The organism is Pseudomonas graminis, from assembly GCF_013201545.1.
GTDB lineage: Bacteria > Pseudomonadota > Gammaproteobacteria > Pseudomonadales > Pseudomonadaceae > Aquipseudomonas.
In genome coordinates this window covers 3,420,172-3,477,842 of sequence record NZ_CP053746.1, presented here as the reverse complement: position 1 = coordinate 3,477,842, position 57,671 = coordinate 3,420,172, and the positions used below count along the sequence as shown (strand labels likewise).

The following is a 57,671-nucleotide window of genomic DNA, read 5'->3' as shown; positions in this document are numbered from 1 at the left end:
CGGCTATGCCGACGCCTTGATCCAAACCCATGGCGACAGTGAGGAGCGTGTCGAGGCCTACAAACAGCTGAAAGCTGAACTCCAGGCCCATGAAACCGCCGAAGAGCGCTTCTTCTATATCCCGCTGATGCAGTACGACAACGGTGTTGACCTCAGTCGCCATGCCATTTCCGAGCACCATGAAATGGACGAAATGATGGAAGAGCTCGACGAAACCGAGATGTCCAGCCCGTCATGGATGGCCACGGCCAAAAAGCTGTCAGAGAAGGTTCATCACCACCTGAAGGAAGAAGAGCAGAAGTTCTTCCAGTCAGCGGGCAAGTTGCTGGACGACCAGCAGAAGCAGTCGCTGGCCCGTGAGTATCACAAGGAGTATGAGGAGCAGTTGGCTAAAGCTTAAGCCGCTCTGAATGCTGAAGGCCCCGACTGTTCGGGGCTTTTTTTCGGCTGCGTTTTTTCGCCGTAGTTTTGTTCGCTGTGCGGCGTTGCTGGTGAAAAGCGGTCGCGTGCGGGTTTGGCGGAGTGCGCAAGAAGTTGCGCACCTGTTTGTTGAAAATGGAAGGCTCAATGCCCTGCAGGCCACGTCGTTTGGGGCGTGCAGACAAGTGCGCAAGAAGTTGCGCAGGGGTGCGCAACTTCTTGCGCACCTTTGCCTTGTCGTCTGGGTTGGCGTTCGCTAAATCCTCCTGATTTTCTCCTTAAGCTATTGATTTTGCTTGGCTAATTCATAATTGGCACAGCCTTTGATATCTCCGTGGCCCCCGGATTGGCATTCACGCCTTTTCGGATGGTTTTTTGAGCACGGAGAGCATCCTTGGCAAACCCCGCAGTTACGTCCGGCAGCGACGCAAAAAACGAGCCTCAGCTGGCGATCGTTCCGCTTGATCTGATTCAGCTTGAGGACGTCGGGGCCGGCGCTGCCAATGTCGATGCCTGGCTTCGGGACATCAGCGGCGGGGTCGTTTCGCTTGAACGGATCAAGAGCGCTGCGGGCTTTTTGCCTGTGGTGGGCAACATCATGGCGCTGGTTGATGCGCTGAATGACATCGTCCGGCTGGCGACCAGTGAGAAACGCGACCCTCTGGACTGGGTGAGTCTGGGCATCAATTTGATTGGCGTCTTGCCGACACCGCCGACCATGGCGGCAGCGCGGATGAGCTTGCGGCCGATGCTGTTTCTGGTGCGTCAGGAGATGCGTCAGGCAGGAAAGATGGTGTTGGGGGATGCGCTGATCGAGATTCTGATCGGGCACCTCAATGCCACCATTGTCGGGACCCTTGATGACTTTGTGACGCAGGCGCAGGCCAAGCTCCCCGGGATTCTCGATGACGCGGGGAAGCTGGGCGAAGGCGTGCTGAACGAGATCGCCAAGGGTCTGGAAAGCGTGGTCAACGGCGATCTCGATGCCGAGGGCAGTCTGCTTGAGGCGGTGCAACTGATCAGCGATGGGCGCAAGCAGTGGGACTACGATCCCAAAGGCGCGATTTCCAACATCTTCATCGCGGTTGCCGATGTTTACATCGCAGCCGGCCAAAAAATCGTCAACGGCACCGTCGAACATCTTGTGCCTGAAGCGCTGAAAGACCCGGTACGCAGACAGGCTAAGTCGTTGCGTGCCATGGGGTCAGAGCTTCGGACCCAGATTAATGGTCTAGCAGATCCTGAGGTTCAAAACTCGATTGGAGCGTTGCTGCAGACGTTGGCTGGAGCGGTTGTAAGTTGGCGTTCCCGCAATGGGCATGGTCAGTCGTTCAACATCAAGCCGGGAGTGACCAATCAGGCCAAGCGTCGGGGCAGCGAAGGCAAACTCGAAGTTGTTCAGCGTGAGAAGCCTGCCAAGGGCCGGCCCAACGTACTGAAGAAGTGCACATGTGCCTGTCCTTGCGCCTGTAACTGCGGCTCAACGGGGAACAGCATCAGTTTTGCGATGGGCTCGGAGTCGGTCAGTCATACCGATTTCAGCCTACCGGGGCCGTTTCCCATTGAGTGGACGCGGACTTATTGCTCGAGTCTGGATGCCTTCGATCATGACGTGGTGGGCGCGCGATGGATCACGCCGTTTACCACTCGGTTTGATCTCGTCGGCGATGGTTTGGTGTTTCATGACGCCGACGGACGTAGCCATGAATTTCCTCTTCCCAAGGTCAAGCTGTTTCATTTCAACGCCATTGAAAACCTGACCGTCATTCGCTTGAGCAAGGACCGCGTGATGCTGATGCGCGGGCTTGAACACAGGGAAACCTATGTTCGGCGGGGCAAGCGCTTTGTTCTGATCAACAAGGTTCTGCCCAATGCAGCCGGGGTTATGCTGCATTACGAGCATCGTCATGATGGGCGTTTGATGCTCTCTGAGTTGGTCACTTACCGGGAAAAGGACGCCCGCAAAGTCCACTTGCGCTTGGGCACTTTGATTGATGATCAGGGCCGTCTGACCGGTCTGTGGGAAATACGTGACGGCGACGTCAAACGCCAACTGTGTGCGTATCAGTACGACGATTTTGGTGACCTTGTCCTCGCTCAGGACGAGAACGGCGCCGCGTGGCGTTACCAGTATCAAGACCACTTGATCACCCGCTATACCGACCGCACTAATCGTGGCTTGAATTTGCAGTGGCAAGGCACGGGGCCCGACGCGAAAGCCATACGCGAATGGGCTGACGATGGCAGTTTTGATACCCGGCTGGCGTGGGATGAAAACATCCGTCTGACCTATGTCACCGATGCCTTGGGCCACGAAACCCGGCACTACTACGACAGCCTGGGTTACACCTACCGCATTTGTCATGCCGATGGCCGTTCCGAATGGTTCTTCCGCGACGCCGCGAAAAACATCATCCGCCACGTTCACACCGACGGCAGCACCGACCGCTATCGCTACGACAAGCTGAGCAAGCTGACCGAGCACACCCGCGCGGATCACAGCGTGATGAATTACGCCTACGACGACAAAAGCCATCTGATCAAGATCAGCGATGGTGAAGGCGGGTTGTGGAAACGGGACTATGACCATCGCGGAAATCTGATTGAAGCGATTGATCCGCTAGAGAACGTTACTGAATACGCCTACAACTCGTTCGGTCTTCCTACAGCGATCAAGGATGCCAACGGCAATACCAAGAAACTTGAGTACAACGCCGCCGGCCAGTTGCTGAAATACGTCGACTGCTCTGGCAAGGTCAGCGTGTGGGATTACGACGAACGCGGCCAAATGGTTCGCTTCGCCGATCCTGCTGGGCACAGCACCGAATACCAATACAAATCAGGCCAATTGGTCCTGATCAAGCACCCGGACAAAACCGAAGAGCGCTTTAGCCGCGACGCCGAAGGTCGTTTGCTCGCCCATTCCGATGGCCTTGAACGCTGCACCACTTGGCGCTATTCAGCTGCGGGCTTTATCGCCGAGCGCGTCGACGCCGCCGAGCAAACCCTGCGCTATCGCTGGGACAAACTCGGTCGTCTTGTTGCGCTGGAAAACGAAAACGAGCGCCGCGCGCACTTTCACTACGATCCGGTCGGGCGCCTGCTGGAAGAGCGCGGCTTCGACAATCGCTCGACCCGCTATCAGTACGATCCCGAAACCGGACGGCTCGCTCAGACTGTTAACGGCCAGCGCACGATTGCGTTGACCTTCGATCCCGTGGGCCGCCTGACCGAACGCCGTGCGACGCTCGGCGAAAAGTCCCAAAGCGAAACTTTTGCCTACGACGGCAATGGCCATCTGGTCATGGCCACCAACGCCGCCAGCCGGTTGCAGTGGTTCCATGACCCCGCCGGGAATCTAGTGCGCGAGCACCAGCATTACTCGAATCTGGATAAACCACTGGTTGCCGTCTGGCAGCATGAATACGACGCGCTGAACAACCGCGTCGCGACCATCCGCCCGGACGGTCACCGCGTCAGTTGGCTGACCTACGGCAGCGGCCATCTGCTGGGCCTGAAGCTCGACGAGCACGAACTGCTCAGTTACGAGCGCGATGACCTGCATCGCGAAGTCGCCCGTCATCAGGGAAATCAACTGCTGCAAACCCAGCAATGGGACCCAGCGGGACGCCTTCAAGAACAGCTCCTGGGCCGAGCAGACGACAAAACCACGCTCATCAAGCGCGCCTACACCTACGACGCCGCCGGCCAGCTCACCGACATCAACGACAGCCGTCGCGGCCAATTAAGTTACCGCTACGACCCCGTCAGCCGCCTACTCAGCGCCACCAGTCGATTAGGCACAGAAACCTTCGCCTTCGACCCCGCGAGCAACCTGCTTGACGACAGCGCAGCGCCAGTTCGGAGGCCTTTAGATCCCGAACCTGTCCGCAACAAACTTGTGGACAACCTTCTACGCGACTACGCCGGCGGCCACTACGAATACGACGAACGTGGCAACCAGACAGAGCGCTGGACCAACGGCCTGCGCAGCGAACTGCACTGGGACCTCTTCGATCGCCTCGCGCATTTCCGCGATCCGCGCCTCAGAGTCGACTTCGGCTACGACCCTCTCGGACGGCGCCTCTACAAACTCTCAAAGGCCCACTACCGCCCACGCCCGGAAGCCGGCACTGGCTGGAACGAAAACGAACACGCCCGCAAAGAGCGGGAACTGGGTTGTGGGTTCACCCTGTACGGCTGGGATGGCGACAACCTCGCGTGGGAAAGCAGCCCGCCGCCCTATGCAGGCGGGTTAGGCCGAACCGTCCATTACATCCACGAACCCGGCACTTTCGTCCCGGTGGCCCAGGCCATCCGCCACGGAACCATCCGCCTCGTAAGCCAACCGACCTACACCGGGCGCTACAACTTCAAAGAAGACCCGCTCTGGACCTACAAACCGGTCGCACTGCCCGTCGACGCGCTCGCCTGGTACCAATGCGACCACTTGGGCACCCCGCAGGAAATCACCGACCAGAACGGCAACACCGCCTGGAACGCGCAGTACAAAGCGTGGGGCGAAGCAACCGAACAGCGCTCGGAGTTCGCCCAACAAATTGGCCTAACCAATCCGATTCGCTTCCAGGGCCAGTACCACGACCACGAAACCGGCCTGCACTACAACCGGCATCGGTACTATGATCCAAGAGTCGGGCGCTTTATTAGCAAGGATCCGATTGGGTATGAGGGTGGCATTAATGTTTACCAATATGCCCCGAACCCACTGGTTTGGACTGATCCCTTGGGGTTGGCGGCCCACCGTGGCCGGATCCAGGCTCAAGGCGCCAAGCTTGAGGAGTCGGTCGCTTGGAACCAAGATAAACCCCTGACGGCGAGTGAAGGCAAACAAAAGCTGAGTGAGTTAAAGGCAAAACTCCACAGGAAGGATCTTGCCGTCCGCGAGGATGCTTTTAAAAAGGCTGATAAATACATAGACAATGCAACTAAGTGCGGGGGTGCAGATGCTTTCATCAGTCACTCCTTTAGGGTGCAAGGCACTAAGCATGAGCGTGTTGATATTGAAATAATCACTGGCAAGGCGTTTACGGAGTAAGTGAATGTTTGATGACTATTTGAATGATGAGCAGAGCTATATCCGACTCGAGCGATATCTATATGATCTTTTTTTCCTCGAGTGTGACGCGAGGGGGGTTGAATCAAAAAATTTCAAGGCACCTTTTTACAACACGGCTTTTTCAGATGGCACGCCTTTCAGGGAAGGCAACCCTATATTCTCAGCACGAAACGAAGTAACCGGCAAGATTCTGAGAATAGTTCTTGACGAAGATGACGTTCCATTAGTGACGTATCACGACAAAGACATGGGCTGTGAGCTCGTAATCATAGCGAGAATAGCTTTGTTGAAGCAAATCAGCGAAGAGATGGTCGAATGGATTAATTCTCAGTAGCTACATCAGAACAATCTAAACCTGAGTAAGCTGATTGGTCACTCTTGAAGGTTGCAAAGAAATCACCAAACATAAAAGCATTCAGTTAAAGGGGACGGACCCCTTTTAATCTAAATATTAAAAATCAAACAGACAAACCTTTTAAACTAGCAGCCACTCAATAGATCGCATGTAAATGTAATTGCTATGCGCCGTAATTTAATTAGGATAAAGGGGACGGCCCCCTTTAACCCACAAATTAACCATTTGCTGGCAGCTCGATTTTTCATACACAAAAAGGAACAGCTTCTTTAAATTTCGCTAATTATTTATCCAATGGGGAGATTCACTCGACTCAAATCTCACCGCAACACAATTAACACCCTCAACTTTCACTCTATGAGACATCGCATGTTTACCTATAAACTCGCCTTCAATTTCTGCAGGGCCTCTGCCCTGACCTTTGCCCTGCTCTCGGGCTCAGCCATGGCGCAAACTGAATCTGGAAAAGATCTAGTCCGTCAGCTAGACGATGCGGTGATGGAATACGCTTATTCCAAGGATGCCGCAGACTTGGCTATCGTCAATTCGTTACTTGCGAGCGGCGCGCGACCGGACATCAAGATCCTGTGGCATGCGACCTATTATCAACGGCCCGATCTGGTTGATCGCCTGCTCGAATTTCCGATTGATGTAAACCAAACTTTTGAAACCAGCGGCGAAACCGTCTTGCTAACGGCGCTCAAGCACGGCAAAGATCCGCAAGTATCAAAGGATGAACTACACATTGTGGAAAGTTTGCTCAAAGCGGGCGCTAATCCTAATGTTTTTGCCCAAGGTGGTACTACTACGCCGCTTAAAGCGGCACTCGAAGCACAGCCGTTCCCCCAGCCGATTTTGGTAAAGATGCTGCTGCGTTACGGTGCTGATCCCAAGCTGTTGAGTCCCCAGGGGTTTTCCCCGCTAATGGGCAAGGGGGCTACGAATATTGAAGTGATCAAACTGTTGATCGCAGCCGGTACCGATCCATACGGCGTCAGCAGAGTTGCTTCAACCCCTCTTCATTATGTCTGCACGCGATCCTTTGAGCTGAGGGATCAGCCAGATCCACAAGCTGCAGAGCGCATAGCACTGTTGCACAAGAAAGGAACCTCGATTGATGCCCTCTCACCCCAGCAGAGGCCGTGGCCCATTGGAACGCCATTGGCCGAGAGCGCGATGAGTCGTAATCCCGATTGCATAAAGGCCTTGCTGGATGCCGGCGCCAGTAAAGATGCACCAGCCTTTACGCCAGAATATGCATTGAAAGATCCGGAGGTTAAAGGTCAAACGGTACGCGAGCATGTACTCAAGTCGGCCGAGACTCATCCAACTTTATATTCCGACGCTGTTGTAGAGCTGTTTAAATGACGGCCACTCACCGCGTGCTGTCCTTCATTGCTAATTGAGACATTCTGGTAATTAGCCATAACCTCTAACTGGCTATAGCCCATTCCGCTCCAAACGCAAAAAGCCCCGAATCATCGGGGCTTTTTCATCACGCCAGTGAGTTGATCACCAGCATCAAGGATCAACCTGCGCCATCAACTCCGCCACCGGCTCAGCCCGCTTGGCATACCGCTGCGCCACCACCGCACACACCATCAGTTGAATCTGGTGAAACAGCATCAGCGGCAAAATCAGCAGCCCAATGGTGCTCCCCGCAAACAGCACTTGCGCCATCGGCACGCCGGTGGCCAGGCTTTTCTTCGAGCCGCAGAACAGGATGGTGATGCGGTCTTCCTGATTGAAGCCGAACAGCTTGGACAGCAAGGTCGCGGTCACGAGCACCAGTGTCAGCAGCAGGCAGCACACCACCACCAGCCCGGCCAGGTCCCAGATCGGTGTTTTCTGCCAGATGCCTTCGTTAACCGCCTCGCTGAACGCACCGTAGACCACCAGCAGGATCGAGCCCTGATCGACGAATTTCAGCCAGTTCTTGTTGCGTCCCACCCAGGCGCCGATCCAGCGCCGCATGATCTGGCCGGCAATGAACGGCAGCAGCAATTGCACGCTGATTTTCACGATGGCGTCGAGGGTCGAGCCGCCTTCGCCGTGGACGTTCAGTAACAGCGTAACCAGCAGCGGGGTCAGGAATATACCGAACAGGCTGGAGGCCGCCGCGCTGCAGATCGCCGCCGGAATATTGCCGCGTGCCAGTGACGTGAAGGCGATCGCCGACTGCACCGTCGCGGGCAGCGCACACAGGTACAGAATGCCCATGTACAGGTCTTTGCCGATCAGCGGCGACAGCACGGGTTTGAGTGCCAGGCCGAGCAAGGGGAACAGGACGAATGTCAGCCCGAAGACCAGCAGGTGCAGGCGCCAATGCCCCGCGCCGGCGATGATCGATTCGCGGGACAGTTTGGCGCCGTGAAGAAAGAACAGCAGCGCGATGGCGATGTTGGTCAACCAGCCGAAGCCAACGGCCACTTGCCCGGTGGCCGGCAGGAAGCTGGCGATGATCACCACGGTGATCAGCATGAGGGTGAAGTTGTCGGGGAGAAAACGGGGGCGGGTCATCTGCGTTATCCGAAGCTGCCAGGAACATGCCTGCCACTTTAGCGCGCAATGCACCTGCCGACTAACGCCAATATGTCGATCAATAGCGGCTAACGGACACATCCACTCGAGTGCTGCAGCCAGATGCCCCTTCCCGGCTGAAGCCGGTCCCACTGGAAGCAGCCGAAGCCGCCTGCCAGACAGTGCGTCGACAGGCGGATCAACGATACTCCGGGTTACCTCAGGCCAGACCGCCCTGAATCACACGCATCACGGTCACTCGACGCTGGCCGGGATTGTCTGCAATGAGCCGGGACAGCGCGGCTTGCCACTTCAATATGTCCTTCTCTTTGGAGAGCATCATCAGTTGTTCCCAGCCCATCGGGCCACGGGGGCCAGCCTGCTCGGGGCTGTCTTCGCGTTTCAAGAGGTTTGCTGCAATTTCCGAGAGAGTACTCATGGCCAGCTCCTGGGCATGCGCGTTGTTGAGCATGCCAATTCAAAACTAAAGGTGATTTCAGGAGTGCCTTCGCGCCAATTTTCTGTGATCGAGGCCGCCTGTAACAGGGATGTAGCAAAGTTCAGACCAAGAGAGATATCGCCGACTTATTGTTCATCTGGCCCGTCCGATCACCCTCGATTTTGCAGTGTGTCGCCGGACGCATTCCCGGCTAAAGCCAGTCCTACCTACTACGTGACGCCCGACGTGTTCCCGGCTAAAGCCGGTCCTGCTGAATCCACGAGAATCGCCATCCATGCGCGTCGGTCGGTCTTTCAGTGCCAACGGTTGACCCCTCTTGGCAGAGCCGCTTAACTGTATATACATACAGCTAACAAACAGGAGGGCTTCATCATGAACGTCGTTTTCCCCGGTTTTTCCGCAACTCCCCGCAGCCAACGCCCTACGTCAGCACGTCCAGCCGCTCCGGCCGCCCTGCCCCGGGCCTGCACTCGCCGCGCGCCGATGAATCCGCCGGTCAATTCAGCGACTGCCCGGTTCAGCGTGGCCCATCATGATCCCGTATGAACGAACCTTCGCGCTGATTGACTGCAACAGTTTCTACGCCAGCTGCGAACGGGTTTTCCGCCCGGACCTGATAAGGACACCCATCGTCGTGCTGTCCAACAACGACGGCTGCGTCATCGCGCGCAGTTACGACGCCAAACCCTTCGTGAAAATGGGCGCGCCGTATTACCAGATCAAGGACGACCTGCGCCGTGCCGGGGTGGTGGCGTTCAGCAGCAATTACGCGCTGTACGGCGACATCAGCGAGCGGGTGATGACGATCATCGAGTCGATGGTGCCGGCCCTCGAGGTGTACAGCATCGATGAAGCGTTCGCCGAGCTGACCGGCATCCCCGGCGACCTGAAACAGTTTGGCCGGGACATTCGTGAGCGACTGTTCAAATGCACCGGCATCCCGGTGGGCGTAGGCATCGCGCGGACCAAGACGCTGGCCAAGCTGGCCAATCACACCGCCAAGCGGCTGTCGCACATCACCGGCGGCGTGGTCGACTTGAGCGATCCGTTCAAGCGCGACTGGACCCTGCGCAACACTAACGTTGGCGAGGTCTGGGGCGTCGGCAAACGCATGAGGGCGCACCTCGAAGGCATGGGCATCAAGACAGCGATGGACCTGGCCCGGGCCGACCCGTGGACCTTGCGCAAGACTTTCAGCGTGGTCATCGAAAAAACCGCCCGCGAGTTGGCCGGCACGCCTTGCCTGGAGCTCGAAGACGTCACGCCGCCGAAACAGGAAATCTGTTGCAGCCGCATGTTTGGCGCACGGGTCACCGACATCGAGCCCATCAAAGAGGCGGTCGCGACTTATACCCAGCGCGCCGCCGAAAAGCTTCGAGCGCAGAACTCGCTGTGCAAGAAGATCCGCGTCAGCATTCGCACCGGGATGTTCAACCCCGAGGAAGTCAAGTACGCCAACGCCGCCCTGGTGGAACTGCCCTACCCCACCAACGATGTGCGCCTGATGACCAAAGCGGCGACCGAAGCGGTCAATCGGCTGTTTCGGCCGGGCTTCAAATACAGTAAAGCCGAAGTGCTGCTGATGGATTTGCGCCACCCGGGCGAATTCACCGATGACCTGTTCGCCCATTCGCAGCCCACCGACGCCGGCAAGGTGATGGAGGTGCTTGATGAAATCAACACGCGATGGGGTCGCGGCACACTGCGCTCGGCCAGCGTCCCGGCGGCGCCGGAATGGGCCATGCGCCGTGACCTGATGAGCAGCAGTTACACGACGCGGGTTGATCAGTTGTGGACGGTCAAGGCGACCTGAACCGTGTTTTTTGGCGCCCGCAGTGAACGCAGCCGCCCTTGAGCACAGCCAGGTTGCCCTGGCTGATGCACTGGGTGCTTGAAGTCATCAAGCGCTGCGGTCGCTGAACGTGTAGATGTAACTGCATATGCATAACGCCCAAATAGGCTGAACTATGTTCCTGACCCATTGATCCCAAACGATGCGCACCCTGCGCGGCCCTGATGGGTCAGTTCATTTGCACAGCATAAGCGTCAGCAAAATAGGGAGTCGTCGTGAACACTACCGCCCATCTTGTCTACAGAAACCCGCCAGGCCCGCTACACGCGATAATGCTTGCCGGAACCGTCCCGCTGTTTCTCGGCGCATTGCTGAGCGACATCACCTACTTTCAGACGTACCAGATTCAATGGAGCAACTTCGCCTCCTGGCTTATCGCCGGGGGTCTGGTGTTCTGCGGACTCGCCGTGCTGTTCGCGCTGGTCAATCTGATCCGGGCCGATCGCAAGGCCGGGCGCCCTGTGGTCTATCTGGTGTTGTTGGTGGTGACCTGGGCACTGGGGCTCGTCAACGCCTTTGAACATGCCAAGGATGCCTTCGCCACCATGCCGTCGGGCCTCATTCTCTCCGCACTGACCACGCTGCTGATTGGCGTGACAGCGTGGCTGGGACTCACCAGCGTGCGCACGGGGGATGGAAAATGAATCACTCGATCAAACTGACCGCAATCAGCATGGCGTTATTGTTAAGCGGCTGCGGTGACGCCGGCGATGCCACCCAGGCATTGGGGCCTGATCCAAAACTGCCGGCCGCCCAGCGCGGTCTTTTACCCAGCATGAAGATTGCCGAACCGGCGTTGTGGGGCGACCAGAAGCCCACGGTCCCTGAGGGCTATAGCGTGACGGCCATCGCCGCCGACTTGCAGATTCCTCGTCAAACGCTCGTGTTGCCCAACGGCGATATCCTCGTGGCTGAAGGGCGTGGCGGCAATGCCGCAAAACTCAAGCCCAAGGACGTGATTGCGGGGTACATCAAGGCCCAGGGCAACACCAAGGTCAAAGGCGGTAACCGCCTGACGTTGCTGCGAGATGCAGACGGTGACGGCGTCTACGAGACGAAGACTGTATTTGCGGAGAACCTTAACGCGCCCTACGGCCTGGCATTTGCCAACGGCAAATTGTACGTGGCCAACCAAGACGAATTGGTGCGTTTCGATTATCAGGAGGGGCAGACCAAAGCCGACGGCCCACCGATCAAAGTCACTGACCTTCCCGCTGAAATAAATCACCACTGGACCAAGTCATTGGCCATCAGTGATGACGGACGCACCTTGTACGTCGGCATCGGTTCGAACAGCAACGTGACCGAGCGCGGCATGGAGGTCGAACTCGACCGGGCCAGGGTCTGGCAGGTGGATGCCGAGACCGGTGCCCACAAAGCGTACGCGACCGGCATCCGCAACCCGACGGCGTTGACCATTCAGCCGCAAACCGGGAAGTTATGGGCAGTGGTCAACGAGCGCGATGAACTGGGCCCGGATCTGGTCCCGGACTACCTGACCTCGGTTCGCGAAGGCGGGTTCTACGGGTGGCCCTACAGCTATTGGGGTCAGAACGTCGACACCCGTGCCCAACCGCAGAACCCGAAAATGGTCGCCGCCGCCATCAAGCCCGACTACAGCCTCGGGTCCCATGCCGCAGCCCTTGGCGTGGATTTTTCCATCCCGGCGATGGGCGAGAAGTACGCTGACGGGGTATTTGTTGGCGAACACGGCAGCTGGAACCGGGAGAATCCGGTGGGGTACAAAGTCGTTTTCGTGCCGTTCAGCAATGGCAGTCCGAACGGTGCGCCGATTGACTTCGCGACCGGCTTTCGGGGTGCTGACGGGAAAACCCGCGGGCGGCCAGTGGGTGTGACGGTGGACCCCAAAGGTGCACTGATCATCGCCGATGACCTGGCGAACACCGTATGGCGGGTCACTCGTAATCGATGAAGGATGATTCCAGGCAGGGCAATCCTGCCTGGAATGTACAAATGTCGTGCTGATCAGTCGGCATGAATTGATTCATGCGTTGAGAGGGGCGCGACACCTGTCCGCTCCACCCCTGATTGGATTAGCGACGCGCATCAGGCCGGCAATTGCCCCTGCCCACTCTCGATGATTTTTGCGAAGTTCATGACGTTCTCGACGTACTTCGGATCGCCTATGCCGCCGGCGTCCGCGAGATTGCCCTTGTTGACCTTGTCCGGGCCCGAGTTGTAGGCACGCAGCGCCGAATCCCAGTCACCGAACTCCTTCTTCTGATCACGCATGTACAGCGCGCCGGCCATGATGTTGTCGTGGGCGTTGTTGACGTCGGCATTGCCGAGCTCTTTGGGGTTGTCTCGTTTGAGGGCGGCGAAAGTGTCGGCGTTGACCTGCATCACGCCTGCATCCTTCTTGCCGTTGACATTGGTGGTGTCCTGGCCCAACTGACCACGGGATTCGGCCCAGATCTGACCCGCCAGAATGTTTGGCGGCACGCCGGTTGCGTTGGACGCTGCCATGATGTCCTTACGGTAGTCCTCAAGCTGAGGCGGTAAATGCAAACCGCCCGAACCGCTGAGGGCCGTGTCGTTCGACACCGCGTCGGTGTTGGCCGCAAGCGCAGCGGGTGCCTGAGCAGCGCCAGCGCCTTGCGCGCCACCGCCCGCCCCTTCTGCAGCGCCACCGCCACCACCACCGCCCGCTCCCTCGGTCGCGCCACCACCGCCGCCACCGCCGCCACCGGTCACTGCGTTGTTCTGCGCCGCAGGATTGCCAGTCTGGTTGGGGTTGTTCTGCATCAGCATTTGCATCAACTGCATGATCAGCGCCATGAGCTGCTGGGCAATGCCGTTCTGGTCGGCGCCCCCAGCGAGGGGGTTCGCTGCGCTGGTCGCCGGGTCCTGATTCTCAGGCGATCCGAAGTTGACCTGGGATTGCCCGGCATGGGCAAACAGAATCGAGCTCGCGTCGAGGGCCTGACCAGCGCCACCGCCGCCGCCCAGCGAGTTGCTCTGGCCGGGCTTGCCGCTCAGGGACGAAAAGTCCGGGTGGCCGGGCTCGCTCAACGGCCGAATCTGGGAAATACCGATACTCATGATCACTTACCTCTTTCGGGTCAGGAAACATCAATGGGCTTTGGGGATGCCGAACTGATCGAGGACCGGGTCGACGTTGTGATCGAAGGCCTTCTGGGCCTTGTGTTTCTTGACGGCTTCGATGATGGCGGAGATGCCGAAACCCAGGGCCATGGCCGCGTCGGCGATCCAGCCGACCACCGGAATGGAGGCACCGATGGCAGCCCCGGCAGCCAGCCCCGCTGCTTCTCCTACGACCATGCCGGCGACGCGGCCGCCGACTTTCGCCGCGACCTCGCCCAGCCCTGCGCGCCCGGCGGACTTGGCCACCGCGTCATAGCCATGCTTGGCCGCCGAGAGGCCGGATTTGGTGCTGTCATAAATGGTCCTGGCGGCATCAGCTTTGTCGCCGCGGGCGAGCATGTCGGACACCGAGGCAAAACCTGCCACTGAGCGCAGCGCTGACGGTCCCATGTTCGAAGCGACCTGGGCGGCCATCGACGGCGCGTGGTCTTTGTCGCCCTTGGCGTTTTCCAGCACCTTGCGACCGCTCTTCGTGTCTTCCAGATGGTGGAAGGTCGAATCCACATAGCGCGTTTGCTGGCTCTGCACGAAGGTGTCGGGCAGCACGCTGTCATACGCAGCCTTTTGCGCGTCGGCGCTCTGCAACGCCTCTTCACCATCGGCTTTCTTCTGATCGAGCAACTGCCGGACGGCGCCGCCTTCGCTGAAGTTGCGCACGTACGAGTCCTGAATCTTGCCCTGCAGGTCAGGCCGCTGACCCAGTACCTGCTGCGTAGTTGCCACAGGAGCGTCGTCGCCGAGCAGGTCTTTCTGCATCTGCAACTGCGCCGACAACCCGCCCAGGGCGCTGCTGTAGTCGGCGTTCGGCTTGTCCTTTTTGGTGGCCTTGTCGGCAGTGTTCAGGTCCGCCTGCAGGGCCTCGCCGCTGTTGACCTTCTGCATCTGCTCGGTGACGGCTTTCTGCAACGTCGGCGTACTCGCGACCAGCGCCCGCGACTGCTGCGGTATCTGTTTGTCGAGGAACGCCTGCACGTCAGGATCGGCCTGCAACTGACCGATCTTCTCGTTCAACGCCTCTTCGGTCTTGCCGGTCTTGCGCAGGTCCTGGCCGGCGACGACGCTCTGTTGGGTCTGCTGCAGCTTGATCATGACTGCGGCTTTCTGTTCGCCGCTGTAGGCCGAGGGGTTGTCGAAGACGTCCTTGCCCAGCTTGGAGATGTCGACGTTGGCCACTGAGTTGAGGGTGGCCGCATCGCTGAGCACACTGGCAAATTCGCCGCCGTTGGTGGGCGCCTGTTTTTTGATCCAGTCGCTGATGTTCTTCGCGTTGAACAGCTTGTCCGGGCTGTGGGCCGCCAGCGAGCGACCGCTCAAACCGCCTTGGTCGATCTGGGTGAGGAAGCCGGGTTGAGACCAGGTTTTCGCCGCCTGCTTCAACGGTCCGGCCAGGCCCGGGTTGTCGTTCTGAATGGCCTTGAGGCCATCGGCGCTGGTCAGGCCATCGACCTTGGTTTTGCCGTCGGCGCCCAAGGCATGCTTGGGATCGGCAGCCTTGGTCAGCGGCTCGTTGGCGCGCATCAACGCAGCGCTGCGGACCATTTCCAGAGATTGAGGGTCGGCGTCCGGATGGTCTTTCTGGTAGCTGCCAATGTCCTTGTCCGCGCTGTCGGCGGCTTTTTGCATGTTCTTGGCGAAGGCCTTGAGGTCGCCATCGGTGATTTTGCCGTCCGCTTTGCCGCCGTGCTTGCCGGTGTCCACAGCGGTTTTCAGCGACGGGTTGGCGTTGATGAAGTCCATGGCCTTGGCCGCGTCCGGGCCTTTTTCAGCAGCCATGCGCGCGGCGGCGATGGGTCGATTCAGCTCTTTGGCGGCCTGCTCGCGCTGGTCCGGCGGCAGGTTGGCAACCATCGGCGCCCAGCGCTCAAGCTCCTTGGGCGATGAGTATTTCGAGTCATCGAGAAAGGCTGCTTCGGTGGCTTTGGGTTCATCGGCTTTAGCGTCCTCGGCCGGCTTCGCCGCCTCGACCGGCGCTGCCGGGGCAGCGGCGTTCGCCTGGGCGACAGGTTGCGGACTGGCCGTGGGAACGGCACCGGAAGTGGGAGCGTTTTGCGCGGCGGCGTTGGGAGATGTCGTGGCGGATTCGGGCGACGATGGCGCCTGTCCTTTGAACAACTGCGTGAGCTGGGTCAGCAATGAAAGCAACTGTTGCTCAGTGCTTTGGGCTTTACCTGAAGGACTATTGCCGGGGAAAGCACTGTTCGCCGGCGATTGCTGGGGCAAGGCGCCGAAGCGAATAGTCGGATCGATCCCACCCTTCTGCAACAGCGCCGGTTTGGAATCGGTCAGCGGCGTGTCCTGAACGGCTTCGGCACCGGCAGATTGAGGGGCAATGCCATTGTAGGGAGTGCTTGAGATACGCATGAGTCGTCATCCGGGCGTGAAGGATGGCAACTGTGTGGCTGCTGCGCCGCAGCGGTTCCGATAATGTTGCAGTTTGTTTCCAGAATACCGAGGGAGCAGCCCATCTCACTGGATGCACGCGATGCTTTTTAGTGGGACCGGCTTCAGCCGGGAAGAGGCCTGTGTGGACACCCTCAATCCTGCAGCGTGAGGCCCGACGCCTTCCCGGCTAAAGCCGGTCCTACAATTCCGCGTCACTGCCAGTCTCACTGGATACGCGCAATGCTTTGCGTGGGACCGGCTTCAGCCGGGAAGAGGCCTGCTTGAACACCATCAATTCTGCGGCGTGACGCCCGACACCTTCCCGGCTAAAGCCGGTCCCACACAGTTCGCGTTCCGTCAGTGTCACTGGATGCACGCAATGCTTTGCTAGGACCGGCTTCAGCCGGGAAGAGGCCTGTGTGAACACCATCCATCCTGCGGCGTGACGTCTGACGCCTTCCCGGCTGAAGCCGGTCCCACAAGGTTCGCGTTCAGCCAGTCCCACTGAGCGCTCAGGCAAACGGGTCCATCTGCCGCTTGAGTTGCTCCCGGGCCCGGGACAGGCGTGAGCGCACGGTGCCGATCGGCACGCCAAGAGACGACGCGGTTTCCTGATAATTGCCGTCCATTTCCAGCGACACCTCGATCACCCGCTGCATGTTCGACGGCAGCGTGCCGATGGCCCTGACGACCTGCATCAGCTGACGATGGCCGTCGACCTGGTGGCCGATGTCACCATGGCTGTCGGGTTCGGAATGGGTATGGTCTTCCCAGCTTTCCTGATACGGCTGGCGGTACATCTTGCGGAAATGGTTGCGGATCAGATTCAGCGCAATGCCGCACAGCCAGGTCTGGGGTTTGCTTGCGTGCTGAAACTTGTGCTCGCTGCGCAGCGCTTCCAGAAAGGTGCTTTGCAGAATGTCGTCGACATCTTCCGGGTTCATGACCCGCTTCTGAATGAAGCCGCGAATCATCTTGATCTGATCACTGGTCAGGTGACGTATCCCCTGGGCGGGACGGCGCACGGGGGAGTCAATATCGAGAATCGCAAGGTTGGAAAACATCAGGGCTCTTCCTTGTTTTGAGTGTAATAGCCCTATAGCGATATGCGTGCCACACATACAAACAATCTAACTCATTGATATTCAACAACTAAAACAGCCACCTTAAACGGCGCCGTGCAAAACTTTGCGCGAACACGCTGTTTCTTCGACGAGATTTGGCACAGATCCTTCTGCCCGCAAATAGATGGAACCGCTTTGCGGCCGTGCTCCACTCAGAGCCCATGACCAGGCCCCGAACCGAGCTATCCAGAGCCGACTTATGAAGATCGCCGCCCCGATTGCCCCACAGGCATTGCAACCCCCCGCGATCGCGCCGGCAAAGATGCAGGCGCCTGCGCCCGCGCCGCTGCATGCCAATGCGCCGAACGTCAACGGCACTTCGCCGCAACAGGTCGCGCGGTTCGCCTCGGCGTTGGTTCAGCAGAGCCGCAGCCTCAGCCAGCGGGAGCTGCTGGCCAGCGGCAACGCGCTGCAGTCGCGGGCGGTGAAACTGGGCGAGCTGTATCAGCTGTTGATGGGCAGCCAGGACAAAGGCCTCGACGATGCCGCGCGCAACCTGCGCAAACAGCTGCAAAAGCAGAACGCCTCGAGTCTGGCGCAGATTCTGAGCTACACCGACGGCGACCCGGCCAGGGCCCACGTGATGCTGCAAGCGGCGAGAAAACAGGCCCAGGCCGACGGTCAAATGGGCGAGCACGTGGTACTGAGCCAGCAGCTCAAACAGTTGCGTCGCCAATACGGCAAACGCACCCGCGCCGGCATCAACAGCGCCAAGGCGTTTTCCCGGCCGACCTCGGAAAAGCGGCGCGGCGCCCTGCGCAATCTTTACAGCGTGGCGGTGGCCGGGCAGCAGAACATCACCGGGCTGATTGACGCGCTGATCAACGAGCAGGAAGAACCCGGTGAATTCGAGTTGAACCTGCGGGACATGCGCAGCGCCCTCGCCGACGATCTTTCCTCCCTCACGCCGTCCACCTCGCCGGCGCAACTGCGCACCCTGATGCATGGCCTGAACACCGCGCGGCACGTCACCACCCTGCTGCGCAGTTGCGAACATCTACTGGGCCGCATGCGCAACAAGAACCCGGGGCTGCAAGTGGACGCAGCGGCCTTTCTCAAACACCTGCTGGCGCTGTCGGGCAAGGGCATGAGCCTGGGCGAAACCCTGCAACTGACGCAACACATCGGCGGCACTCAGCTCAAGCATCAACTGGCGTTTCTCAACGGGCTGCGGCCCATGCTGCAACAGCTGCCGATTCTGCTTTGGCGCGACCTGAAAAGCCGCCAGAACGCCTTGGGCAACCTGCTCATTCTCATGGCCGAACTGACTCGGCAGGAACAGAACCAGCTCCAGGGGGGCCTCGCCTGATGGATCGTGTCATTAACCTGCTCAATGCGATCGCGCACGCCGCCATGCGCCGCTCGGAAATCGTCGGTGCGTTCGTGGTCATCGCGATTGTGTTCATGATGATCACGCCGCTGCCGACGGGTCTGGTGGACGTGCTGATCGCCATCAACATCTGCATCTCGTGCCTGTTGATCATGCTGGCGATGCACCTGCCGCGCCCGTTGGCGTTCTCGACGTTTCCGGCGGTGCTGCTGCTGACGACGATGTTTCGACTGGCGCTGTCGATCTCCACCACCCGCCTGATCCTGCTCAACCAGGACGCCGGGCACATCGTCGAGGCGTTCGGCCAGTTCGTGGTCGGCGGCAACCTGGCGGTGGGCCTGGTGATCTTCCTGATCCTCACCGTGGTCAACTTTCTGGTGATCACCAAAGGTTCGGAGCGGGTGGCGGAAGTGGGCGCGCGGTTCACCCTCGACGCCATGCCGGGCAAGCAGATGTCCATCGACAGTGACCTGCGCGCCAACCTGATCAGCGTCCACGAAGCGCGCAAACGACGTGCCGAACTGGGCAAGGAAAGTCAGCTGTTCGGCGCCATGGACGGGGCCATGAAGTTCGTCAACGGCGACGCCATCGCCAGCCTGATCATCGTCGCGATCAACATGATCGGCGGCATCGCCATCGGCGTGGTGCAGCACAACATGACCGCCGGCGACGCCTTGCAGGTCTACACCGTGCTGACCATCGGCGACGGCCTGATCGCACAGATCCCGGCGCTGCTGATTTCGGTCACTTGCGGCATGATCATCACCCGCGTGCCCAGCGGCGAGAACGGCGTCGAAGCCAACATAGGCCGGGAGATTGCCGAGCAGATCACCAGCCAGCCCAAGGCGTGGATCATTGCCGCGGTGGCCATGCTGGGATTTGCCGCGCTGCCGGGCATGCCGACGGCAGTATTCGTGGTCATCTCGATCATCTGCGGGGTCGGCGGCCTGCTCCAGCTGCACCGCGCCAAGCCCAAGGCCGAGCAGGCCCAGGCCGTGGCCGTTGCGCCGGAAATGAACGGCCGCGAAGACCTGCGCACCTTCTCCCCCAGCCGCCAGTTCGTGTTGCATTTTCACCCCAGCCAGAACCCCGCGCAGATCGAGGCGCTGGTCAGCGAAATCCGTCAGCGGCGCAATCGGCTGGTGGTGCAATACGGCCTGACCCTGCCCTCCTTCATCATCGAAACCAGCGAGCTGCTGCCGCCGGACGAGTTTCGCTTTTCGGTCTACGAAGTGCCGCTGCTCCGGGCCACGCTCAGCCAGACCCACGTCGCGGTCGACGCACGTTCTGTAGAAGGCTCCCCGGAGTCGGCCTCGCTGGAATCGGCGGTGTACGGCAGCCTGGAGCGCGAGGAAGGTCAGTGGCTGTGGCTGCCGACCGACGCCCCGCAATTGCAGGAAGCCCACATCGAGCGCATCGACGCGACCACGCTGATCATCGAGCGCATGGAACGCGCGCTGCAATCGTGCGGGCCGCAGTTCATCGGCCTGCAGGAAACCAAGGCGATTCTCGGCTGGCTGGAGTCGGAGCAGCCGGAGCTTGCCCAGGAAATGCAGCGGGTGCTGCCGCTGGCGCGCTTCTCGGCGGTGCTGCAACGGCTGGCATCGGAATGCGTGCCGCTGCGGGCGATCCGCGTGATCGCCGAAACCCTCATCGAGCACGGTCAGCACGAGCGCGAGGTCACGGTGCTCGCCGACTACGTGCGCATCGCCCTGAAGTCGCAGATCTACCACCAGTATTGCGGCCCCGAGGGCCTGCTGGTCTGGGTACTGACGCCAGAAAGCGAAGGCATTCTGCGCGACGGCCTGCGCCAGACCCAGACCGAAACCTTCTTCGCGCTGGACAACGAAACCAGCCAGTTGCTGGTGCAGCAACTGCATATCGCCTTTCCCCTGCGCACCCCCCAGCGCGCGGTGTTGCTGGTCGCTCAGGATTTGCGCAGCCCGCTGCGGACCTTGCTGCAGGAGGAGTTCTATCACGTGCCGGTGCTGTCGTTTGCCGAAATCAGCAATGCCGCGCAGGTCAAGGTGCTGGGGCGCTTCGACCTGGAAGACGACTTCGAGAGCGACCACGAAGACGATCCGCACGCGCTGGATAACGAGTACGCCGCTTGAGTGCCTGGAGAGCGTCACATGTTTGAATTACGCGTATTGACCGGCCTGCACCAAGGCGCCGCGCTGCCGCTGGTGGGTGAGCAATGGGGCATTGGCGCTGACGCCGATCAGGATCTGGCGCTGCACGATCCCGGCGTCGAACAGCTGCACTGTCGCCTGCAACGCCAGGGCGAAGGCTGGCTGCTCAACGCTGCCGACGGCCAGATCGCTGACGACGAGGGGCATCTTCACGCCAGCACCCTGCTCACTCCTAACACCGCGTTTGTGTTGGGCTCGGTCTGGCTGTGCGTGTCTCCGGCGCAGGACCCCTGGCCTTCGCTGCCTGCAGTGATTCCTCAGGCGCGGGCCGAGCAGGCGGCGCAGGCCGAGGCGCCGGCCAGCGCGCCGCTGGAGAAAGTCGAGTCGCGCTCGCGCTTTTTCAACCGCACCACCGGCGTGGTCATCGGCGTGTTGCTTGGCATTGCCGGCAGCGCCTGGAGCTTGAGCCGCAGCGCAGCGCCCGCTTCGGAGCAACTGGCGATCAGCTCTCCGGCGCAGCAACTTGCGCAGCAGGGCAATCAGCCAGTCAGGCCTTCGAACGAGAAGACCAAAACCACTGAGGCACCCGGCAAAAAGCGCATTCGGCTGGCCAGCGTCGATGACGTCAAACGCCAGCTCAACACCATGCTCAGCGAACGACTGCTGAGCGATGTCAGCGTGGAGCAGACGCCTGAGGGCCTGGCGTTGAGCGGCAATCTCAAACCGGAGTCGCAGCTGGTTTATCAGCGCATGCTCCAGCGTTTCAAAGACCGCTATGACACGCCGGTCGCGTTGATCGACAACGTCGCCGCCGGCACCAGTGGCCTGCCGTTCACCATCGTGCAGATCATGTCCGGGCCCCACGCCCACCTGGTCACGGCGGACGGTCGACGGCTGTACGTCGGCGACGAACTGGCCGGGCTGCGCCTGACCCGCATCGATGACAACCGCATCCAGTTCGACGGCGACCGCCACTACGAGGTGAGCTGGTGAACGCGGCGCTGGATCAATGGAAATCCGCTCACGTTCAGCGCTTGAAGGGCTTTTCTGCGGTGAAAGTCAGCGGCCGTGTCAGTGCCGTCAGCGGCATCTTGCTGGAGTGCCAGATCCCCGCAGCCAAGGTCGGTGACCTGTGTGAAGTGAGCAAATCCGATGGCAGCACCATGCTCGCGGAAATCGTCGGTTTCACACGGGATTGTACGTTGCTCAGTGCCCTCGGCACCCCGGACGGCATTCAGGTGGGTGCGCACATTCGGCCCCTGGGCATGGCCCACCGCATAGGCGTCGATGACCGTTTGCTGGGCAGCGTGCTCGACGGTTTCGGTCGCCCGCTGCTGGGCGATTCAGAAGGCGCGTTCGCCGGCCCCGGTGATCGGCGCGTGACCCTGCCGGTGATCGCCGACGCCCTGCCGCCGACCCAGCGCCCACGGATCAGCAGAGCATTGCCCACTGGCGTGCGGGCCATCGACAGCGCGATTCTGCTCGGCGAAGGCCAGCGCGTTGGCTTGTTCGCCGGCGCCGGTTGCGGCAAGACCACGCTGATGGCCGAGCTGGCGCGCAACATGGACTGCGACGTGATCGTCTTCGGCCTGATCGGCGAGCGGGGCCGTGAGCTGCGCGAGTTTCTCGACCACGAGCTGGACGCTACCTTGCGCGCGCGTTCGGTACTGGTCTGCGCCACATCGGACCGTTCCAGCATGGAGCGGGCCCGCGCGGCCTTTACCGCCACCGCCATCGCCGAGGCTTTCCGCGAGCGCGGTTTGAAGGTGTTGTTGCTGCTGGATTCCCTCACCCGTTTCGCCCGGGCCCAGCGCGAGATCGGCATTGCCGCCGGCGAACCCCTCGGGCGCGGCGGCCTGCCGCCTTCGGTCTACACCCTGCTGCCGCGCCTGGTCGAACGGGCCGGCATGAGCGAGAAAGGCTCGATCACCGCGCTGTACACCGTGCTGATCGAACAGGATTCGATGAACGACCCGGTCGCCGACGAGGTGCGTTCGCTGCTCGACGGCCACATTGTGCTGTCGCGTAAATTGGCCGAGCGCGGGCATTACCCGGCCATCGACGTGCAGGCCAGCATCAGCCGGATCATTAGCAACGTCACCGGCCGCGAGCACCAGCAGGCGAACAACCGGTTGCGCCGGTTGATGGCGGCGTACAAGCAGGTGGAAATGCTCCTGCGCCTGGGCGAATACCAGCCCGGCAGCGACCCGGTCACCGACTGCGCCGTGCGGCTGAACGAGCCGATCAACGCGTTCCTGCGCCAAGACCTGCGCGAGCCGGTGCCGCTGGAAGAGACCCTGGCGGCGCTGATGCAACTCACCTCGCAACTGCCGGAGTAGTCGCGTGGAAGAAGAGCTTGAAGTCGATCCGCAAACCCTCGCCATGGAGCAGGTCATCAGCGTGCTCACGCCTTTGCGCCAGCATCGCCAGGCCAGCGCCGAACGGGCGCAACGGCAGGCGCAAAAAACCCTGGAGCACCTGCACGAACACCTGCAACAGACTCGCGATTCCTACACCCAGGAACGCCATAACCAGCGCGAACGCCGCCAGGTGCTGAGCAGCGCCCACGTCAACAAAGCGATGTCGCTGGACGACCTCGAGCGCTGGCACGAGAAGGAAAACCGCATGCTCGACCGGCTCGCCTATATCCGTCAGGACATGGCCCGCCAAGAGATAGGTATCGAGGAACAACAGCAGCGTCTGGCCGAGGCGAAAGATGCGGCGAAAGCGTCCCAACGGGCCGTGGAAAAACTCGCCTGTCTGGCCGAGGCCCTCAACGAACAAGGTGAATCGTCATGAACAGCCCGGTGCAACATACGCCTCGCCCACAGCCGCAACCGCGCGCTGAACCGTCCCGGACGCCCTCGCCCTCTCCCGCGTCCCCGGGTGAAACGCGCCAGCCGCCGGCCACTGTGCGTCGCGCCGATACCGAGCGCCTGCGTCGGCTGTGCGATGAGTCCGCTTCGCCTGCGTCGTTGAGTGCGGACGGGATGTTTTTTTCCCAGCTGTTGGTGCCGCCGGTGACGGAAGAGCAGAGCAAGTCGGGTTTCGCCGGCAGCAGCTTCAGCACGTTGTTTCCCACTGAAGGCGTGCCGACGCAATTGATCGACGAACTCGCGCAACGCCTGCCCCAGCAACCGGACGGCCCGTTGAGCCTGACCTTGCTGATGCCCAATCTGGGCAAGGTGCAGGTCAACGCCAACAAGCGCGACAACCAGTGGAGCATCGAACTGGGCTTCGCCCGACGTGGCGTGCTGAAACGCTTGCAGCCCCACCAACGCAACTGCGAAAGCGCGCTGGAGCAGGCGCTGGGCTGTGACGTTGATCTGTCGTTGCACGAGGAGGGATAGGCAATGAACTCGGACATGAATTCGGACGTGAATTCGGACGTGAGCAACGTGGACATGGGTGGATTGAACATGAACCCCCTGAACACCAGCCGCCCGAACCCTGTAGGACTGGCTTCAGCCGGGAACCCGTCATTCAGTCCGCTGACACTGCGGGAAATCAGCGCCGACGTCGCCGAGGCCTCGCGTCTACTGGGCGCGGGCGTGAGCTGCGGCTACACCGCCCAGAGTCAGCGCGGCGAGTTGAGCCTGAGACTGATCCCCGGCGATGACCGCGCGCCCTCGGCAGCACCGGCTTCATCCAGGAGCGCGTCATCGCTGACCTGGTTCGACAGCGCCATCGGCCCCTTCGCCCTGAGCGACGCCGAAGCGGTGCTCAGTCTGCTGGGCGAACTACCCGTCACCCTCGGCGGCGACCATCAGCCGTGGTACTGGCAGTTGGTGAATCAACGCCTGAGTACAGAACTGGCGGAACTGCTTTGCCCCTTGCGGCCACTCAGCGATATCACTGCGCTGTCCATTGATGGCGAAAGCCCGAATGACGCGCCAATGACCTGCCGACTGCAACTGCGATTGGGTTCGCAGGTGTTGCACGCACAGCTCTGCGCCGATGCGCGGGTGATGCTGCAACTGCTCGGCAGCCACCACTGGCAGCCGCACCGGCAGAACGTCGCGCAAGACTGGCCCATCCGACAGCCGCTGGTGTTGGGCGAGCTGTCGTTGAGCCTCGATCAGTTGGCGTCGCTGCAACCGGGGGACGTGCTGCTGCCGTCGCTGTGTCATTTCGACGAGGAAGGCGGCGGGCGCCTGCAACTGGCGGGTCGGCAATGGGCAGTGCAGACGGACAGCCGCGCCGAGCAGCTGTATGTACGGTTCAGCCACGAGGAAGACTTGGGACATGGTCAATGAAGAATTGTACGAAGACGAGATCGAGGATCTTGCCGACGAGGAGTCGACCGAACACGTTTTAAACGGTGGGACCGGCTTCAGCCGGGAAGCTTTTGACGACGCCGAGCACCACGCCACCGAAAACGAGTGGCAGGCTGAAACCGCCTCCGATGGCTACGCGGACGAGCCATACGAGCCTCAACCGTCCGAATCCCAGGCCTCCCTCGATTCCCTCGGTCAACTGACGCTGGCCCTGACCCTGCGCTGCGGCAGCCTCGAACTGACCCTCGGCGACCTGCGCCGCATCGCTGCCGGCACCGTATTACCCGTCAACGGCGTCACGCCCGGTTTCGCCACCCTGTGCCACGGCGATCGCGTCGTCGCCGAAGGTGAACTGGTCAGCGTCGAGGGCCGCCTCGGTCTGCAAATTACGCGCATGGCGTCCCAAGCATGATCATGGACGGGATGAACCCGGTGATGCTGGCGCTGTTTCTCGGCGCCCTGTCGTTGATTCCATTTCTGTTGATCGTCTGCACGGCCTTTCTCAAGATCGCCATGACCCTCCTGATTACCCGCAACGCCATCGGCGTGCAGCAAGTGCCGCCGAACATGGCGCTCTACGGCATAGCCCTGGCCGCGACCATGTTCGTCATGGCCCCCGTCGCCCATGAAATTCAACAGCGGGTTCACGACCACCCGCTGGAGATGGGCAGCACCGAGAAGTTGCAGGCCAGCGCCAGCACCGTCATCGAGCCGTTGCAGCGCTTCATGAGCCGCAACACCGACCCGGAAGTCGTGGCCCACCTGCTCGACAACACCCAGCGCATGTGGCCCAAGGACATGGCCGATCAGGCCAGCAAAAGCGACCTGCTGCTGGCCGTGCCCGCCTTCGTGTTGTCCGAGTTGCAGGCCGGTTTCCAGATCGGCTTTCTGATCTACATCCCGTTCATCGTCATCGACCTGATCGTCTCCAACCTGCTGCTGGCGCTGGGCATGCAGATGGTCTCGCCGATGACCATTTCGCTGCCCCTCAAACTGCTGCTGTTCGTGCTGGTGCAAGGCTGGACGCGCCTGCTCGACAGCCTTTTCTACTCGTACATGTGAGGCGGTGATGGAAGCGCTGGCGTTGTTCAAACAGGGCATGTTTCTGGTAGTGATTCTCACGGCGCCGCCGTTGGGGGTCGCCGTGCTGGTCGGCGTCATCACCTCGCTGCTGCAGGCGTTGATGCAGATCCAGGACCAGACCCTGCCCTTCGGCATCAAGCTCGCCGCCGTCGGCCTGACCCTGGCCATGACCGGGCGCTGGATCGGTGTCGAGCTGATCCAGTTCATCAACCTGGCCTTCGACCTCATTGCCCGATCCGGCGGCGCGCACTAGATGCCCTTCGACGCCCAGGGCCTGTTCGAACTGATGCTGGGCATGGGCCTGGCGGCGGCGCGCATCCTGCCGTGCATGATTCTGGTGCCGGCGTTCTGCTTCAAATACCTCAAGGGTCCGCTGCGTTACGCCGTGGTGCTGGTGGTCTCGATGGTGCCCGCACCGAGCATCAGCCGTGCGCTGTCGGGCATGACCGACGACTGGTTTTCCATCGGCGCGCTGCTGCTCAAAGAGGCCGTCCTCGGCACCCTCCTCGGCCTGTTGCTGTACGCGCCGTTCTGGATGTTCGCGTCGGTGGGCGCGCTGCTCGACAGCCAGCGCGGCGCCTTGAGCGGCGGTCAGCTGAACCCGGCGCTGGGGCCTGACGCGACGCCGTTGGGCGAGCTGTTTCAGGAGACGTTGATCATGCTGGTGATCCTGTCCGGCGGGTTGTCGCTGATCACGCAGGTGATCTGGGACAGTTATCAGGTCTGGCCGCCCACCGCCTGGCTGCCCGGCATGACCGTCGACGGACTGGACCTGTTTCTCGAACAACTCAACCAGACCCTTCAGCACATGATGCTCTACGCCGCGCCGTTCATTGGCTTGCTGCTGTTGATCGAGGCCGCGCTGGCGATCATCGGCCTGTACGCGCAGCAACTGAACGTGTCGATCCTGGCCATGCCGGCCAAGAGCATGGCGGGCATCGCCTTCCTGCTCATCTACCTGCCGACGCTGCTGGAACTGGGCAACGGCCAGATCATGCAACTCGCCGATCTGAAGCATTTGCTCGGCCAACTGGTGCATGTGCCGTGAGCGAAAAAACCGAAAAAGCCACGCCCAAACAGCTGCGCGACGCCCGGGAAAAGGGCCAGGTCGGACAGAGCCAGGACCTGAGCAAACTGCTGGTGCTGTTGGTGGTCAGCGAAGTGACCTTCGGCCTGGCCGACGAAAGCGTCGCGCGCTTGCTGCACTTGATGACGCTGTCGTTCCAGGGTGTTGGCCAGCCCTTCATGCATACGCTGGAACAGGTCGCCAGCGAAGGCGCGAGCGTGTTGGTCGGCTTCATCCTGAGCAGCGTCGGCATCGCGATGTTGATGCGGCTGGTGGGCAGCTGGATACAGATCGGGTTCCTGTTTGCGCCCAAGGCATTGAAGCTGGATTTCAACAAGCTCAACCCTTTCACCCACGCCAAGCAGATGTTCTCGGCGCAGAGCCTGACGACCTTGTTGCTCAGCATTTTGAAAGCCACGGCCATCGCCGCGACGCTGTATGTCGTGGTGAAGCCGTCGCTGGGTACGTTGATTTTGCTCTCGAGCACGGACCTGACGACCTATTGGCATGCGCTGTTGCAGGTGTTCCGGCATATCTTGCGGGCGACGCTGGGGTTGCTTCTGGTGATCGGCGCGGTGGATTTTGCGCTGCAGAAGTATTTCCACGCGAAGAAGCTGCGGATGAGCCACGAGGACATCAAGAAGGAGTACAAGCAAGCCGAGGGTGACCCACACGTGAAGGGCCATCGTCGGCAACTGGCCCACGAGTTGTTGAACCAGGCGCCGACCGCGCCGGCCAAGCCGGTGGAGGATGCGGACATGCTGGTGGTGAATCCGACGCATTATGCGGTGGCGCTGTATTACCGGCCCGGCACGACGCCGCTGCCGCAGATTCACTGTAAGGGTGAGGATGATGAGGCGCTGGCGTTGATCGCGCGGGCGAAGAAGGCGGGGATTCCGGTGGTGCAGAGTATCTGGCTGGCGCGGACGCTTTATAAGGTCAAGGCGGGCAAGTACATCCCGCGGACGACGCTGCTGGCGGTGGCGAATATTTATCAGATCGTGCGGCAGCTGGAGGAAGTGACGGACGAAGTCATTCGAATCGAAGATGTTTGATCAAGATCAAGATCAAGGGCGTCTGCCTGGGGGCAGACTGTTTCGCCTTCGGCGACTTACTTTTGAAAAGCACCAAAAGTAAGCAAAAGTGCCTGCTCCTGGTTTGGCCCTTCCTTCGTCAGGGTTCCTTCACTCCGGTCCCGCTCCGTGGGCCCGCTGCCATCCGCCATCCATGGCGGGGGGCAGCTCTCGCCGCATCCATGCGGCTCGGCCCACTCCGCGAGACCTGCGTTCAGCCTGCACCCAAGTCGCGATTTGTGTCGCCTGGACTTCTTGCGTCGAAGATCAAAAGCAAAGCAAAGCAACAGCTTCCCGGCTGAAGCCGGTCCTACGAGAGACACCGCCGGTCCCACAGGGTGTCCACGTTGCTTTTTAGTGGGACCGGCTTTAGCCGGGAAGAGGCCGGTATGGGCGCTGGCAGTTTTGCAGACACGACTCCCTCCTGTGGGAGCGAGCTTGCTCGCGAAAGCATTGGTACATCCGCCGAATAGTTGGTGTTTGAAACACAGCATTCGCGAGCAAGCTCGACTCCCACAGGGATGGCGTCCGACTGCAGATTTTCAACCCGCATTCATGCTTGGGGGGGTGACGCGGAGCGTCAGAGGATGCATTCCCACACGGAGCGTGGGGACGATCGAATGTCAGCGTTTGGACGGGCCTCTTCCCGGCTAAAGCCGGTCCTACTAAGCGTAAGCGCGCTTTTGATCTTCCTGCGCAAAAGGCTCAGTCACCGCCAATCGCGACTTGGGTGCAGGCTGAACGCAGGTCTTGCGCAGTGGGCCGAGCCGCATGGATGCGGCGAGAGCGCCGTCAGGACATGGATGTCCGTTCGGCGCGGGCCCACGGAGCAAGACCGGAGTGAGGGTATTCCGACGAAGGAGGAACCAAACCGAGAGCAAGCACCCTTGGTTACTTGGGGTGCTTTTCCAAGTAACTCGCCGAAGGCGAAATGTCTGCCGTTAGGCAGACGCTCTTGATGTTGATCTGGAAAACGAGGGCCCCGCGAGCGCGCTACTGCAAAACATCACTGAGATGCCCCAACCCCGCCAGCTCCAGCTCCTGCCGGCGAATACTGTCCAGACTCACCGGCGACTCCTGCGCCCCAGGCACCGCATGCCAGACCACAAAATCCCGCTGCACATCCAAAAACAAAAAGAAGTCATTGAACAACTCCGCCTGCGAAAACCGCCGCTCCAACGCATCGCGCAACTGCTCCGGGCGCAAGGCCCGGCCCTCGATATGCAGCGCGATGCCCCAGTCCCGATGCTCACGTCGACTGACAAACGCCACACCCGTCGCCACCGGCCAGATCGCCGCGCGCTCAGCGGCGACGTGGGCGTAAAACGCTGCTTTTTCCGATACCCGAATCATGCTCAGTCCTTCAATGGCACCACAGTAAAATCCTGCTCATGGTCACGCTCATCAATCCCCTGACGCATGTCCGGCGGCCACCAGATCACCAGCTCCCGGTCATTGGAATCCGGCCGCTTGCACGAATAACCCGAGCACCCATGGGTGGCACACCCCGCCAACGTGGCGGTGACCAGAAACAGCAAAAGCAAACCGCGCAGGTTCATCGTGTAGCCCCCTTGAGCAGCGAAGGTCGGTTCTGTTTGGCCTTGCTCGACACCTGCGGCTGACGCAGGGCGATGTAGATTTCACTCTCCGCCCCCGGCTGCAGCCACGCATGGGGCCAGGCGCTGACACCCATCACCCAGCGACCCCCGCAGCGGCTTTCGTCGATGCGCACCGGTTTGCTGGTGGTGTTGCGTGCCACGACCACCGCAATGCCCCAATCCTTGCGGGTAAACCACTGGGAACGCTGGCGATCCATGCTCAGACCAACACCCGGATCACACAGGCTGTCCGCTTCGAACGGCAAGGTCTCGCCGCTGTTGAAGCCCACCGGGGTCACGCCGTCGAGCAACTGGGTGAAAGCGTTCTGCACGTCACTGCGGGTCGGTTGTTCGCCACCGTCGCGGCGTTCCTTGATGCGCTTCATCTGGTCATCGACGTCATGGGGGTTGCCGTTCTGCACATAGCGCGCCGGATTGATCTGATCGCCGATCAGCCGCGGCGTCAGGATGAACAGGCGCTCACGCTGGTTCAGCTCGCGACTGCGGGACTGGAACAGCAGTTTGCCGATGACCGGGATGTCGCCCAGCAGCGGGATCTTGTTGACCTTGTCGGTGGTTTCCAGCCCATGAAAACCGCCAATGACCAGCGAGCCATGCTCGGCGATCACCGCCTGGGTGCTGACGTTGCCCTTGCGCACCGCCGGCTGGTCTTCGTTGATTTGCGAGGTGTCGATCTGGCCGTCTTCGATGTCGACGATCAGTTGCACCTGGGATTTGCCGTTCTGGTCCAGGGACCGCGGAATCACCTGCAAGCTGGTGCCCGCCGTGATCGCCTGAATGTCCGCGACGCGTTCGGAGGTGGCGGTGAGGTATTCGGTGCGGCTGAAGTCGATCACCGCCGGCTGGTTTTCCAGGGTCAGAATGGATGGGTTGCCGATCACCGACGCTGCGCCGTTGCCTTCGAGGGCATGCAGGTCGGCGGAGAACTTGCCGGCGTCCTGAATGAACAGCGTGGTGCTGGTGCCTTGATCGAACAAGTTGGCGCCGCCGCTTACGCTGCCGCCTTTGAAATTCCAGCGACTGGACAGCTGCGCCAGCTCGTTGCGATCAATGTCGAGAATTACCGCATCGATCTCGATCAGGTTACGCGGCGTATCCAGTTCCTTGACCAGCTTCTCGTACATCGCCCGGCGCTTGGGCAGGTCGTAGATCAGCACCGAGTTGTTGCGCACGTCGGCGCTGACGCGGATCTTCGAGCGGCCCTTCTCTTCATTGGAGGACCCGCCGCGTTTGCCTTTGGAGCCCAGCACCCGATCCAGCCCCTGTTCGATGGCGCCGGTGTCAAAACCCTGCCCGTCCATGCCGCCGTAATTCAGGCCGGAGGACGTGGTGCCGCCATTGAGCGAACGGCCGGCGCCGCCCTGCCCTTGCAGCAGATTGACGCCGTTGATGGATTCGCCTCGGGAACGGCTTTCCAGCAGCTCTTGAAGAATGCTGGCCACGCCGGCAACGGTGAGCTGTTGATCGCGATAACGAATGGTGCGGTCGGCGGCGTTGGCATACTTCAGCGGCAGGACCACGATGTCCTGCTTCTCGGCTTTTTCCGGGGCCTCGACCTTCTTGCTGTAACTGCGCACGAAGTCGACGTACTTGGCCGGGCCGCGCACCAGCACCACGCCTTCGTCGGGCAATGCGCCCCAGCCGAAGCGCTTGTCCAGCAGGCCGACATCGGACAGCGCCTGCTGCAGATCATCGACCGCTTCCGGCGACACTTCGATGCGCGCCGAGGTCTGCTCGCTGGTGGGGCTGATGTACAGGGTTTCGTTGTAGACGAACCACTGGAAGTGATGCTCCTGACCCAGCCGGTCGAGGAATTCCTGGGGGTTCTGCGCACGAATACGCCCATCCAGGGTGCCCGGCATTGCCGGCATTTCCAGGCCGATGCCGAACTCTTTGGCGAAGTCTGCCAGCGCAGTCGCCAGCTCGGTCTGCCGCGCGTCATAGGCGTAGGCGGTGTGTTTCCAGGCGTCAGGCACCGCGGCCAGCGCCGGCGCACCGATGCCGATCATCAGCAAAGGCAACCACATTAAGGCCTTGCGCATTTCACACTCCCGGTTGCCAGGTTTTGAGGGTCGAGCGGGACGGCGAGGCGGTCGCGCTGCGAATCGAGGTTTGCATGAGGCTGAGCATCGCGGCGCGCTGATTGGCCAGGCGTTCGAGACGTTCGAGCAGTTGCGTGGGATTGCAGGGGTCGGGAATCCAGCTCACCAACACCACGCAGCGGGTGTCGGGGTCGATGGCCAGCCCACCCTCACAGGCACAGGCCACGCCGGCACCGCCTTGGCTCAGCACGGCGTCGAGTCGTTGCGGGTCGCTGCCGTCGTAGGGATCGAGCACATCAAGGCTCAAGCGAATGCCGTTGCCCGACACCGCCAGTCGCGCGTTGGCGTCATCGATCCAGCAGTCCAGCGGCGCGAGCGGACGTCGCTCGCACCACTGAGCGAGGATCGCGCTGAATTCACTGAATTCCATCGATGATCGCTTTGGTGATGCCGTGTTTGGCGCGCAGTCCTTCATTGAGAATCATGTTGGCGACATTGGTCTGCTGCGAGGCATCGCTGAACGCCTGGAAGTCTTCCATGGTGCCGCTTTCCGAGGCGGTTTCGGCGGCGTCCTGCATGTCGTCCTGGGCGCGGGAATAGGAGTGATCGAGGTGGTTTTGCAGGGATTTGAAACTGATCATGCCGGTGCTCCAACTGAGGGATTCAACCCCTGAGTGGAACCTGCGGCCGCTCCGGTTCCATGAACCGTCACAACCGGGTCAAGAAAAAATCACGAATGTGCCGTTGGCCCCGCGAGCCCACGGCGCAGGCTGTCCCAGTCGATGTCGAACGCGCCATTGGCGTCGCTCAGGCGCAAGGTCTGTGGCGCCAGCGCCGGGTCACTTTTTAACTGCCAGTGCTCGGCGAAGCGACTGGCCGACAGCCACTCACCGAGGCTGTCGAGCATGTCGGGATGAGCGCTGAGCACGGCCCTGGTTTCGACGGTCTGGCTGGCGGCGAGATTCCTCATCAGCGCGCGACTGCGTTCAGCGAGTGTGGTCTGATCGAGCAACTCGGCGAGGGCTTCGTTGAGCAAGGCTTCCACCGCCTCCATCGACTCCTCGGCCAAGGCCAGTCGCTGCTGCTCCAGTTGCTGCAGAAAACCGTTGGCGCTTTCCCAGAATTGCGCCAGCGCCTGATCCTTTTCGTGCTGAGCCTGGGCGTGGGCGGCAGCCAGAATCTGCTCGGCTTCTGCGCGGGCATTGTCCAGCACTTCGGCGGCGAGCACGGTACCGGCCAAGTCTTCGCGACGCAGGATGTTGGTGACCAGCACGGCGGAAGAAGACAACACGAGACGACGCTTGGCGAGCATGTTCAGCTCCTGAAAAACAATGAGGTAACGGCAATCATCAAGGCGTCGTCACCCGCCATAACACCGAGTGCCAGAGGGTTTGCAGCTTGTTTTCAGGCAGCGCGTTTTCGGACAGCTTGGCGCACGGCGACGGCAAGGCATCCGGCGCCCATGACAGCCGCAGCCGCGACCAGCAAGGCTCACCCGCCCACGCCGCAAGCAACACCCGCGCATCGGTCACCGAGGCATCGAGCCATAAACCGGGCCGCAACGCCTTGGCCACCGCCCGACACCAGGGCTCATGCACCTGCACGGCGTCGTCAACGCTCGCCTCCCCGCCCTGGCCGAAACAGATTCGGCCCGCCAGGGACAGCGCCCGGTGCTGCTGCGCTTCATCCAGTTGCAGCCATTGCATCAGCGGTTCAACAGGCGGTGGCGGTTGGCTCGGGACCACACCGACGCTGTGCAGAAAGACGTTGTGTCGGGTGCCGAGCAGCTCGGCGCAATCTTCACGGGTCACGCCGCAATGGTCGGCGAACACGTCGATCCAGTCGGCATGGGCCCATTCCCAGGGCGCACACCACCAACGAATCCAGTGCTCCTCGGCGCCTGACATCACGCCCGCACCGGCATGCTCGTCCGGGCACTGCGGCGCAGACCGATGCGTTGCAACAGCGCATTGCGCCAGTCACCGCGCAGGATCAGCACGATCAAGGCAACCAGCAACAGCGCGGCAAACGGCGCCAGCCACAGCATGCGATTCCAAAAGTCGATGTTGGCGCTGTCGATCAGAAACGGCCCGAAATTCACCAGCCGTTCGGTGTCCTGAAACTCTGCCGCCGGCACGAACACGATGGCGAATTTTTTCGAATCCAGGGGCTCGCCGGACATACCGGGAATGCTGCTGGCGACCATCTGCTGGATACGCCCGCGCACGCTGTCGGGATCCAGGGCCGAGGTGTGTTTGATGAACACCGCCGCCGACGCAGGCTGCACCGGCTCGCCCGGCGCGATGCGTTCGGGCAATACCACGTGAACGCGGGCGACGATCACGCCGTCGATCTGCGACAGCGTCGCTTCCAGCTCCTGGGACAAGGCATAGATGTACCGCGCGCGCTCTTCCAGCGGGGTGGAAATCACCCCTTCCTTCTTGAAGATTTCGCCCAGGCTGGTGCGCGAGCGACGCGGCAGGCCGGCAGCATCGAGGATCCGCACGGCACGATTGATCTCGGCGGTCGGCACGCTGATGACCACGCCGGTCTTCTCGCTGCGCTTGCGCGCGTCGATGTGCTGGTCGGCGAGGCTGGCGATCACGTCGTTGGAATCCTGCTCGGACAGCCCGGTGAACAGGTCCGTGTCATCGCTGCACCCGCTGAGCAGCAGCATCAGGCAGATCAGTCCCGCAGTCAGGTAGTTCACGGCATGCCTCTACTGCAGATTCGTCAGTTTATCGAGGGCCTGGGCGCTCTTGCTGACGACTTTGGTGGTCAGCGCCATCTGCAGCGAATACTGCGACAGCGACCGGCTCATCTGGGAAATTTCCAGCGGGTCGTCGGTGGTGGACGCCCGTTTCATCTTGCGCGCGGCTTGCTGCGAAAGCTTGTCGGTGGCACCAAGGCGTTCCGACAGCGCGCTGGCGATCTGTTCGGACAAATGACTTTGCTGCATCGACAGCTCGGGACGCATGGCGGCATTGAACAGATCGACGTCCGCCTGCGAAGGCCCGCTGACCAATCCCTGATCCAGGCGCGGCTCAAGATCGGTGGACGGCGATTTGAGTTGATTGACATTGGAAAGGGTCACGGGTGTTCTCCGGCAGACGGTGTCGAGGGTCGCGGCTGGGTTCAGGACAGGCTGTTGCTGGTGTTACCACCGCCCACCAGTGCCGAGACGAGGGCGGAAGCGGCCTGGACCAGCATGTTTTGCTGATCGTGCTGGGCGAACGGATTGGGTTGCCCGCCTGCGCCGTTGACGCCGGCACCGTTCTGTTCAGCTTCCAGCCCTTTCTTGATCAGGCCGCTGAGCAGTTGCCCCAGGTCCTGGGTCACGCTTTTGGTGGCACCGCCGGACTGTGACGCATCGTTCATCGGCGTACCGAGGCCGCCGCCGACGCTGGCGTTGACGCCTTTCTGCAGCAGGTCACCCAGCAGTTGGCCGAGGTCCTGAGTCGCGCTGTTCGGGGTCTGCGCAGCGCCGCCCGATGGATCGGTCGGGGACAGGCTGCTTACTGGATTGTTAAGCCCCCCGCCACCGCCTGCATCGCCCACGCCGTTCTGTTGCTGACCGAGCTGAGTGCCCAGCGAGTCCAGTGCCGAGCGGAATGCAGCGGTTTCCTTGCCGTCGAGGAAGGCGTCTTCCTTAAGCTCGTTTTTCCAGGAGCCCGAGTCCGGCGCGGGAAATTTCTGCGGGTCCTGGGCCGTACGCTGGTCCATGAATTCGGCGATTTTTTCCAGCAGCGGCATGTCGCCTTTGGAGAAGGTGGTGCCCTCGCCCTGCTTGGTCAGCAAGTCATCCAGTGACGCCTTGGCCAGACCGTTGAGGGTCTGCGACATCAGGTCCGGCGCGCCGGCACCCGCCTGGCCTGCATCCGCTGCGGCGCCAAAGTTGTCGCCCAGCTTGTCTTTGATCAGGTCGCCCAGTGCGGCCTTGATCATGTCCGGATTGCCGCCGATCAGCGACGCCAGCGGGTTGTTCTTCTCCATCTGCTTGCCGACCATCTGGCCCAGCGGCGATTCCTTGTCCAGGTGCCCGCCTTTGGTCAGCGCCTGAGCGAGCTGATCGATGACGTCCTTCAGCGACTGCGGGGTCTTGTCGCCGCCCAGCGCGGGCTGGGAAACCACGGTACCGATGTGCAGGTTTTGCAGCGGATTGGTATTGGCATTGAGACTTAGCATGAGACCTCCATCCTCAAGTGGATGCCCCCTTTTTCAGGGGGCGCTCGGACCGATCAGTAGCTGATGCCCTTGGCGTTCTGCGCCTCGGCACTGATCGCTTTGTTGGCGCTGTCTTCCTTGCCGGAACGGATGGCGCTGAGGACGTCGTTGGTCTGCTTGCGAATGTCGGCTTCGGTCTGCATGGCAATCAGACGCGCCTGGCTTGCATCGGCCTTCTCGGTAGCGGCGTTTTGTGCAGCTTCGGCCTTGGAAGGGGCAGCGGACTCGGTGATCTGGTTTTCCTGCTTGACGTTGGTCACAGCGCTGGCTGCCTGCTGAGTCATTTGCCCGCCCGCGTTGATCGCGCTGTTGGCGAAGCCACCGACCATTGAGATTGGATTCATGTCGAACACTCCTGAGTCATCACCAGCGAAAGTGCTTGGTGCCAATGGGTGGCCCGGACCTCGGGATCGGTTCCGCATGGGGCTCAATAAAATTCGGGATGTTCACGCAAGCTGCGGACAGGGACGTGTCGACGAGCCTGTGTCGCCGGAAGCCGCGCGGTGAGCGAAGGTCAGACGTCGAGTTCTTTCATGCGGTGGTAGAGCGTGCGACGGGGAATGTCGAGCTCCTGGCTCACGGCCTCGACGCTGTTGTTGTGACGCTTGAGCGCGGCCTGGATCAGCGCTTTTTCGATCACCCGCAGCTGCGATTTAAGCCCCGATGACTCGCCCTCCTCGCCGGACTCGCCGCCCAGCAGCGGAAAGCCCATGACGTGACGCTTGGCCGCTGATTTCAGTTCGCGGATGTTGCCAGGCCAGTCATGGTTGAGCAGGACGTGACGCAGCACGCCGGTGGTCTCGGGCACCGAAATACCCGACTCCTGCGCCGCCGCCTCAGCGAAACGGGCGAACAGCGGAAGGATGCGCGCCCGCTGCTCGCGCAGCGGCGCCAGGGTCACGGTCAATACGTTCAGGCGGAAATACAGATCCCGGCGAAAACGCCCCTGTTCGACCATCTCGTCGAGGGAGCGCTGGGCCGAGGCGATGACGCAGACATCCAGTGCAATGGGCGTCGTCGAGCCAAGCCGTTCGACGGAGCGCGTTTCCAGCACCCGCAGGAGTTTGGCTTGCAGGCTCAGGGGCATGCTGTCGATCTCGTCGAGGTACAGGGTGCCGCCCTGCGCCGCCTCGATGTACCCGACCCGCGCCCGATCAGCGCCGGTGTAGGCGCCGCTGACCACGCCGAACAATTCGCTCTCGGCCAGGGATTCCGGGATGGCCGCGCAGTTCATCGCGACCAGCCGGCCCTTGCGACCGGACAGCGCGTGAATCCGGCTGGCGACCGTGTCCTTGCCGGTACCGGTTTCGCCTGACAACAACAGGTCGATCCCCAACTGACCGAGACTGCGGGCGACCACGCGCAGGTTCGGCACCTGATGGTCGTCCTCCAGTTGCTCATCGAATAACTCGTACACACTCATCCACGACCTCTGGCATTTCAGGGTTGCGCGACATTGGCTGCGCGAGATTGGCTGCGAGGTTGGGGGGACCGGCTTCAGCCGGGAAGGCGTCAGGCGTTACACCACACGTTTGATGCCGCCCACACCGGCCCCTTCCCGGCTGAAGCCGGTCCTACAAAATTGCTGCTGAGTCTTCGTCATTCATGCCCAGCTCTTTCATCCGGTGATACAAGGTGCGCCGGGGAATGTCGAGCTCCTGCACCACCGCTTCCAGGCTGTGCTTGTGACGCTTGAGTGCGTCTTCGATGAGCATTCTTTCGATGACCCGCAGTTGGGTCTTCAACCCCGTTTCCTGATCGCGATCCGGAGGGGCATCGCCGCCCAGCAGCGGGAAACCCAGCACAAAACGCTTGGCCGCGGACTTCAATTCGCGAATGTTTCCCGGCCATGAATGGCTGAGGAGCAGCTGCACCAGACGATTATCCAGTTCGGGTACCGGGCAACCGAAATCGGCGGCGACTTCCTGGGTGAACTGGTCGAACAACGGCAGGATCTGTTCGCGACGCTTGCGCAAGGCTGGCATTTGAATGGTCAGCACGTTGAGCCGAAAAAACAGGTCGCGACGAAAAAGCCCTTGTTCCACGAGTTCATCCAGAGGCCGCTGCGCCGAGGCGATAACCCGAAGGTCCACCGGAATGAAGTCAGTCGAGCCCAGTCGCTCGATGCCCCGGGTTTCCAGAATCCGCAGCAGCTTGGCCTGCAGACTCAGCGGCATGCTGTCGATCTCGTCGAGGTACAGCGTGCCGCCGCAGGCCGCCTCGATGTACCCCTCCCGGGACCGACTGACGCCGGTATACGCGCCGTTCACCACCCCGAACAACTGACTCTCCGCCAGGGATTCCGGAATCGCAGCGCAGTTCATACCGATGAAAGAACCTGTCCGACCGGACAGGTCATGAATACGTTTGGCCAGCGTGTCTTTGCCTGTTCCCGTCTCCCCGCACAGCAGCAAATCCATACTCAGGTTTGCGGTATTCAATGCTATCTGCTGGATATCCAGCGCTACAGTTTCAGGCTGACGCGGACAGTCGCTTACATCGATTTCTTCTCTCATCGATACCTCTTGTAGTGGGGCAAGCGATTTATTAATACCACGCATTCCAAAGGCAGCAATAATTAATTTTAGTTCCCCGACGTCGCGAGATACACCTCGGTGATAGCACTTTGACTTTATTGAAGGACACCAACTAATTATCCGCAAAACATTCAAACGGCTATTTCAAATTATCCCTTGCCCCCGACTGGGCGATGACTTACGCGGGAGTGCCGAGGGCCCGGACTGCCTGGCGCGTGCATCACAATAGCTTAACAATCAGCGGGTTATGCTCTGCCATGGTGCACTCCGTACTGAATGGCGAGGTTGCTCCTTCCTTCGCGTCACCGGCAACCGTCAAACTTATTAATTAAGCTTGCGTAAACTCGTACTTATCGGAGGGCCGCGTTTTAACTCGACTTTGTAACTATATTACCCAACGACCACTTACTAAACCTCGCTAACTCGCCCAACTCATATCGCGTCACCTCACTGAACTTATGTAACACGTCGCCAACCATCGAAGTTACCAAATCATTTAAACCTTATTGATTAGTTAATAACACTGCTAGTTTAACTGTGTTCGGAAATCCGACTGCTTCAACTCGGTTTTCCGAACGCCATTTACTGTACTCCCGCGTATAGGCCTAGAACCCTTGAATCTAGCGGGTCGGACAACAAGCGGTCGTTCATCTGGGCTATTAAAAGCAAAGCAAAGGTTTGCGCGTCGACACTGACTGGATAATAGGATCCAACTACGCACTGTCCCGGATGGTCGCTCCGCAGGTAACGCCAATTAACCCACAGCCTTTATCCGCCCACCGCCACGGATGTTTCTAATTGTGTCTTCAGCGGCAACCGGCCACGATGTATCAGCGCTTTTACACATCGCCCGAAAGTTCGGTGAGAGTCGGGTTAATTGATTGCGTGAATAAGTGCCAACCGGCTGACCTGGGGGCGGAGGAAGGCTGAAAAGCAGGCGAGCAAGCATGTGTCCGGGCTGACACACGACGGGCTCATTGCTGCCAAAAATAGGCCCCAGGCGGACAATCGCCTGGCGGACGCGTTGTGTCAGGGACGAACTGTACCCGCTGGGACGGCAGCAGTGCTGACCGCCAGTGCCTCGTTACCGGGCATGACATCGTCGGTCATTTTGCCGAGGGTGGCAGAAAGCTGCTCGAACTGGTCACGGGGCACCAGCACGCGGGAGGGTCCATCGGCGGTTTTTTTGCGCAGAAACGCCGGATTGAGGTTCAACAGCACCGAGCGATCGATGCCGGCACTGACCGCGAGGCGCTCAAGGTCCACCGGCCGCGCCAGCTCCAGCACCGTGAAATAAGGCACATTGGCCACCGGGCTGAGCTTCACGCCATAGCTCTCGGGTTCGCGCACCAGCAACGACAGTGCCAGCAGGCGCGGCACGTAATCCTGGGTTTCCCTGGGCAAGCTGAGGTGCCAGTAATCCGTAGGCAGACCTCGGCGCTGATTCGCGTCGATGGCCCGGCTCACCGTGCCCTCCCCCGCGTTATAAGCCGCCATCGCCAGCAACCAGTCGCCGCCGAACTGGGTGTGCAGACGGGTCAGGTAATCCATCGCCGCTTTACTGGACGCCACCACGTCCCGCCGACCGTCATACCAGGCGGTCTGACGCAGGTCGAAATCACGCCCGGTGGCAGCCATGAACTGCCACAGCCCTGCGGCGTTACGGGTCGAATTGGCTTTGGGGTTGTAGGCGCTTTCGATGATCGGCAGCAAGGCCAGCTCCGCCGGCATCGCGCGCTGATCAAGGGTGTCGACGATGAAGTGGAGGTACGGGCTGGCCCGCTGACTGGCATTGCGGATGAACCCTGCATTGCCCAGCAGCCAGTCGCGCTGGCGCACGATGCGTTCGTTGACGCCGTTGTCGTCGGCCAGGCGGAAATCCTGTCCCATCCGCTGCCAGATATCACTGCCGTCGTAGGGTTGCGTCGGCCGTGAATACGCCACCGGTTCTGCACTGCGATGGAGCCCCGCCACCAGGCGCGGCGTGCGTTCGGTACTTGCCTCGGGCGGCCCGTAAGACTGGCAACCGGCACACAACATCGCGACAGTCAGTGAAGCGATGCGCATCGGGCGAACGACACGCAAAGCGCCCGGGTACGGGCGGAAGGCAGGCGGCATGGGAGGTCATCCTGAGAGGTTTATGCTGTGTGGCACGGCTGCCTGAACGGTTCCGTGGCGAGGGGCTGAATCGCGGAAAGTTCAGGCTTCGGCCGGGCTGACAACGCCGACCGAAGCGGGTGAACGTTGGGGTTACGTCGGCCGATAGCTGCCCGCCCCCGTGGCCGCCATGTCCCTCAATGACGGCGTGTCGCGCTCGGCCGTCAACTGCCCTTCCAGTTTGTAGCCTACAGGTGCCTGCTGGGCCTCGGCGTAGTCGAAGGTGATCTCGCCGCGCAGCCGCTCGACACTCAGGTTGCTGCCGCTGCGGAAATTGGTCCACACCCCCGGCAAGGTGAACGAGTCTTCCTTGGCTGCGTTGCGGAACACCGAAATGCTCTTGATGCGCAGGTTTTGCTCATTGTCCAGAATCCTCTTCAACCCGGCGTCGGTGAGTGTCCCGGCGATGGCCTGTTGATCGATCTCGGCCTTGGCGTCGTCCGTCACTTCCAGTTTGATCTCCGCCCGGGTCGTGCCCCGGCGGTCCTGCAGCTCCTTCAGCAACCCGGCCAGTTGCGGGTCCTGACTCATCAGGCCGGCGATTCTCTCGGCGTTGCCCGGGTTAGTCGTCCCCCCCAGCCAGGCGCGCACCGGATCGGTGGCGCGTTTGCTGTTGCTGGCACGGTCGATGCGGTTGACGTTGCTCTGTTTGGTGGTGAAATCCATGGTCGTCATCAGCCGGGTGTTCTGATCCGCCGCCCTGTCCTGGCGCTGGGTCTGGCTGAGGCTGTTGAGCGCCGCGTATTGCGCATTGGTCAACGGTTCGGCGGACGGGATCGTCACCCTGGCGTAGGTCGAGGCCAGCGCATCCAGTTGCGCCTTTGCGTCCTTGCCCGACAGGTCGGGCGCATCGATCAGCGGAAACGCCTTTTCCAGTGTGCTGGCCAGTGCTTTGGTCTCCGCCGGCAGCAACGGCAAGGTGTCCTTGAAACGGATATCAAACGCTTTGCCGGTCTTGTTCTCCACCACGACGCTGGCAGTGACACCCGTCGGTACCCCGCCCGACAGAAACACGTGGTTAGGCTGCGAGCTGAACGCTGCATCGAACAGCCGCGCATAGGCAGTCGCGCCGCCTTTCTCCAGAAAACGCACCCTGTTGTCGCTGCGGATGTCGGTGCGCAAACCGTCCGACCCGCGCCCTTCCACCCGCTCCCGCTCGTAGCTGGCCAGGTTGGCGGTGCCCACAGCACCCGCTGAGACACGCAAGAAGCCCTTGACCGGCTTCGCGCCTATCTGCCCTGCATTGAGCCGGTATTCGGCGCCAAGATTAAGGTCCACATCGGCGTTGTGCTTGGTGCCGGTGCGCACTTCCTGCTCGGAGCTTTCATCCAGGAAAGACAGGGGATGCAGCCGGCTGGCCACTGCCCCCTGCGCGTCGCCACTCCTTTGCAACGGTGTGCTGGTCAGGTCGCGCACGAAGCCTTCGATGTCCTCGTCGCGCACGAAAAAACTCAGCGCGTTGCTCTCGGTGTATTTGTATTTGAGGTCGGCACTGACGCCTAACCAGCTGCCGTTCTGTATCAGGTTGGCGGAGGTGTCCTGTTTCGGCGCGGCGTGATCGGCAAAGCCGGCGCCGAAGCCAATGTTGCCGCCGCCGGCCACGGCGCCGTCGCGGTTCATCGAGACCTTGAGGCCGCGCTCGTACCGGGTGAAGGTCAGGCCATAAGTACGCTCCGGCTCGACGTTGACCCGTCCGCCCAGGTACGCAGGTCCTGTGACCGGGCCGCTGACGCCAGCGTTGATGTTGCCGGCATAGTTGCGACTAATTTTCAGGTTCTCCCGGGGTTTGAGCTGACGCAGCGCCGTGCTGAGCTCTTCGCTCATGCGCGCGGGCGGGACGTCCATTCCGGCGCGCAGGTTCTGCGTCATCGGGTGCTTTTCATCGCGGAAGTATTTGAGCATCGTCTTGCTGGCGTCGTAGCTGGCCTCAAGTTCCGTGTGGCTGCGAAACCCGGCGTCGGTGTATTTCTTCAGCGGCGCGTTGGCGTATTCCTTGGCGTACGTCTGCTCAAGGGTATTTGCCACGCCATCGAGCAGCGCGTTCGAGGCATTGCCTTCGCGGGCGGCCGCCGTGAGCAGGTCAAGCTGTTGATTCAACTGAAAGAGCACATCGGCGTTGAGCGCCAGCCGCGCCTTCACCAGCGCCTGCGCATCGCCACGGTCGCGATCACCCTCGGGCTTGCGATGGCCGACCTGAAAGCGCTGGGACGTCAACTGTTCAAGTAACCCGTTCAACGGTGTCCCGGTCACGCCGGAAACCGCCAGGGAGTGCGCCAGCCCGGCAACCATGTCGTTGGCAACCGGTTTGGACGGCGTGAACGTCGGGTTGTCCTGCCCGTCGCTCATCAGCACGCCATGGTCCTGGGCCAGCGAACGCAGCAACCGCTCGGTGTCTTCGGCAACCGTCTGGGTGGCTCGCTCTATGACGTCGGCGAGCAAGTCAGCCTTGGGGTTTTTGATGAAAGCGCCGTTGCCGCGAATCTGCTCCAATCGCTCGCTCATCGCCGGGACCCTGGACGTGGGCCTCGTTCTCCAGCGTTGGTCCAGTCGGGCCAGCATGTCCGATTCGGTTTGATAGACCTCCGCCAGACCTTTGCGGCCCTTAAACGCATGAGTGGCCTTGTCGAACGGCTTGCGCAGGCCCGACCCGACGCGCAGGTGCGACCTCAGGTAGTTCAACGGGCCGGGCGTCGCTTCCCGGGGCGTGACCGTTTCCATGTTCGCCCGCCCCAGCACGGCAGCGTTGACCTTGAGATTACCGTGGCGGGTAAACCGACCCAAGGCGTCTTCACGGTCGGCGAGGCGTTGATGCAAGGCATGCTGTCGGGTCAATCTGGCGTCCTGCGGCGCAGGCGCGATCAGGCTGCCATCGGCACCCAATTGCTGCTCGGTGGTGCCATGCTTCAGCAGCAACGCCCCATCGGGGGCAGTGCGAATGCTGTCCACCGAGACACCCGCTGGCAGATTCGGCTCAACCAGTTCCCAGGCGGACTGATCCTGGTGATGAACCCCCAAGCCCTGCTTGCCGCCCTGCCAGTGCTGCGCCGCCATGCGAAACAGCGCGCCGGCCTTGAGCACGTAGAGATCGCCGCCCGCGATGGTCATGTCCTGGATGTGACGTTGGTCGACCTCATGGGGATCCGGAATGCCCAGCGTTTCGTCGTCGCCAAAGCCCGGCAACGGCGGCAGCGCCTGGCGCGTGCCTTTCTGGTCGTGGGCGCGCAGGTGTCCGTCGCTCAGAGTGACGTAACGATCATCGTTGAGCACCGCGATTTTTTCCGCGACAACATCCTGGGCGCCCCGAAGTGTCGCGCCCGCTTTCACCTCGGTGCCATGCCCGGTGGTGAGGTCCGGGCCGCTGCCCATCGTTCGCGACAACGCCTGGGCCTGCACCGCCAGACGCTTGACCGCACCTTCTTTGTCGACCACATAGGCGAAGCCATCGTTGCCCCGATGCAGGTCTTGCAGATTCGACTCCGAACCTTTGCTCCACTCGTCGGTTCTCGGGTCTTTCACCAGCAGCTGACCGTCCTTGTGCGCCACGCTGCCACCGTCCAGATGGATCATTTCGTGGGCGTCGGGTACCAGCGCCGGCAAATTCCGTTGCTTGACCACCGCCGTGGACTGACTGAGGTTCCAGCCCGGCACGAAATCACCCTTGGTCGCGTCCCATTGAGCGGTGTGCTCCTTGCCATGACCGTCCTTGAACCGCGCGTTCAAGTTGCCGGCCTGGTCATTGAACAGACCGCTGAAGGTCAGCTTGCCAAACTCCGCGACCGCCAACTCCGTCGCTGCATGGGGCTGTAGATTCAGTGTATCCGGCCACGGGTCGCCAGTCGGCAACCGACCTCTGTACAAACGCCCGCCGCCGTCGACCATCAGTAAATGGGATCCGGCGGTACCGATGGCTGAAGGCTTGTCGGCTTTTTTATCACCCAACGGCGCGTTGTTGAGGGTCAGTTCCGTGGAGCGACCTTCCGGCTCCTCCAGGTGAACAGCCCCGTCGTGGGTCGACACCCCCAGCAACTCGTTGCCTTGTACGGCCGTCGCACTGACCGGATGGGCAAACATCACGCGCGTTGGCTGACTGTCGCCCAGCTTCCAGACAACACCTGCTTCATCGAGGGCGTGGACATCGTTGCCATCAAGGCTCAATGATTTGAATTTGCCCTCGTGGCCATCGGGCAGTCCGGCGGCGTGCCAGCTGGCGTCGCCGCCAAAGCGGAAAAGCTGCTTGTCATGAAGGGTCCAGACGTCCCTGCCAGCGCCCTCGAAAATGCCACTTTTCTGAGCCAGATGCCCTTTATCGAAGGGGATCGGTGGCGGCGTGCCGCCGGCGCGATGAGGCCTGGAAGCAACATAGGCATGAACCGTATGGGCGGACGCATCGGCCCTGACGGCAAAGCCGTGGGCGTCGATCAACTGACCGCCCGGATGTTGGGCAAACGACTGGCCCGGCTTGTTGAGGATCTCGCTCAACAGGCGCTGTTCGTTGTCCAGCCCTCCAATGGTCGCCCTATCGCTGACCTCCACCCGCCCCTGCGCGTTGACCGCCAGGGCGAGACGAGTCGGTGGGCCCAACGGCTGCAGGGGAACACCGGAGTTTGGTCCGGTGGTAGGCTGCTGCGCGCCGTCATGGCGGCGAAAGACCGAGGCACCGAAGTGTTGAAGCGATCGCAACGGGTTATCAAAGCGCATGAGCAGGAATCCATGGAAGCGTCCGCCTGTGTGGCTGCCGACGCCCGGAGGGTTCCCACCACATTGAGCGTTTTACCTAGCGCCTTGCCTGCTCTCTCTATAAGGAAGCTCGTTCCTCACGAATGCATCACTTTGTCGTGATCGCGAACGCTGTATTTCACCACGCCCCAGATCAGCAACTCGTCGCCTTCCATGACGTAGCGCGGCGGGTACTTGCTGTTCTCGGACTTGAGGATGACCTCGTTTCCCCGCATGTGCAGGCGCTTGCAGACCGGTTCGGTATTCAGCGCGGCGATGACGATGTCGCCATGCTCGGCATACAGGCTGCGGTCGACGATCACCAGGTCGCCGCAATAGATGCCCGCGCCCTGCATGCTGTCGCCTTCTATTTTCACGAGGTAGACGTGGGGTGCGCGGATGTCGAACAGCTCGTCCAGCGAGATGTGCCGCTCGATGTGATCGGCCGCCGGCGAAGGAAAACCCGCCGGCACCTGAAAGGCGTAAAGGGGAAACCGTTCGCCCGCTGCCGACAACCGGCCAAGGATGGTGACACTCATGAGACTGACCTTGTGTTTGTTAACTGTACGTATATACAGTTAACGTTCTCAGCCGCGCGCGGTCAATCTGGTAGGCAGGAAAATTCGACGGGTGACACATGTGCGGACGCTATTCGATCTACGAGCCAATGGACCATTACCTCAAGACGCTGGCGCCAGAGCAGTTGGTCATCAACGGCTATGATCTCTGGCCCATCGAGCGTTACAACGTGGCGCCGACCACCCGCGTTGAAATCATCCGGCCGGTCGCTGACGGCCTGAGCGTCGACAAAGTACGCTGGGGCTGGTCGCCCCATTGGGCAAAGGGCAAACGGCCCGACCCGATCAATGCGCGGGTCGAAACCGTGATGACGGGCAAATTCTTCAAAGAACTGTGGCCGGAAGGTCGCGCGCTGGCGCCGGCCAACGGCTGGTTTGAGTGGGTCAAAGACCCGAACGATGCAAAGCGCAAACAGCCTTGGTTCATCCATTTGAAAGACCGACAGCCTATGTACTTCGCCGCGCTGGGACAGGTCAGGCCCGGGCTTGAACCGGACGAACGCGACGGCTTCGTCATCATTACGGCTGCGAGTGACGCCGGCATGCTCGACATCCACGACCGTCGCCCGCTGGTGCTGACGCCGGAGCTCGCTCGGGAGTGGATCGATCCGCAGACGCCGGCATCACGGCTTGCGCAAATCGCTCAGGAAGGTTGCCGACCGGTCAGTGATTTTCGCTGGCACGCGGTGGGCCGGGACGTGGGCAATGTGCGCAACGACGGCGCCAGGCTGATCGAGCCCCTGGAGGGGCCCGATCTGGCAGAGAGTCAAACCACGCTCGACTTTTGATCGCTGCATTGCGCCGTCAAACGTTGCACGACAGCTGCGTGATCAGAGCGTCCACTTCACCGAGAACATCAGGTTGCGCGGATCGCCGTAAACGCCGGTCCCGGACTCTTTCGGGATGCCCTGCCAGTAGCGCTTGTCGAAGAGGTTGTTGACGTTGACCCGGCCGTCCCAGTGCTCGTTCAGCTTGTAACCGGCCATCAGGCCAACGATGCCGTAAGCGTCCTGGTCCGCCTGACCGTCGCCGACGCGGTTGAAGGTCTTGCTCTGGGCCAGCACATCAGCCCCCACGCGCCATTTGTGCAGCTCGCCGGGCAAGGTGTAGCTGGTCGCGGCTTTGAACAGATGCTTCGGCTGTTCAGGGGCGAACAGTTTGCCTTCGTTGCTTTTGATGCCGTCTTCGACAAACTGGCTCAGCACGTAGGTGTAGGACGCCGAGACCTGCCAGTCCGGCGTCAGCGCGCCGCTCAGCTCGGTGTCGATGCCGCGGCTGCGCACCTTGCCCGCTGCCGCATAGCAGCTGGTCGCCGGGAAACCCGGGCAAGTAGCGGCGCTTTGATTTTGCTCCTGATAGGCGCGGTTCTCTTGCTCCATTTCAAACAGCGCCACCGAGGCGTTCAGGGCACCGTCGAAATACTCACCCTTCAGGCCGATCTCGTAGTTTTTGCCGGTCATTGGCTTGAGCACCGAGCGCGATGAATCCGTCTCGGTCTGCGGCTTGAAGATTTCGGTGTAACTGGCATAGGCCGAGTATGTCTCGTTCAGGTCATAAATGACGCCGGCGTACGGCGTGACTTCGCGGACCACCTTGTAATCGCCATCGCCCACGCGGTTGTCGTAGTCATACCAACTGACGCGGCCGCCGAGGATGACGTGCAGCGGGTCGATCGGGTTCAGGCGCGCGGCGGCGTAAACGCCTTCTTCGGTGGCAGCGTTGCGGGTCTCGTACAGACTGGTATCGACGTCAGGTTTGGGCAGTGAATGGGTCGGGTTGTAAAGGTCGATCGGCGTGCCGTCGGTCCAGCCGCCCCATTGGTGAAACTTCTCTTGGCGATGGCTCACGCCCACGACCAGTTCATGCTCTCGACCGAACATCTGAAACGGACCGGTGAGGGAGGCGTCGAGGTTGGTCTGGTCATCGTCGTCGCGGTACTTGCCGTGGTACTGCTGAAAGCCCAGACCGTCGTAGTTGCCGATGTAGCTGGAGAACGTATCCGCCTCGGCCCAGATCTTCTGCCCGGCGAGCTTGGCCGACCAGCCGTTGTCGAAACGGTGGGTGACGTCGGTGAAGAACATGATGTTGTCTTTGTTCCAGTACGACCAGTCGTTGCTGAGGAACGTCGAACGCTTGAGGTGCAGGTCTTCGCCGTTCGGACCACTGGGCAGACCGCCCCAGTCCGAGGTGTTGTCGTCACGCTGCTTCGACGCGCCCACGGTCCAGGTGGTCGAGTCATTGAGGTCGGCTTCAAGAATCCCGTAAAAGGTCTGGCGCTGGTTCTTGCGGATGTCGGAGAAGCTCTTGTCGTCTTCGTACGCCGCCACCACGCGGCCGCGAACGGTGCCGGAATCATTGAGCTTGTTCGAGGCATCGACCTCGGTGCGGTAGCGGTCCCAACTCCCAGCGCTGGTGGTCACGCTGACCTGTGGCACGGCGGTGGGATGCTTGCGCACCAGGTTCAACGTCGCCGCCGGGCTGCCCGCGCCGGTCATCAGTCCCGTCGCCCCGCGCACCACTTCGACGCGGTCATACATGGCCAGATCCGCGCCGGAAATCACGTCCTGGGTGTACGCGCTGATGCTGCTCGGCAGGCCGTCGTACATGATGTTGTCGATCTTGAAACCGCGCGCCAGGAACTCCTGACGGTCAGACGCCGTTCGGTGCAACGTCACGCCGGGCGCGTATTTCACCACGTCGTTCAGGTCGTTCATGCCCTGATCGTCCATGCGCTGGCGGGTGATCACACTCACCGACTGCGGCGTCTCGCGGATGGACAACGGCAGCTTGGTCGCCGTGTTCATGGAACCCGTTGTGTAAGAGCCCGAACTTTCCGTGGTCGCCTGGCCGGCGATGCCGTAATCGGCGTTGATGCTCAGGCCTTCCAACGCCACTGCGCCCGGCGCCGGGTTGGCGCTGTCACTGCCTGATTGAGCGGGCGAGGTCGCCGATGGCCGATCGGGCAAATCCTGCTGCACTGGCGCTGCGATGGACTGGCTGGAGAAACCAAGGGCAACGAGTGCCGACAAAGCTGGCAGGACGGGACGTAGCATCGGGTGCTTCCTGGAGAGGACGAAGGCGTGCTGATCCGCGGCACGGCACCCTGACGAGCGACGTTCCGCATGGCGAAAAGCTATGAGGGCGCCGATCGTAACAACCTTTTCATGAATTGTTAATGCAAAGCGTTTCCATTTGTAAAAGCGTGTGATTTGGCTTTACTGCATTTATGTCCATCAGTCGGCGCGGGCTAACCCATGCTGGACCAAGCGCCGAGAGGACGATTATCATGCCCCGGCCTCACGACTCACGATAAGTCATCAAAAGGTACGAACTTGCCCCGTTTCAACTGGCTGCCTACGCCGCCTTAGCGCTACGCCCCCCCTCGCTTGACCCTGACCGCCACCTGACTGCGGTCGAATTCTGCTGCGCCTGATTTTCTGGCCGCGGCTAATCCACAACTCAATTGAAACAGACACACGTGTATCGCTCGGCGCCCGTCGCTGTGCGTCATGCCGTGCCTGCCATGGGTGAATTAATGTTTGAAAACATCAGAACCGCCTGGCTGTCCGACGCCAGAGCGAACGTACTCGCTGGACTCGTTGTTGCGCTGGCCCTAATCCCCGAGGCGATCGCCTTCTCCATCATTGCAGGCGTCGACCCAAAGGTCGGCCTGTATGCCTCTTTCTGCATCTGCACCGTCATCGCCTTCGTCGGCGGCCGCCCGGCGATGGTGTCGGCGGCGACCGGAGCGATGGCCCTGCTCATGGTCAATCTGGTCAGGGACCATGGCCTTCAATACCTTCTGGCAGCTTCGTTGCTGTGCGGGGTGCTTCAGATCATGGCCGGCTATCTGCGCCTGGGCGAGCTGATGCGTTTCGTCTCCCGCTCCGTCGTGACCGGGTTCGTGAACGCTCTGGCGATCCTGATCTTCATGGCCCAACTGCCGGAACTCACAGGAGTGACCTGGCCGGTTTATGCCCTGACGGCGGGCGGGCTGGCCATCATTTACCTGTTTCCCCGACTGCCGGTGCTGGGGACGCTGCTCCCCTCGCCGCTGGTGTGCATTATCGTACTCACCGGGATTTCAATCTCAATGGGACTGACCGTACACACCGTGGGCGACATGGGATCGTTGCCTGACAGCCTGCCGATATTTCTGTGGCCGGACGTCCCCCTGAACCTCGACACCCTGCTGATCGTTTTGCCCTACTCTGCCGCCCTGGCGATCGTAGGACTGCTGGAGTCGATGATGACCGCGACCATCGTCGACGACTTGACTGACACCTCCAGCAACAAGAACCGCGAGTGCAAGGGACAAGGCATCGCGAATATTGCCTCCAGCCTGATAGGCGGCATGGCAGGCTGCGCAATGATCGGGCAGTCGATGATCAATGTGAAATCCGGCGGCCGCACCCGACTGTCGACACTGAGCGCCGGGGTATCGCTGCTGGTGATGATGGTCTTCCTCGGCGACTGGCTTGCGAAAATCCCGATGGCGGCGCTGGTGGCGGTGATGATCATGGTGTCGATCAGCACGTTCAGTTGGGATTCGATCCGCAACCTCAACAAGTATCCGCTTTCAACCAACATCGTCATGGTGGTAACGGTCGTGGTAGTGGTCGCCACCGACAACCTGGCCTTTGGCGTTGTCGCGGGCACATTGCTGGCGGCGATGTTCTTCGCGAACAAGATCGGCCATCACCTCGATGTGAGCTCAACCCGTGATCCCGAGCACCCTCACCGCACGTATCAGGTAACCGGTCAGGTGTTCTTCGGATCAGCGGACCGGTTTATCCGATCCTTTGATCTCAAGGAGCCCCTCGAGACGTTGGCAATTGACCTTCGCGCCGCGCACTTCTGGGACATCACGGCGGTTGCGGCGTTGGACAAAGTCGTACTCAAACTTCGTCGACTGGGGGTCCATGTGGATGTCATTGGGATGAACCAGGCCAGTGCAACCCTCGTGGATCGCTTCGGCATTCATGACAAACCGGGCGGTTTAGAGACGCCAATGGGGCACTGACCGCAGCAAAACGGTCAATAGTGACGCCGGGAAGGCTTGGCAACGGCTTGCGCTGCGCAGAGACGCAGCGCTGCAATAGATAGGCGTGGCGTGCGAAAGTGATCCCGCGTCACCCGTCATCAAGCCACCGCGCGGCGCCCTCTACCGAATAATTTAGGGCCCAACAAATTGACTGTCAGACCCAGCATCACAAGCACACCCCCCGCGCATTGCAGCACGCTGAGTCGCTCGCCCAGCACCAACGCCGAGGAACTGAGGCCGACCACCGGCACCAGCAGGGAAAACGGCGCGACTTTGCCCGCAGGGTAGCGCGACAGCAGCTTGCTCCAGCTAATGTAGCCGAAGAGCGTGGCGACGAAGGCCAGATAAGCCAGGGACAGCACCGAGCTCCATCCCAGATTGAGCAGTGAATGCTCAATGAGCGCTGGCCCCTCCAGCCACAACGACATCGCGAGGAACGGCAGCGGTGGCACGATCGCACCCCAGACCACCAGGGCGACGAGATCGACGTTCCCAAACCGGCGCGTGATGATATTGCCCAACGCCCACATCGACGCCGCGCACAACACCAGCAACACCGCCAGCAGTGGAGTTGCGGCCCCCGTGCCCATGCCGATGAGGGTGAGCCCGCCTGCGGCGATCAATAAGCCAGCCACGCTGTACACGCGTAATTTCTCACCAATGAATATCGCGGCGAACAGCAGAGTAAAGAATGCCTGCGCCTGCAGGAGCAAGGAGGCCAGCCCCGGTGGCATTCCACGGGCCATGCTCTCGAACAGAAAGGCGAATTGACCGAAAGAAATGGTCGCTCCATACGCAAGCAGCCAGAACCACGGCAGCTTTGGGCGGCGGATGAAAAACACGGCGGGAATCGCGACCAGCGTGAAGCGGAGCGCGCCGAGCAACATCGGCGGCAGGCCATCCAGGCCGTATTTGATCACGATGAAATTCAAACCCCACGCAATGATGACGAGCAATGCCAGGCACAGGTCTTTAAACGGCATGGGGTTCCTTGGAAGGTGACTGCAGCGCGCTGCTGGGCGAAATGGGCACGGCGAATTGTGCAGGAGCATACGGATGTGTTCAACCGGACGGGCGTTGCAGGGGGTTCGCATGCTTTTCTCGGCGGCTCGCGCCGCTATTCTGCGGCCCTGAGCACTTACTGCCACCCATCGACGATAAATCGCCGGTTGAGTGCTACCCCTTCTAAAACCGGGAACTAACGGCTCAGGCCATTCTCGGAATAACGTGAATGGGGCTCTCTGGGAATGATGCCGGAGCAACAACCCAGGTGTAACACTGCCGCGCTGTTTCGCAGATCGCAGACAGAAGCCCCGGCCGCGCCATGCTGGCGCGGCCATCCACCCAGCAAAGGAGCCGCATCGATGGACTTTAAAGACGTAGCCGAAGTGATCACCACCAGCAGCACCTCGGGTGCCAACGATCTATTAGGCAAAGGCTGGACATTGCTTGCCGTAGTGGCGGGCAACAGCGGGCCGGATTTCGTGTTTGGCCGACACAAGGGTCAACCAAAGCTGGCCGGCAAGAAAAACTCCGGCGAGCTTCTGGGCGACGCCGACCTTTAAGGGAATGCGCCGGGAAGCCAGCTGCCTCAATTGAGGTAACGACGAGATTGACGTTCAGCCGAGATACGTCGGCTTCCTAGACCTTAAATTGACCCATCAGGGCTTGCTGGTGGTTGGCCAGTTTATTCAACGTTTGACTCACCTGCGCCGATTCGCCCGCCTGCCGGGAAATGCTCTCCGTCACGTCGCGAATGGCGGCCACGTTACTGTTGATCTCTTCCGCCACCAGACTTTGCTCTTCGGCGGCGCTGGCGATCTGCAGGTTCATGTCCGTAATCATCCCGACCGCGGCACTGATGCGCCTGAGAGCACTCACCGCAAGCTCCACTTGGCGTACGCTGTTCTGCGCCTGTTCATGGCTCGTGCCCATGGTACCGACGACCTCGCGCGTGCCACTTTGAAGGCCTTCGATAACCTGGCGGATTTCTTCAACCGAATCCTGGGTGCGTTTGGCAAGGTTGCGCACCTCGTCAGCCACCACAGCAAAACCACGCCCGGCCTCACCGGCACGGGCAGCTTCAATGGCCGCGTTGAGTGCCAGAAGATTGGTCTGATCAGCAATCGAGCGGATCACTTCCAGTACAGAGCCGATCTGTTGGCTGCTGTTGGAAAGACCCTCGACCTCCCCCATGGCCTCAGTCATCTTGTTGGCCAGCGATTCAATGGCCGTGGTGGTGGTGTCGATGACGGCCAGCCCTTCATGGGTCGCGTCATCAGCACTGCGGGCGGCTTCGGCGGCTTGCGCGGCATTGTGCGCGACATCATGGGCGGTGGCGCTCATTTCCTGAAAAGCGGTCGCCACCTGATCCACTTCACGCAGCTGCTGTTGCATCCCGTCGCTCGTTTGTTTTGCGATGGCGGCCGACTGGTCAGCGGTGGCCCGTGCGTCCAGAACGGATAGCTTTACGTCGGCAATGATCGGCTGCAGCTTGTCGAGGAACCGGTTGAACCAGCCAGCCAACTTGCCCAGCTCGTCGTCCTTTTTGTAGTCCAGGCGCCGAGTAAGGTCCCCTTCGCCGGTGGCGATGTCCTTGAGCATATCGGCCACCTTCAGAATTGGGCGAGTTACGCCACGGGCGGTCAGCCACATGAGTGCCAGACCGGCGATAACGGCCAACAAGCCGATGCCCAGCGCCACACGGCTGTCGCTGGAGCGACGGCTGTCGAGTTCGGCTTCAAGCTGTCTCGCCGGCGCGGTGAGTATTTCTTCGGGCACTTCGAGCAGGACACTCCAGGGCTTGGCGCCTGGAATGGGTAGCAGCGGTTCCAGCACCTGCAGCATCGGCCCCTGATGCAGCATCTGCGAGCGACCACCCGCCGTCAGGCGAACGAGCTCATCACTCTGGGCACCAAAGCCCGTGCTTAAGGGTTTGCCCAGTAACGAGGCATCGCCACTATGGGCAGCGAAAAGACCCAAGGGACTGACAATACTGATGTGACCATGGCCGTCGTACAGCTCGACATTTGCCTGGTTGCTGATCTCTTGAAGGCTGGCCAGGCTAATGTCAGCGCCAACCACACCCACGACCTTGCCCTCTACGACAAGCGGGACGGCAATGCTGGTCATTAAAGTTTTGACGTCGTCCACTTCGTCTACATAGGGATCGAGTACGCAGGTTTTTCCGTTGGCAACAGGGCAGGTGTACCAGAAATTATAAGGAGCGCCGTTGCTCATCACTGTGGTGTCAGTGAGTACTTTTTCCTTCATGGCCTCGGCTTCGAGTGTTCCATCACTGGACTGGGACCAGTACAAGGCGAAGCGGCCTTTTTCATTACTGCCTAAAGTCGGCTGGTCTGCAAACTGCTCGTCCTTCCCATCAAGACCATTGGCCTCGAACACCACATACAGTCCCAGCAGATTAGGGTTGCCTTGAAGAGCATCGTGTATTTGTGAGGACAGATCAGCACGCACAGATTTCGGGTCGATGCTGTGCTGCCGGGCTTGCGCCATCAGCATCTTCACTTGCCGGGCAAAACCGTCGCTGTATTGGTAAACGTCCATGAAATAACGCTGGATGCGCAGGGCCTGGGTCTCGCCGCGAGCAGCCATGCGTTTCTGCGCGGACTCCTGGAGCATGGCGGTGCTGGAAGCCTGGACGACCTGGGCACTGCGTTGCGACTGATACAACGAAGCACCGACCAGCAGCGTAACGATGAACAACAGACAAAGGGCTGCGAGCAGCGTGATTTTCCACTGAATAGAGAAGCGATTGAACATGGGTATGCCTTGGATGCATCGAACGTGCAACTTATATCGGCGCAGCCGCTTGATTCCTAAATCGACTGCAGCGTCATCGCCCTTGGCGCCGACCGTTTTACCGATATTGCCGTCTGGCGTGCCAGCTTCCACCGGGCACCGTCGGCAGCCACGGTGATAGTGCCACCGTTGTCCGAGCTGGCGGTGTCGGCCGTCGATACGGTCAATTTTCATTACTCCATAGATGCAAAAATCGCCGGAGCGGTTGTTTGAGGGGTGGGTAAATCAGTAGGCTTGCGAAATCGCGAAGCCGTTTACGGTGAAGGGCCCGCCGCTCACAGACGAGCCTGCCCCGACGACTTGGTGATGACTGTGCCGCAGATCACGGAACGTCTTTGAAAAACAGGTGGCTCCCGAGTGTTAGCGTCCGCTTGGCACTGGCAGCCCATGCCGGCGCCGTCGACAGAGTGGTCGCGTAGTAGTGAGTCGCCCCACCGGTGGGGTCTGGCACCTTTCCGTCGATCACTTGGTCAGCAGCAATTTGGCACTGCGCCAATTCGCGGAGCGGGATCTGTCGCGCGCCGCTCAGGAACGGATAATTCGGGTCGCCCTTGTTCCAGCAACTGAACTGACAGGGCTTCAGGCATACCCCGGCGTAGCCCTCGCCCCACCATGACTTTTCTTGTCCATCATTCACGCGGTTGCGGATCGTCCAGGCCACGGCCAGCATTCCCGCAAGCCCTTCCCCACGAGCTTCGCCATACAGCGTGCGAGCGAGCACGTCGCGATCTTTATCAGTCACGGTCATGACTATTCTCCAGGCAAAAAAATAGCCCGCTCAACGGCAGACCAGGCAAATCGGATGTGCTTTTTTAGGCGGGAGTTGGAGAATCGCCTGCGCGCGACAGGCAGCGGTCCAATACGGTTTTCCTGCATGATCATCGGGAGTGTTCGAAGCCAGGCGCGAAGAAGAACCAAGACCTTTCACGGTTCACGGCCACGTCCAGATTCGACGCATCTCAAATGAAATGAGCTTATTTATTCTTGCTTCGAACAATCTGCGCATCGACCTGGTCGGCGCATGTGTCGAGCAGCTCGATGGCCAGATCTTTCAGCTCCCATACGTCGCCGTTGTCACGCAAATCGGTATCCTCCGCATTGACCCGCTCGCACGGAATCAGCTCAGGGGCCTCCAGCCTTATGGCGGTTGTCTTTGTCACCACTTGAGGCTTTGCCGCGCAGGCCGTCAGGCAGAGGCTGAGCAGCCCAATCACGAACAGGTTTGCTGTAGCGCTTGAGATCATCGAATTCTTTCCTCGCCTTCTTGGCTTTGTCCTCGCTGGCCTTGATGCGCTTGTTCAGATCGGCGGTGTAGTTGGCGTTACGCTGCGCTTCGGCGCGCAGCGTGGTGATCGTGGCCTGGCTTTCGTTATTGGCATCGACTGCTTCCTGCCTGGCATTGGCCTCGACAGTGATGGCCCCTTGCAACGTGACCACGCGGATCTGCTGGATGGCAATCAGCAGGCCCATGACGATGGCAATGACGATGGCGACCGCAACGGTTCGCAATGTGGCGCCTACCTTGGCAACTGCGACAACGGGTTCGAGGCTCATAACGAATCCGCCTTGCGTCCGAGGAACCGGATGATCAGCTCGCGGATCGCCGTCACGCCGATGAACCCTATGGTGCCGCCGGCGGCTACGGACAGGCTCGACGGCCAAGCCATCCATTCGATGACGCTGCTGGCTGACAGGCTCAATGCACCACAGATCAGCGCCTCGAGCACAACACGCCATTTGTTGGCTTCTTTGCCTTCATAGAGCACGCGCAATAGGGAAATGGTTGCGGCCATGATCGCTCCTTGCCAGAGCGGCGTCGTGATGATCAGCCAGACGTGCGCCCAGAAGTCAGGTGTTTTTTCCGGCATCTTCGTCGACCTCCGACAGTCCGCCCTTTCGGGCTCGGGGAATGGGGCAGCCCTGCAGCACTCCTGGCTCAGAGCGATAGGCGTGGCAGGGCTGAAAACTAAAAAGCCTCGGTAAATGCCGAGGCTCTGAATAAGTGCATGTCTTGCCACGGTGCGCGCCAAAGCGGCCCCGGAACTAATGAGCGAAGCCCGACCCAATTGCCGGGCTTCGCTTCTACATCAACAACGGGGTGCTTACGCTGCAACCACATCCCAAGTGATAGCCAGCGAGCCGGTTACAGCGGTTGAACCCCAGCTGCCGCTCGTTACCCACAGCCCCATCCCTGCAGGAATAAACAACGGGTTTGGCATTTCAACCTGGGAGTTGACGCCAGAGACGCCGTTGCCGTTGCCATTGAAAATCATGCGAGTGTTCAGGTCGCCAATCGATGCTGGTGGAGTGAGAGATGCATACAGGTTCACAAAACCACTTGCAGGGTTGATTGACGCGGTCTGGATGACCAAGCCGTCGGTGTTTTCGCTGGGGGCAACGAGTTGAACCATCCCGTTAGGCATAACGGTGCGGAAGTGTTTGCCGATTTTAACTACGCTCATAATGATTACCTTTGAGTTGAATGATTTTCTGCGGAGGATTCCGCATTCATGTCGCTCAAAGGCGATAGCTCGGGGCGCGAGGCCCTCACATGATTCAACGTCCCGCATCGGGAACATTTGATCTGGAGCTGCTTCATCTCACCGACAGTGGCGAGAAGTCTTTTGCGCTTTTCACATTTGCCCAGCCCCGCAC

51 protein-coding genes and 3 pseudogenes (1 of these 54 running past the window's edge) are annotated in these 57,671 nt (G+C 60.8%); 22 read left to right on the top strand and 32 right to left on the bottom strand.

Annotated features, from left to right (window positions below; all coding sequences use genetic code 11):
* Positions 1-400, top strand: partial view of a hemerythrin domain-containing protein gene (locus FX982_RS15480; RefSeq protein ID WP_172611512.1) — the 3' portion only. The gene continues 44 nt to the left of window position 1, outside the view; the window shows 400 of its 444 coding nt (coding positions 45-444); its start codon lies off the left edge, out of view; it ends in the stop codon at positions 398-400.
* A 303-nt stretch (positions 401-703) separates the two neighbouring features.
* On the opposite strand, the gene FX982_RS24555 is transcribed toward FX982_RS15480, so the two are convergent.
* The gene (locus tag FX982_RS24555) at positions 704-1,435 is read right to left on the bottom strand and encodes a hypothetical protein (RefSeq protein ID WP_254074803.1); all 732 of its coding nucleotides are present in this window, start codon (positions 1,433-1,435) and stop codon (positions 704-706) included.
* Between FX982_RS24555 and FX982_RS15475 the strand changes: the two genes are divergently transcribed.
* The 3 genes from FX982_RS15475 (at position 1,430) to FX982_RS15465 (ending at position 7,220) form a co-directional block, all read left to right on the top strand.
* On the top strand, positions 1,430-5,476 hold the full coding sequence (locus tag FX982_RS15475; RefSeq protein WP_254074802.1) for an RHS repeat-associated core domain-containing protein: 4,047 nt from the start codon (positions 1,430-1,432) through the stop codon (positions 5,474-5,476). The genes FX982_RS24555 and FX982_RS15475 overlap by 6 nt on opposite strands.
* A gap of 4 nt (positions 5,477-5,480) precedes the next feature.
* Positions 5,481-5,831 carry a hypothetical protein gene (locus FX982_RS15470; RefSeq protein WP_172611510.1) on the top strand — a complete coding sequence of 117 codons (351 nt, stop codon included), beginning with the start codon at positions 5,481-5,483 and terminating at the stop codon, positions 5,829-5,831.
* 390 nt (positions 5,832-6,221) lie between these two features.
* The gene (locus FX982_RS15465) at positions 6,222-7,220 is read left to right on the top strand and encodes an ankyrin repeat domain-containing protein (protein ID WP_172611509.1); all 999 of its coding nucleotides are present in this window, start codon (positions 6,222-6,224) and stop codon (positions 7,218-7,220) included.
* 153 nt (positions 7,221-7,373) lie between these two features.
* On the opposite strand, the gene FX982_RS15460 is transcribed toward FX982_RS15465, so the two are convergent.
* Positions 7,374-8,372 carry a bile acid:sodium symporter family protein gene (locus FX982_RS15460; RefSeq protein ID WP_172611508.1) on the bottom strand — a complete coding sequence of 333 codons (999 nt, stop codon included), beginning with the start codon at positions 8,370-8,372 and terminating at the stop codon, positions 7,374-7,376.
* A 220-nt stretch (positions 8,373-8,592) separates the two neighbouring features.
* Positions 8,593-8,811, bottom strand: a complete 219-nt coding sequence (locus FX982_RS15455) for a hypothetical protein (protein ID WP_172611507.1) — start codon at positions 8,809-8,811, stop codon at positions 8,593-8,595.
* Between the two features lie 553 nt (positions 8,812-9,364).
* On the opposite strand from FX982_RS15455, the gene umuC reads away from it, so the two are divergent.
* The 3 genes from umuC (at position 9,365) to FX982_RS15440 (ending at position 12,617) form a co-directional block, all read left to right on the top strand.
* Complete coding sequence (umuC, locus tag FX982_RS15450; RefSeq protein WP_172611506.1) at positions 9,365-10,645, top strand: translesion error-prone DNA polymerase V subunit UmuC; 1,281 nt, start codon at positions 9,365-9,367, stop codon at positions 10,643-10,645.
* Between the two features lie 311 nt (positions 10,646-10,956).
* Positions 10,957-11,328 carry a DUF2231 domain-containing protein gene (locus FX982_RS15445; RefSeq protein ID WP_172613067.1) on the top strand — a complete coding sequence of 124 codons (372 nt, stop codon included), beginning with the start codon at positions 10,957-10,959 and terminating at the stop codon, positions 11,326-11,328.
* Complete coding sequence (locus FX982_RS15440) at positions 11,325-12,617, top strand: PQQ-dependent sugar dehydrogenase (protein ID WP_172611505.1); 1,293 nt, start codon at positions 11,325-11,327, stop codon at positions 12,615-12,617. Before FX982_RS15445 ends, FX982_RS15440 begins: the two co-directional genes overlap by 4 nt.
* A gap of 134 nt (positions 12,618-12,751) precedes the next feature.
* Here the strand turns inward: FX982_RS15440 and FX982_RS15435 are convergent, their stop codons facing one another.
* The 3 genes from FX982_RS15435 to FX982_RS15425 all read right to left on the bottom strand — a co-directional run bounded on the left by FX982_RS15435 (position 12,752) and on the right by FX982_RS15425 (position 17,256).
* Positions 12,752-13,609, bottom strand: coding sequence for a transglycosylase SLT domain-containing protein (locus FX982_RS15435; protein WP_172613066.1), 858 nt, complete (start codon positions 13,607-13,609; stop codon positions 12,752-12,754).
* Positions 13,610-13,777: 168 nt separating this feature from the next.
* Positions 13,778-16,171 (bottom strand): type III effector HrpK domain-containing protein, encoded by a 2,394-nt coding sequence (locus FX982_RS15430; protein ID WP_172611504.1) that lies wholly within the window; start codon positions 16,169-16,171, stop codon positions 13,778-13,780.
* Positions 16,172-16,704: 533 nt separating this feature from the next.
* Complete coding sequence (locus FX982_RS15425; RefSeq protein ID WP_122622931.1) at positions 16,705-17,256, bottom strand: RNA polymerase sigma factor; 552 nt, start codon at positions 17,254-17,256, stop codon at positions 16,705-16,707.
* Between the two features lie 259 nt (positions 17,257-17,515).
* On the opposite strand from FX982_RS15425, the gene sctW reads away from it, so the two are divergent.
* The 12 genes from sctW to sctU are packed head-to-tail and all read left to right on the top strand — an operon-like array spanning position 17,516 to position 28,259.
* Positions 17,516-18,625: a type III secretion system gatekeeper subunit SctW gene (sctW, locus tag FX982_RS15420; RefSeq protein ID WP_172611503.1), complete on the top strand. Its 1,110-nt coding sequence runs from the start codon at positions 17,516-17,518 to the stop codon at positions 18,623-18,625.
* A complete protein-coding gene (sctV, locus tag FX982_RS15415) occupies positions 18,625-20,760 on the top strand; it encodes a type III secretion system export apparatus subunit SctV (RefSeq protein WP_172611502.1) in 2,136 nt (711 codons plus the stop codon). Before sctW ends, sctV begins: the two co-directional genes overlap by 1 nt.
* 18 nt (positions 20,761-20,778) lie before the next feature.
* Positions 20,779-21,771 (top strand): type III secretion system inner membrane ring subunit SctD, encoded by a 993-nt coding sequence (gene sctD / locus FX982_RS15410; RefSeq protein WP_172611501.1) that lies wholly within the window; start codon positions 20,779-20,781, stop codon positions 21,769-21,771.
* Positions 21,768-23,117 carry a FliI/YscN family ATPase gene (locus FX982_RS15405; protein WP_172611500.1) on the top strand — a complete coding sequence of 450 codons (1,350 nt, stop codon included), beginning with the start codon at positions 21,768-21,770 and terminating at the stop codon, positions 23,115-23,117. Before sctD ends, FX982_RS15405 begins: the two co-directional genes overlap by 4 nt.
* Positions 23,118-23,121: 4 nt before the next feature.
* Complete coding sequence (locus FX982_RS15400; protein ID WP_172611499.1) at positions 23,122-23,577, top strand: YscO family type III secretion system apparatus protein; 456 nt, start codon at positions 23,122-23,124, stop codon at positions 23,575-23,577.
* On the top strand, positions 23,574-24,128 hold the full coding sequence (locus FX982_RS15395) for a type III secretion system HrpP C-terminal domain-containing protein (RefSeq protein WP_172611498.1): 555 nt from the start codon (positions 23,574-23,576) through the stop codon (positions 24,126-24,128). The genes FX982_RS15400 and FX982_RS15395 overlap by 4 nt, the downstream gene beginning before the upstream one ends.
* A 15-nt stretch (positions 24,129-24,143) precedes the next feature.
* Positions 24,144-25,034, top strand: a complete 891-nt coding sequence (locus tag FX982_RS15390; protein ID WP_254074800.1) for a type III secretion system protein — start codon at positions 24,144-24,146, stop codon at positions 25,032-25,034.
* Entirely contained in the window at positions 25,024-25,467 is a 444-nt protein-coding gene (locus FX982_RS15385) for a FliM/FliN family flagellar motor switch protein (protein ID WP_172611497.1), read from the top strand. Before FX982_RS15390 ends, FX982_RS15385 begins: the two co-directional genes overlap by 11 nt.
* Positions 25,464-26,117: a type III secretion system export apparatus subunit SctR gene (sctR, locus tag FX982_RS15380; RefSeq protein ID WP_122534913.1), complete on the top strand. Its 654-nt coding sequence runs from the start codon at positions 25,464-25,466 to the stop codon at positions 26,115-26,117. Before FX982_RS15385 ends, sctR begins: the two co-directional genes overlap by 4 nt.
* A 7-nt stretch (positions 26,118-26,124) precedes the next feature.
* Positions 26,125-26,391, top strand: coding sequence for a type III secretion system export apparatus subunit SctS (gene sctS / locus FX982_RS15375; RefSeq protein WP_065989232.1), 267 nt, complete (start codon positions 26,125-26,127; stop codon positions 26,389-26,391).
* Positions 26,392-27,186, top strand: coding sequence for a type III secretion system export apparatus subunit SctT (sctT, locus tag FX982_RS15370; protein WP_172611496.1), 795 nt, complete (start codon positions 26,392-26,394; stop codon positions 27,184-27,186).
* The gene (gene sctU / locus FX982_RS15365) at positions 27,183-28,259 is read left to right on the top strand and encodes a type III secretion system export apparatus subunit SctU (protein ID WP_172611495.1); all 1,077 of its coding nucleotides are present in this window, start codon (positions 27,183-27,185) and stop codon (positions 28,257-28,259) included. Before sctT ends, sctU begins: the two co-directional genes overlap by 4 nt.
* Positions 28,260-29,270: 1,011 nt before the next feature.
* Here the strand turns inward: sctU and FX982_RS15360 are convergent.
* The 16 genes and pseudogenes from FX982_RS15360 to FX982_RS15285 all read right to left on the bottom strand — a co-directional run bounded on the left by FX982_RS15360 (position 29,271) and on the right by FX982_RS15285 (position 46,111).
* Positions 29,271-29,630 carry a type III secretion protein HrpV gene (locus FX982_RS15360; RefSeq protein WP_122536377.1) on the bottom strand — a complete coding sequence of 120 codons (360 nt, stop codon included), beginning with the start codon at positions 29,628-29,630 and terminating at the stop codon, positions 29,271-29,273.
* Positions 29,631-29,632: 2 nt separating this feature from the next.
* On the bottom strand, positions 29,633-29,836 hold the full coding sequence (gene hrpT, locus FX982_RS15355; RefSeq protein WP_074891941.1) for an HrpT family type III secretion system protein: 204 nt from the start codon (positions 29,834-29,836) through the stop codon (positions 29,633-29,635).
* Complete coding sequence (sctC, locus tag FX982_RS15350; RefSeq protein WP_172611494.1) at positions 29,833-31,938, bottom strand: type III secretion system outer membrane ring subunit SctC; 2,106 nt, start codon at positions 31,936-31,938, stop codon at positions 29,833-29,835. The genes hrpT and sctC overlap by 4 nt, the downstream gene beginning before the upstream one ends.
* Before the next feature lies 1 nt (position 31,939).
* Positions 31,940-32,368 carry a type III secretion protein gene (locus FX982_RS15345; RefSeq protein WP_122536375.1) on the bottom strand — a complete coding sequence of 143 codons (429 nt, stop codon included), beginning with the start codon at positions 32,366-32,368 and terminating at the stop codon, positions 31,940-31,942.
* A complete protein-coding gene (locus FX982_RS15340; protein WP_065989219.1) occupies positions 32,355-32,579 on the bottom strand; it encodes a type III secretion protein in 225 nt (74 codons plus the stop codon). Before FX982_RS15340 ends, FX982_RS15345 begins: the two co-directional genes overlap by 14 nt.
* Before the next feature lie 89 nt (positions 32,580-32,668).
* Positions 32,669-33,250, bottom strand: a complete 582-nt coding sequence (sctL, locus tag FX982_RS15335; protein WP_172611493.1) for a type III secretion system stator protein SctL — start codon at positions 33,248-33,250, stop codon at positions 32,669-32,671.
* 37 nt (positions 33,251-33,287) lie between these two features.
* Positions 33,288-33,845 (bottom strand): type III secretion protein, encoded by a 558-nt coding sequence (locus FX982_RS15330; RefSeq protein ID WP_438826285.1) that lies wholly within the window; start codon positions 33,843-33,845, stop codon positions 33,288-33,290.
* The gene (sctJ, locus tag FX982_RS15325; protein WP_172611491.1) at positions 33,845-34,648 is read right to left on the bottom strand and encodes a type III secretion system inner membrane ring lipoprotein SctJ; all 804 of its coding nucleotides are present in this window, start codon (positions 34,646-34,648) and stop codon (positions 33,845-33,847) included. Before sctJ ends, FX982_RS15330 begins: the two co-directional genes overlap by 1 nt.
* A 9-nt stretch (positions 34,649-34,657) precedes the next feature.
* Complete coding sequence (sctI, locus tag FX982_RS15320; RefSeq protein WP_065989211.1) at positions 34,658-35,032, bottom strand: type III secretion system inner rod subunit SctI; 375 nt, start codon at positions 35,030-35,032, stop codon at positions 34,658-34,660.
* 41 nt (positions 35,033-35,073) lie between these two features.
* The gene (locus FX982_RS15315; RefSeq protein ID WP_172611490.1) at positions 35,074-36,123 is read right to left on the bottom strand and encodes a type III secretion protein HrpZ; all 1,050 of its coding nucleotides are present in this window, start codon (positions 36,121-36,123) and stop codon (positions 35,074-35,076) included.
* 53 nt (positions 36,124-36,176) lie between these two features.
* Positions 36,177-36,506: a hypothetical protein gene (locus FX982_RS15310; RefSeq protein WP_163022184.1), complete on the bottom strand. Its 330-nt coding sequence runs from the start codon at positions 36,504-36,506 to the stop codon at positions 36,177-36,179.
* 170 nt (positions 36,507-36,676) lie between these two features.
* Positions 36,677-37,585, bottom strand: coding sequence for a sigma 54-interacting transcriptional regulator (locus tag FX982_RS15305; RefSeq protein ID WP_172611489.1), 909 nt, complete (start codon positions 37,583-37,585; stop codon positions 36,677-36,679).
* Between the two features lie 151 nt (positions 37,586-37,736).
* Positions 37,737-38,678: a sigma 54-interacting transcriptional regulator gene (locus tag FX982_RS15300; protein ID WP_172611488.1), complete on the bottom strand. Its 942-nt coding sequence runs from the start codon at positions 38,676-38,678 to the stop codon at positions 37,737-37,739.
* A 1,059-nt stretch (positions 38,679-39,737) separates the two neighbouring features.
* A pseudogene (locus FX982_RS15295) lies at positions 39,738-40,817 on the bottom strand (transglycosylase SLT domain-containing protein); the annotation flags it as partial.
* Between the two features lie 132 nt (positions 40,818-40,949).
* On the bottom strand, positions 40,950-45,554 hold the full coding sequence (locus FX982_RS15290) for an AvrE-family type 3 secretion system effector (RefSeq protein WP_172611486.1): 4,605 nt from the start codon (positions 45,552-45,554) through the stop codon (positions 40,950-40,952).
* A 116-nt stretch (positions 45,555-45,670) separates the two neighbouring features.
* Positions 45,671-46,111: a LexA family protein gene (locus FX982_RS15285; RefSeq protein WP_122625290.1), complete on the bottom strand. Its 441-nt coding sequence runs from the start codon at positions 46,109-46,111 to the stop codon at positions 45,671-45,673.
* A gap of 98 nt (positions 46,112-46,209) precedes the next feature.
* Here FX982_RS15285 and FX982_RS15280 point away from each other — a divergent pair, with 98 nt between their 5' ends.
* On the top strand, positions 46,210-46,938 hold the full coding sequence (locus FX982_RS15280; RefSeq protein WP_172611485.1) for an SOS response-associated peptidase family protein: 729 nt from the start codon (positions 46,210-46,212) through the stop codon (positions 46,936-46,938).
* Positions 46,939-46,980: 42 nt separating this feature from the next.
* Here FX982_RS15280 and FX982_RS15275 read toward each other — a convergent pair whose 3' ends face one another.
* Complete coding sequence (locus FX982_RS15275) at positions 46,981-49,203, bottom strand: TonB-dependent siderophore receptor (protein ID WP_172611484.1); 2,223 nt, start codon at positions 49,201-49,203, stop codon at positions 46,981-46,983.
* 482 nt (positions 49,204-49,685) lie between these two features.
* Between FX982_RS15275 and FX982_RS15270 the strand changes: the two genes are divergently transcribed.
* The gene (locus tag FX982_RS15270; protein WP_172611483.1) at positions 49,686-51,173 is read left to right on the top strand and encodes a SulP family inorganic anion transporter; all 1,488 of its coding nucleotides are present in this window, start codon (positions 49,686-49,688) and stop codon (positions 51,171-51,173) included.
* Between the two features lie 119 nt (positions 51,174-51,292).
* Here the strand turns inward: FX982_RS15270 and FX982_RS15265 are convergent, their stop codons facing one another.
* Positions 51,293-52,177 (bottom strand): EamA family transporter, encoded by an 885-nt coding sequence (locus FX982_RS15265; RefSeq protein ID WP_172611482.1) that lies wholly within the window; start codon positions 52,175-52,177, stop codon positions 51,293-51,295.
* Between the two features lie 381 nt (positions 52,178-52,558).
* Here FX982_RS15265 and FX982_RS15260 point away from each other — a divergent pair, with 381 nt between their 5' ends.
* Entirely contained in the window at positions 52,559-52,759 is a 201-nt protein-coding gene (locus tag FX982_RS15260; protein ID WP_172611481.1) for a hypothetical protein, read from the top strand.
* 76 nt (positions 52,760-52,835) lie between these two features.
* Here FX982_RS15260 and FX982_RS24830 read toward each other — a convergent pair.
* The 8 genes and pseudogenes from FX982_RS24830 to FX982_RS15230 all read right to left on the bottom strand — a co-directional run.
* A pseudogene (locus FX982_RS24830) lies at positions 52,836-53,357 on the bottom strand (methyl-accepting chemotaxis protein); the annotation flags it as partial.
* A 384-nt stretch (positions 53,358-53,741) separates the two neighbouring features.
* Positions 53,742-54,710, bottom strand: a pseudogene (locus tag FX982_RS24825) (PDC sensor domain-containing protein); the annotation flags it as partial.
* 628 nt (positions 54,711-55,338) lie between these two features.
* The gene (locus FX982_RS15250; RefSeq protein ID WP_172611480.1) at positions 55,339-55,764 is read right to left on the bottom strand and encodes a cell wall hydrolase; all 426 of its coding nucleotides are present in this window, start codon (positions 55,762-55,764) and stop codon (positions 55,339-55,341) included.
* A 226-nt stretch (positions 55,765-55,990) separates the two neighbouring features.
* Positions 55,991-56,176, bottom strand: coding sequence for a hypothetical protein (locus FX982_RS24475; protein WP_254074799.1), 186 nt, complete (start codon positions 56,174-56,176; stop codon positions 55,991-55,993).
* On the bottom strand, positions 56,139-56,525 hold the full coding sequence (locus FX982_RS15245) for a hypothetical protein (RefSeq protein WP_172613063.1): 387 nt from the start codon (positions 56,523-56,525) through the stop codon (positions 56,139-56,141). The genes FX982_RS24475 and FX982_RS15245 overlap by 38 nt, the downstream gene beginning before the upstream one ends.
* A 41-nt stretch (positions 56,526-56,566) precedes the next feature.
* A complete protein-coding gene (locus tag FX982_RS15240) occupies positions 56,567-56,884 on the bottom strand; it encodes a phage holin, lambda family (protein WP_065989191.1) in 318 nt (105 codons plus the stop codon).
* A 234-nt stretch (positions 56,885-57,118) separates the two neighbouring features.
* Positions 57,119-57,478: a hypothetical protein gene (locus FX982_RS15235; protein WP_172611479.1), complete on the bottom strand. Its 360-nt coding sequence runs from the start codon at positions 57,476-57,478 to the stop codon at positions 57,119-57,121.
* A 5-nt stretch (positions 57,479-57,483) separates the two neighbouring features.
* A complete protein-coding gene (locus FX982_RS15230; RefSeq protein ID WP_254074931.1) occupies positions 57,484-57,663 on the bottom strand; it encodes a Com family DNA-binding transcriptional regulator in 180 nt (59 codons plus the stop codon).
* Positions 57,664-57,671 lie beyond the last annotated feature (8 nt).

Excerpts from the sequence above, each read along its gene's own strand:
- FX982_RS15470 (WP_172611510.1), top strand. The coding sequence starts at position 5,481 with ATGTTTGATGACTATTTGAATGATGAGCAGAGCTATATCCGACTCGAG.
- FX982_RS15465 (WP_172611509.1), top strand. The coding sequence starts at position 6,222 with ATGTTTACCTATAAACTCGCCTTCAATTTCTGCAGGGCCTCTGCCCTG.
- FX982_RS15460 (WP_172611508.1), bottom strand. The coding sequence starts at position 8,372 with ATGACCCGCCCCCGTTTTCTCCCCGACAACTTCACCCTCATGCTGATC.
- FX982_RS15455 (WP_172611507.1), bottom strand. The coding sequence starts at position 8,811 with ATGAGTACTCTCTCGGAAATTGCAGCAAACCTCTTGAAACGCGAAGAC.
- umuC (WP_172611506.1), top strand. The coding sequence starts at position 9,365 with ATGATCCCGTATGAACGAACCTTCGCGCTGATTGACTGCAACAGTTTC.
- FX982_RS15445 (WP_172613067.1), top strand. The coding sequence starts at position 10,957 with ATGCTTGCCGGAACCGTCCCGCTGTTTCTCGGCGCATTGCTGAGCGAC.
- FX982_RS15440 (WP_172611505.1), top strand. The coding sequence starts at position 11,325 with ATGAATCACTCGATCAAACTGACCGCAATCAGCATGGCGTTATTGTTA.
- FX982_RS15430 (WP_172611504.1), bottom strand. The coding sequence starts at position 16,171 with ATGCGTATCTCAAGCACTCCCTACAATGGCATTGCCCCTCAATCTGCC.
- FX982_RS15425 (WP_122622931.1), bottom strand. The coding sequence starts at position 17,256 with ATGTTTTCCAACCTTGCGATTCTCGATATTGACTCCCCCGTGCGCCGT.
- sctW (WP_172611503.1), top strand. The coding sequence starts at position 17,516 with ATGAAGATCGCCGCCCCGATTGCCCCACAGGCATTGCAACCCCCCGCG.
- sctV (WP_172611502.1), top strand. The coding sequence starts at position 18,625 with ATGGATCGTGTCATTAACCTGCTCAATGCGATCGCGCACGCCGCCATG.
- sctD (WP_172611501.1), top strand. The coding sequence starts at position 20,779 with ATGTTTGAATTACGCGTATTGACCGGCCTGCACCAAGGCGCCGCGCTG.
- FX982_RS15395 (WP_172611498.1), top strand. The coding sequence starts at position 23,574 with ATGAACAGCCCGGTGCAACATACGCCTCGCCCACAGCCGCAACCGCGC.
- FX982_RS15390 (WP_254074800.1), top strand. The coding sequence starts at position 24,144 with ATGAATTCGGACGTGAATTCGGACGTGAGCAACGTGGACATGGGTGGA.
- FX982_RS15385 (WP_172611497.1), top strand. The coding sequence starts at position 25,024 with ATGGTCAATGAAGAATTGTACGAAGACGAGATCGAGGATCTTGCCGAC.
- sctR (WP_122534913.1), top strand. The coding sequence starts at position 25,464 with ATGATCATGGACGGGATGAACCCGGTGATGCTGGCGCTGTTTCTCGGC.
- sctS (WP_065989232.1), top strand. The coding sequence starts at position 26,125 with ATGGAAGCGCTGGCGTTGTTCAAACAGGGCATGTTTCTGGTAGTGATT.
- sctT (WP_172611496.1), top strand. The coding sequence starts at position 26,392 with ATGCCCTTCGACGCCCAGGGCCTGTTCGAACTGATGCTGGGCATGGGC.
- FX982_RS15360 (WP_122536377.1), bottom strand. The coding sequence starts at position 29,630 with ATGATTCGGGTATCGGAAAAAGCAGCGTTTTACGCCCACGTCGCCGCT.
- hrpT (WP_074891941.1), bottom strand. The coding sequence starts at position 29,836 with ATGAACCTGCGCGGTTTGCTTTTGCTGTTTCTGGTCACCGCCACGTTG.
- sctC (WP_172611494.1), bottom strand. The coding sequence starts at position 31,938 with ATGCGCAAGGCCTTAATGTGGTTGCCTTTGCTGATGATCGGCATCGGT.
- FX982_RS15345 (WP_122536375.1), bottom strand. The coding sequence starts at position 32,368 with ATGGAATTCAGTGAATTCAGCGCGATCCTCGCTCAGTGGTGCGAGCGA.
- FX982_RS15340 (WP_065989219.1), bottom strand. The coding sequence starts at position 32,579 with ATGATCAGTTTCAAATCCCTGCAAAACCACCTCGATCACTCCTATTCC.
- sctL (WP_172611493.1), bottom strand. The coding sequence starts at position 33,250 with ATGCTCGCCAAGCGTCGTCTCGTGTTGTCTTCTTCCGCCGTGCTGGTC.
- FX982_RS15330 (WP_438826285.1), bottom strand. The coding sequence starts at position 33,845 with ATGTCAGGCGCCGAGGAGCACTGGATTCGTTGGTGGTGTGCGCCCTGG.
- FX982_RS15315 (WP_172611490.1), bottom strand. The coding sequence starts at position 36,123 with ATGCTAAGTCTCAATGCCAATACCAATCCGCTGCAAAACCTGCACATC.
- FX982_RS15310 (WP_163022184.1), bottom strand. The coding sequence starts at position 36,506 with ATGAATCCAATCTCAATGGTCGGTGGCTTCGCCAACAGCGCGATCAAC.
- FX982_RS15305 (WP_172611489.1), bottom strand. The coding sequence starts at position 37,585 with ATGAGTGTGTACGAGTTATTCGATGAGCAACTGGAGGACGACCATCAG.
- FX982_RS15300 (WP_172611488.1), bottom strand. The coding sequence starts at position 38,678 with ATGAGAGAAGAAATCGATGTAAGCGACTGTCCGCGTCAGCCTGAAACT.
- FX982_RS15290 (WP_172611486.1), bottom strand. The coding sequence starts at position 45,554 with ATGCGCTTTGATAACCCGTTGCGATCGCTTCAACACTTCGGTGCCTCG.
- FX982_RS15285 (WP_122625290.1), bottom strand. The coding sequence starts at position 46,111 with ATGAGTGTCACCATCCTTGGCCGGTTGTCGGCAGCGGGCGAACGGTTT.
- FX982_RS15280 (WP_172611485.1), top strand. The coding sequence starts at position 46,210 with ATGTGCGGACGCTATTCGATCTACGAGCCAATGGACCATTACCTCAAG.
- FX982_RS15275 (WP_172611484.1), bottom strand. The coding sequence starts at position 49,203 with ATGCTACGTCCCGTCCTGCCAGCTTTGTCGGCACTCGTTGCCCTTGGT.
- FX982_RS15270 (WP_172611483.1), top strand. The coding sequence starts at position 49,686 with ATGTTTGAAAACATCAGAACCGCCTGGCTGTCCGACGCCAGAGCGAAC.
- FX982_RS15265 (WP_172611482.1), bottom strand. The coding sequence starts at position 52,177 with ATGCCGTTTAAAGACCTGTGCCTGGCATTGCTCGTCATCATTGCGTGG.
- FX982_RS15260 (WP_172611481.1), top strand. The coding sequence starts at position 52,559 with ATGGACTTTAAAGACGTAGCCGAAGTGATCACCACCAGCAGCACCTCG.
- FX982_RS15250 (WP_172611480.1), bottom strand. The coding sequence starts at position 55,764 with ATGACCGTGACTGATAAAGATCGCGACGTGCTCGCTCGCACGCTGTAT.
- FX982_RS15240 (WP_065989191.1), bottom strand. The coding sequence starts at position 56,884 with ATGCCGGAAAAAACACCTGACTTCTGGGCGCACGTCTGGCTGATCATC.
- FX982_RS15235 (WP_172611479.1), bottom strand. The coding sequence starts at position 57,478 with ATGAGCGTAGTTAAAATCGGCAAACACTTCCGCACCGTTATGCCTAAC.